Source organism: Streptomyces sp. NPDC001732 (genome assembly GCF_053596315.1).
Window position 1 is genome coordinate 1 of the sequence record NZ_JBSFFY010000038.1, and the last position, 56368, is coordinate 56368.

The 56368-nt window shown below is 71.1% G+C and carries 51 protein-coding genes and 4 pseudogenes (1 of these 55 cut by a window edge); 29 read left to right on the forward strand and 26 right to left on the reverse strand.

What is annotated here, in order from left to right; all coding sequences use genetic code 11:
- Positions 1-239, forward strand: a pseudogene (locus tag ACWCXX_RS28135) (hypothetical protein); the annotation flags it as partial.
- A 535-nt stretch (positions 240-774) separates the two neighbouring features.
- Positions 775-1398: a CBS domain-containing protein gene (locus ACWCXX_RS28140; RefSeq protein ID WP_451131973.1), complete on the forward strand. Its 624-nt coding sequence runs from the start codon at positions 775-777 to the stop codon at positions 1396-1398.
- A 237-nt stretch (positions 1399-1635) separates the two neighbouring features.
- Here the strand turns inward: ACWCXX_RS28140 and ACWCXX_RS28145 are convergent.
- Positions 1636-2453 (reverse strand): annotated as a pseudogene (locus tag ACWCXX_RS28145) (IS5 family transposase).
- Between the two features lie 225 nt (positions 2454-2678).
- Between ACWCXX_RS28145 and ACWCXX_RS28150 the strand changes: the two are divergent.
- From ACWCXX_RS28150 to ACWCXX_RS28170, 5 genes are all read left to right on the forward strand, one after another.
- Entirely contained in the window at positions 2679-2804 is a 126-nt protein-coding gene (locus tag ACWCXX_RS28150; protein ID WP_451131975.1) for a hypothetical protein, read from the forward strand.
- Positions 2805-2813: 9 nt separating this feature from the next.
- Positions 2814-3293: a hypothetical protein gene (locus ACWCXX_RS28155; protein ID WP_451131977.1), complete on the forward strand. Its 480-nt coding sequence runs from the start codon at positions 2814-2816 to the stop codon at positions 3291-3293.
- A gap of 63 nt (positions 3294-3356) precedes the next feature.
- Positions 3357-4322, forward strand: coding sequence for a pirin family protein (locus ACWCXX_RS28160; protein WP_451131979.1), 966 nt, complete (start codon positions 3357-3359; stop codon positions 4320-4322).
- A gap of 195 nt (positions 4323-4517) precedes the next feature.
- The gene (locus ACWCXX_RS28165) at positions 4518-4811 is read left to right on the forward strand and encodes a hypothetical protein (protein ID WP_451131981.1); all 294 of its coding nucleotides are present in this window, start codon (positions 4518-4520) and stop codon (positions 4809-4811) included.
- Positions 4812-4896: 85 nt separating this feature from the next.
- Positions 4897-6045 (forward strand): hypothetical protein, encoded by a 1149-nt coding sequence (locus tag ACWCXX_RS28170; protein WP_451131983.1) that lies wholly within the window; start codon positions 4897-4899, stop codon positions 6043-6045.
- A gap of 10 nt (positions 6046-6055) precedes the next feature.
- Here the strand turns inward: ACWCXX_RS28170 and ACWCXX_RS28175 are convergent, their stop codons facing one another.
- Positions 6056-6817, reverse strand: coding sequence for a GNAT family N-acetyltransferase (locus tag ACWCXX_RS28175; protein ID WP_451131985.1), 762 nt, complete (start codon positions 6815-6817; stop codon positions 6056-6058).
- Positions 6814-7686, reverse strand: a complete 873-nt coding sequence (locus ACWCXX_RS28180; protein ID WP_451131987.1) for a class I SAM-dependent methyltransferase — start codon at positions 7684-7686, stop codon at positions 6814-6816. The genes ACWCXX_RS28175 and ACWCXX_RS28180 overlap by 4 nt, the downstream gene beginning before the upstream one ends.
- Before the next feature lie 170 nt (positions 7687-7856).
- Here ACWCXX_RS28180 and ACWCXX_RS28185 point away from each other — a divergent pair, with 170 nt between their 5' ends.
- The gene (locus tag ACWCXX_RS28185) at positions 7857-9344 is read left to right on the forward strand and encodes a N,N-dimethylformamidase beta subunit family domain-containing protein (RefSeq protein WP_451131989.1); all 1488 of its coding nucleotides are present in this window, start codon (positions 7857-7859) and stop codon (positions 9342-9344) included.
- Here ACWCXX_RS28185 and ACWCXX_RS28190 read toward each other — a convergent pair.
- Positions 9274-10020, reverse strand: a complete 747-nt coding sequence (locus tag ACWCXX_RS28190) for an HAD family hydrolase (RefSeq protein WP_451131991.1) — start codon at positions 10018-10020, stop codon at positions 9274-9276. The two genes, ACWCXX_RS28185 and ACWCXX_RS28190, sit on opposite strands and share 71 nt — an antisense overlap.
- Before the next feature lie 15 nt (positions 10021-10035).
- Positions 10036-11214 carry a serine/threonine protein kinase gene (locus tag ACWCXX_RS28195; RefSeq protein ID WP_451131993.1) on the reverse strand — a complete coding sequence of 393 codons (1179 nt, stop codon included), beginning with the start codon at positions 11212-11214 and terminating at the stop codon, positions 10036-10038.
- Positions 11215-11529: 315 nt separating this feature from the next.
- Here ACWCXX_RS28195 and ACWCXX_RS28200 point away from each other — a divergent pair, with 315 nt between their 5' ends.
- The 4 genes from ACWCXX_RS28200 (at position 11530) to ACWCXX_RS28215 (ending at position 15738) form a co-directional block, all read left to right on the forward strand.
- Positions 11530-12813 (forward strand): extracellular solute-binding protein, encoded by a 1284-nt coding sequence (locus tag ACWCXX_RS28200; RefSeq protein WP_451131995.1) that lies wholly within the window; start codon positions 11530-11532, stop codon positions 12811-12813.
- A complete protein-coding gene (locus ACWCXX_RS28205) occupies positions 12803-13717 on the forward strand; it encodes a carbohydrate ABC transporter permease (protein WP_451131997.1) in 915 nt (304 codons plus the stop codon). The genes ACWCXX_RS28200 and ACWCXX_RS28205 overlap by 11 nt, the downstream gene beginning before the upstream one ends.
- On the forward strand, positions 13714-14571 hold the full coding sequence (locus tag ACWCXX_RS28210) for a carbohydrate ABC transporter permease (protein ID WP_451131999.1): 858 nt from the start codon (positions 13714-13716) through the stop codon (positions 14569-14571). Before ACWCXX_RS28205 ends, ACWCXX_RS28210 begins: the two co-directional genes overlap by 4 nt.
- 66 nt (positions 14572-14637) lie before the next feature.
- Positions 14638-15738, forward strand: coding sequence for a radical SAM protein (locus tag ACWCXX_RS28215; protein WP_451132001.1), 1101 nt, complete (start codon positions 14638-14640; stop codon positions 15736-15738).
- Here ACWCXX_RS28215 and ACWCXX_RS28220 read toward each other — a convergent pair.
- The 3 genes from ACWCXX_RS28220 to ACWCXX_RS28230 are packed head-to-tail and all read right to left on the reverse strand — an operon-like array spanning position 15720 to position 18347.
- The gene (locus ACWCXX_RS28220; RefSeq protein WP_451132003.1) at positions 15720-16706 is read right to left on the reverse strand and encodes a mevalonate kinase family protein; all 987 of its coding nucleotides are present in this window, start codon (positions 16704-16706) and stop codon (positions 15720-15722) included. The genes ACWCXX_RS28215 and ACWCXX_RS28220 overlap by 19 nt on opposite strands.
- Complete coding sequence (locus ACWCXX_RS28225; RefSeq protein ID WP_451132005.1) at positions 16703-17197, reverse strand: NUDIX domain-containing protein; 495 nt, start codon at positions 17195-17197, stop codon at positions 16703-16705. Before ACWCXX_RS28225 ends, ACWCXX_RS28220 begins: the two co-directional genes overlap by 4 nt.
- A gap of 58 nt (positions 17198-17255) precedes the next feature.
- Positions 17256-18347: an NAD-dependent epimerase/dehydratase family protein gene (locus ACWCXX_RS28230; RefSeq protein ID WP_451132007.1), complete on the reverse strand. Its 1092-nt coding sequence runs from the start codon at positions 18345-18347 to the stop codon at positions 17256-17258.
- A 226-nt stretch (positions 18348-18573) separates the two neighbouring features.
- Here ACWCXX_RS28230 and ACWCXX_RS28235 point away from each other — a divergent pair, with 226 nt between their 5' ends.
- Positions 18574-20202, forward strand: coding sequence for a hypothetical protein (locus ACWCXX_RS28235; RefSeq protein ID WP_451132009.1), 1629 nt, complete (start codon positions 18574-18576; stop codon positions 20200-20202).
- Between the two features lie 108 nt (positions 20203-20310).
- On the opposite strand, the gene ACWCXX_RS28240 is transcribed toward ACWCXX_RS28235, so the two are convergent.
- The 3 genes from ACWCXX_RS28240 to ACWCXX_RS28250 all read right to left on the reverse strand — a co-directional run bounded on the left by ACWCXX_RS28240 (position 20311) and on the right by ACWCXX_RS28250 (position 23906).
- Positions 20311-20790 (reverse strand): hypothetical protein, encoded by a 480-nt coding sequence (locus tag ACWCXX_RS28240; RefSeq protein WP_451132011.1) that lies wholly within the window; start codon positions 20788-20790, stop codon positions 20311-20313.
- Positions 20787-23279 (reverse strand): molybdopterin oxidoreductase family protein, encoded by a 2493-nt coding sequence (locus ACWCXX_RS28245; protein ID WP_451132013.1) that lies wholly within the window; start codon positions 23277-23279, stop codon positions 20787-20789. The genes ACWCXX_RS28240 and ACWCXX_RS28245 overlap by 4 nt, the downstream gene beginning before the upstream one ends.
- 69 nt (positions 23280-23348) lie before the next feature.
- Positions 23349-23906: a hemerythrin domain-containing protein gene (locus tag ACWCXX_RS28250; RefSeq protein ID WP_451132015.1), complete on the reverse strand. Its 558-nt coding sequence runs from the start codon at positions 23904-23906 to the stop codon at positions 23349-23351.
- Between the two features lie 316 nt (positions 23907-24222).
- On the opposite strand from ACWCXX_RS28250, the gene ACWCXX_RS28255 reads away from it, so the two are divergent.
- The 10 genes from ACWCXX_RS28255 (at position 24223) to ACWCXX_RS28300 (ending at position 30429) form a co-directional block, all read left to right on the forward strand.
- Positions 24223-25056, forward strand: a complete 834-nt coding sequence (locus ACWCXX_RS28255; RefSeq protein ID WP_451132017.1) for a class II glutamine amidotransferase — start codon at positions 24223-24225, stop codon at positions 25054-25056.
- A gap of 133 nt (positions 25057-25189) precedes the next feature.
- Positions 25190-26317, forward strand: coding sequence for a glutamate--cysteine ligase (locus ACWCXX_RS28260; RefSeq protein WP_451132019.1), 1128 nt, complete (start codon positions 25190-25192; stop codon positions 26315-26317).
- 242 nt (positions 26318-26559) lie between these two features.
- Positions 26560-26943 carry a gas vesicle protein GvpO gene (locus ACWCXX_RS28265; RefSeq protein WP_451132021.1) on the forward strand — a complete coding sequence of 128 codons (384 nt, stop codon included), beginning with the start codon at positions 26560-26562 and terminating at the stop codon, positions 26941-26943.
- An 81-nt stretch (positions 26944-27024) separates the two neighbouring features.
- On the forward strand, positions 27025-27489 hold the full coding sequence (gvpJ, locus tag ACWCXX_RS28270; RefSeq protein ID WP_451132023.1) for a gas vesicle protein GvpJ: 465 nt from the start codon (positions 27025-27027) through the stop codon (positions 27487-27489).
- 3 nt (positions 27490-27492) lie between these two features.
- Positions 27493-28206: a GvpL/GvpF family gas vesicle protein gene (locus ACWCXX_RS28275; protein ID WP_451132025.1), complete on the forward strand. Its 714-nt coding sequence runs from the start codon at positions 27493-27495 to the stop codon at positions 28204-28206.
- An 8-nt stretch (positions 28207-28214) separates the two neighbouring features.
- On the forward strand, positions 28215-28466 hold the full coding sequence (locus ACWCXX_RS28280; RefSeq protein WP_451132027.1) for a gas vesicle protein GvpG: 252 nt from the start codon (positions 28215-28217) through the stop codon (positions 28464-28466).
- An 84-nt stretch (positions 28467-28550) separates the two neighbouring features.
- Positions 28551-28994: a gas vesicle protein GvpJ gene (gene gvpJ / locus ACWCXX_RS28285; protein WP_451132029.1), complete on the forward strand. Its 444-nt coding sequence runs from the start codon at positions 28551-28553 to the stop codon at positions 28992-28994.
- A complete protein-coding gene (locus ACWCXX_RS28290; protein WP_451132031.1) occupies positions 28991-29800 on the forward strand; it encodes a GvpL/GvpF family gas vesicle protein in 810 nt (269 codons plus the stop codon). Before gvpJ (ACWCXX_RS28285) ends, ACWCXX_RS28290 begins: the two co-directional genes overlap by 4 nt.
- On the forward strand, positions 29797-30024 hold the full coding sequence (locus ACWCXX_RS28295) for a gas vesicle protein (RefSeq protein ID WP_451132033.1): 228 nt from the start codon (positions 29797-29799) through the stop codon (positions 30022-30024). The genes ACWCXX_RS28290 and ACWCXX_RS28295 overlap by 4 nt, the downstream gene beginning before the upstream one ends.
- 9 nt (positions 30025-30033) lie before the next feature.
- Positions 30034-30429, forward strand: a complete 396-nt coding sequence (locus ACWCXX_RS28300) for a gas vesicle protein K (RefSeq protein WP_451132035.1) — start codon at positions 30034-30036, stop codon at positions 30427-30429.
- Between the two features lie 66 nt (positions 30430-30495).
- On the opposite strand, the gene ACWCXX_RS28305 is transcribed toward ACWCXX_RS28300, so the two are convergent.
- The 4 genes from ACWCXX_RS28305 to ACWCXX_RS28320 form a co-directional block, all read right to left on the reverse strand.
- Positions 30496-31401, reverse strand: a complete 906-nt coding sequence (locus ACWCXX_RS28305; RefSeq protein WP_451132037.1) for a Rieske 2Fe-2S domain-containing protein — start codon at positions 31399-31401, stop codon at positions 30496-30498.
- 212 nt (positions 31402-31613) lie between these two features.
- Positions 31614-32603: an SRPBCC family protein gene (locus ACWCXX_RS28310; protein ID WP_451132039.1), complete on the reverse strand. Its 990-nt coding sequence runs from the start codon at positions 32601-32603 to the stop codon at positions 31614-31616.
- Between the two features lie 6 nt (positions 32604-32609).
- Entirely contained in the window at positions 32610-33251 is a 642-nt protein-coding gene (locus ACWCXX_RS28315; RefSeq protein WP_451132041.1) for a histone protein, read from the reverse strand.
- A 249-nt stretch (positions 33252-33500) separates the two neighbouring features.
- Positions 33501-33680, reverse strand: coding sequence for a CsbD family protein (locus tag ACWCXX_RS28320; RefSeq protein ID WP_451132043.1), 180 nt, complete (start codon positions 33678-33680; stop codon positions 33501-33503).
- A 284-nt stretch (positions 33681-33964) separates the two neighbouring features.
- Here ACWCXX_RS28320 and ACWCXX_RS28325 point away from each other — a divergent pair, with 284 nt between their 5' ends.
- Both ACWCXX_RS28325 and ACWCXX_RS28330 read left to right on the forward strand, forming a co-directional pair.
- Entirely contained in the window at positions 33965-34291 is a 327-nt protein-coding gene (locus tag ACWCXX_RS28325) for a plasmid stabilization protein (protein ID WP_451132045.1), read from the forward strand.
- 208 nt (positions 34292-34499) lie between these two features.
- Positions 34500-35177: an HAD family hydrolase gene (locus ACWCXX_RS28330; protein ID WP_451132047.1), complete on the forward strand. Its 678-nt coding sequence runs from the start codon at positions 34500-34502 to the stop codon at positions 35175-35177.
- Between the two features lie 131 nt (positions 35178-35308).
- Here ACWCXX_RS28330 and ACWCXX_RS28335 read toward each other — a convergent pair whose 3' ends face one another.
- Positions 35309-35485 carry a hypothetical protein gene (locus tag ACWCXX_RS28335; protein ID WP_451132049.1) on the reverse strand — a complete coding sequence of 59 codons (177 nt, stop codon included), beginning with the start codon at positions 35483-35485 and terminating at the stop codon, positions 35309-35311.
- Between the two features lie 407 nt (positions 35486-35892).
- Between ACWCXX_RS28335 and ACWCXX_RS28340 the strand changes: the two genes are divergently transcribed.
- A complete protein-coding gene (locus tag ACWCXX_RS28340) occupies positions 35893-36906 on the forward strand; it encodes an SDR family oxidoreductase (RefSeq protein ID WP_451132051.1) in 1014 nt (337 codons plus the stop codon).
- Between the two features lie 282 nt (positions 36907-37188).
- Complete coding sequence (qcrB, locus tag ACWCXX_RS28345; protein ID WP_451132097.1) at positions 37189-38799, forward strand: cytochrome bc1 complex cytochrome b subunit; 1611 nt, start codon at positions 37189-37191, stop codon at positions 38797-38799.
- A gap of 57 nt (positions 38800-38856) precedes the next feature.
- Here qcrB and ctaF read toward each other — a convergent pair whose 3' ends face one another.
- The 7 genes from ctaF to ACWCXX_RS28380 form a co-directional block, all read right to left on the reverse strand.
- Positions 38857-39249 (reverse strand): aa3-type cytochrome oxidase subunit IV, encoded by a 393-nt coding sequence (ctaF, locus tag ACWCXX_RS28350; protein WP_451132053.1) that lies wholly within the window; start codon positions 39247-39249, stop codon positions 38857-38859.
- Positions 39246-40964, reverse strand: a complete 1719-nt coding sequence (gene ctaD, locus ACWCXX_RS28355) for an aa3-type cytochrome oxidase subunit I (protein ID WP_451132055.1) — start codon at positions 40962-40964, stop codon at positions 39246-39248. The genes ctaF and ctaD overlap by 4 nt, the downstream gene beginning before the upstream one ends.
- A 334-nt stretch (positions 40965-41298) precedes the next feature.
- Entirely contained in the window at positions 41299-43071 is a 1773-nt protein-coding gene (locus ACWCXX_RS28360; protein WP_451132057.1) for a glycoside hydrolase family 15 protein, read from the reverse strand.
- Between the two features lie 204 nt (positions 43072-43275).
- Positions 43276-44403 (reverse strand): enolase C-terminal domain-like protein, encoded by a 1128-nt coding sequence (locus ACWCXX_RS28365; RefSeq protein WP_451132059.1) that lies wholly within the window; start codon positions 44401-44403, stop codon positions 43276-43278.
- Positions 44404-46218 carry a thiamine pyrophosphate-requiring protein gene (locus ACWCXX_RS28370; protein WP_451132061.1) on the reverse strand — a complete coding sequence of 605 codons (1815 nt, stop codon included), beginning with the start codon at positions 46216-46218 and terminating at the stop codon, positions 44404-44406. It abuts the gene before it with no gap.
- Positions 46219-46305: 87 nt separating this feature from the next.
- Positions 46306-49413 carry an FAD-binding and (Fe-S)-binding domain-containing protein gene (locus tag ACWCXX_RS28375; RefSeq protein ID WP_451132063.1) on the reverse strand — a complete coding sequence of 1036 codons (3108 nt, stop codon included), beginning with the start codon at positions 49411-49413 and terminating at the stop codon, positions 46306-46308.
- 62 nt (positions 49414-49475) lie between these two features.
- A complete protein-coding gene (locus ACWCXX_RS28380) occupies positions 49476-50660 on the reverse strand; it encodes a zinc-dependent alcohol dehydrogenase (RefSeq protein ID WP_451132065.1) in 1185 nt (394 codons plus the stop codon).
- 459 nt (positions 50661-51119) lie between these two features.
- Between ACWCXX_RS28380 and ACWCXX_RS28385 the strand changes: the two are divergent.
- A pseudogene (locus ACWCXX_RS28385) lies at positions 51120-52778 on the forward strand (catalase); the annotation flags it as partial.
- A gap of 2 nt (positions 52779-52780) precedes the next feature.
- Here ACWCXX_RS28385 and ACWCXX_RS28390 read toward each other — a convergent pair.
- A pseudogene (locus tag ACWCXX_RS28390) lies at positions 52781-53653 on the reverse strand (SDR family oxidoreductase); the annotation flags it as partial.
- Between the two features lie 297 nt (positions 53654-53950).
- Positions 53951-54706, reverse strand: coding sequence for a TioE family transcriptional regulator (locus tag ACWCXX_RS28395; RefSeq protein WP_451132067.1), 756 nt, complete (start codon positions 54704-54706; stop codon positions 53951-53953).
- 58 nt (positions 54707-54764) lie between these two features.
- Between ACWCXX_RS28395 and ACWCXX_RS28400 the strand changes: the two genes are divergently transcribed.
- The gene (locus tag ACWCXX_RS28400) at positions 54765-55991 is read left to right on the forward strand and encodes an erythromycin esterase family protein (RefSeq protein WP_451132069.1); all 1227 of its coding nucleotides are present in this window, start codon (positions 54765-54767) and stop codon (positions 55989-55991) included.
- Between the two features lie 164 nt (positions 55992-56155).
- Here ACWCXX_RS28400 and ACWCXX_RS28405 read toward each other — a convergent pair whose 3' ends face one another.
- On the reverse strand, positions 56156-56368 hold the final stretch of the coding sequence (locus tag ACWCXX_RS28405) for a serine hydrolase domain-containing protein (RefSeq protein WP_451132071.1). The gene runs 981 nt beyond the window's last position; only the last 213 of its 1194 coding nucleotides appear in the window; its start codon lies off the right edge, out of view; the stop codon is at positions 56156-56158.

The window sequence follows — 56368 nt, forward strand, 5'->3', positions numbered from 1 at the left end:
TCGTCGCGCTCCCGCGGCCCACCGAGCGCGAGCGCGGCCAGTGGTATTTCCAGCGCTACGTCGAGCACCTTCCGGCCCCGGGGGAAGTGGTCCTGCGCACCGACATCTCGGAGGCCCCGTGGTACGTCGTCGAGAGCGACGACAAGCGCAGGGCCCGGCTGAGCATGATCGCCCACCTCCTGTCGAGCGTGCCGTACGAGACGGTCGCTCCGCCGGTGATCGAGCCGCCCCGGCGTCCGGTTGGCCCGCGGGGCGCCGGAGGCGATGGTGGAGGGACAGGGCGGCGGTCCGGTCCTGCGCTCGGGCGCAGGGAGCGACCCGGCCGGCAGGGCCGCCAGGTGTTCCGGGATCGCAGAGCCCGCCCGGGGCCGGACGGACCTGCGGCGAGGGCCGGACGACCCGTGCCCGTGAACCGGCTGCCCGGCGATGCTGACACCGGAGACCACAAAGGAGGCCACCGATGAGCGGTTCTCCGACTCGCATCACGGCAACCCCGCCTGCCCAGTACCGTGCCCGCCCGAGGGGGACCGGGCAGGAAACCGATTCCGCCCACGGGGGCCGTCCCTTCCGAGCGGGAGAGCACGTGGACTGCTTCCGGGTCCTGTGCTCAGGCCCCGTCATGCCGGGCACCCGCGTCCCCGGCAGTCGCAGAGAGCCCCGGGCCCGGTCTCCACACTTCTCATGGCAGTGGCGGATCCGTGTATGGGTACGCCGTCGTGCCACCACCCGGGAGTCACGCCCTTCCGGGCCGCCCGACAACTTGCGGAGCATCCCATGGCTGCGTCCCCGTACACCGTCAGCGATGTCATGACCCACACGGCCGTGGCCATCGGCCGAGAGGCCTCGTACAAGGAGATCGTCGAGCTGATGCACCAGTGGAAAGTCAGCGCCGTGCCGGTCCTCGAAGGCGAGGGCCGCGTCGTCGGGGTCGTCTCCGAGGCGGACCTGCTGCCGAAGGAGGGGTTCCGGCAGAACGCCCCGGAGCTGCCCGGCCCGGTCGAGGAGGCGTCCAAGGCCGACGCCGTACTGGCCGGGGACCTGATGTCCAGTCCGGCCGTCACCGTCCACCCCGACGCCACGCTCGCCGAGGCCGCCCGCATCATGGCTCGCAGACGGGTGAAACGACTGCCCGTCGTGAACAGTCTCTGCATGTTGGAGGGTGTCGTGAGCCGCAGCGACCTGCTGAAGGTGTTCCTGCGCCCGGACGAGGAGATCGGCGAGGAGATCAGGTCCGCCGTCGTCGCTGGACTCTCTCCTCCGGAGCAGGTGGAGTTCACCGTGCTGGACGGTGTTGTCACCGTCCAAGGGGCTCTCCGGGACCGTTCCCTGGTACCGCTTCTGGTCCGGGCCATTCGCGCGGTCGAAGGCGTCGTGGACGTCCGTATGGATCTTGCCTGAAGTTTCCGGGAGAGCGGTTTCAGGGAAAGGGTCATCAACGAGACGACGCGGTCGGACCGGCGTGGTACCCACGTGGCGGGGGAACACCTCGCGCCACCCCGGCCCGGTCGGCACGGAGCTCCTGCCCGGCTTCCCCCTTCCTTGCCGAAGCGTTCGTCACGACGGGGTTTGCACAAAGGACCGTGATCCCTGGGCAGTGCGCCCGGTGCAGCAGACCGTGGGCGATAAGACCGTGTCCTATGTGGTGAGTCGGAGGAGTCGTTTGTAGCAGCAGAGGGGGGCGGCGAGGCCGAGGAAGGCCAGGTGGTTGCGGGGGTGGCGTTCGTAGCGGTGGTTGAGTCGGCGGTAGCCGGTCAGCCACGACCTCGTGCGCTCGATGACCCGTCTGTGGCGGCCGAGCCGTTCGCTGGATTCGATTCCCTTGCGGGCGCTGCGGACGCCGATCCGTTTTCCGCGGAGTCATTTCCGCAGGTCGGGGAGGTTGTACGCCTTGTCGGCGTGGAGCTTGCGGGGTTTGTAGTGCCAGCCGCGGTGGGGGTCGTGTCTCGATTGGAGACCGGCCACCATGGGCTTCAGGCCCTGGCTGTCGTGGGTGTTGGCGGCGGAGATGCCGACGACGAGGGGCAGTCCGTTCGCGTCCGACAGGATGTGCATCCTGGAACCCGGCTTACCCCGGTCCACGGGGCTGGGGCCTGTGAGTACGCCCCTTCTTCGGCCCGTACCTGGGCGGAGTCGAGGACCACGCGGGTCACGTCGAGCAGGCCGCACTCGTCGATACGGTCGAGCACCGCCTCGTGCAGCCGGCCCCAGACACCGGCCCTGGACCAGATGACGAAGCGCCGGTGCGCAGTCGATTTCGAGATCCCGAAGCACGGCGGCAGAGCCCGCCACGCACACCCGCTCACCAGCACGTAGACGATCGCGGCGAACAGTGTCTCATCAGGCGTGTCCTGCGTCCCGCCGCCCTGCGGACGCACCCTCGACGGCGGGATCAACGGCTTCGCGATCTCCCACAGCCCGTCCGGAACAATCCAACTCCACGTATCCCGCCCCATGAACAGCCCAACGAGCGATCACCACATAGGACACGGTCTTATTGGGGAAGCCGGGCTGTCGGCGACATCACTGCATTCGAGTACGAAGCGTGGAAGAGAGCCCTGCGCGCGTCCGCCGACAACGGAGAGATTTCGGACAGATACGTCATAGAAATTCTCATGGTCTTCGGTGCCATGATGGATGACTCGGTGACTCGCTACCACCTCCGCACGACGTCACCAGTCGTGAAAGAGAAACGAGGCCGCGGCAAGTACAAGAAGAAGATACGTGTGCCGAAGCGCCCCATGGAGATGATCACGCTCCATCGGCTCGCGGCCAACGCGTACCAGCACCAGTGGGTTGATGGGTAACGAACGCTGGTGGAGCCGAAATACGGATCGTGGCGGACGTTGGTGGGGCCGCCGTTTCTGCATGAGATTGAGATGCACACGGCACTGCTGGCGTCGCATGATGCTCAGTGGGTGTTCCGGGCGTACAGCGGGGGGCCGCTGCTCGGAACGCAATTCGAGCAGACGTATTGGTATCCGATCCGGGACGGGAGTCCGGCACGCAAGGGGCAGTATGCACGGCCGGAGATCCCTGCGGTGCCGGAAATGGCGAAGAAACGGATCTATCTCCTGAGGCACGGCCACAGGGAGTGGCTCGACGAGGACGGGCACCCGCGGGTGGCGGTTGAGACTCGCACGGGACACGAGCTCGGGGGAGTGGAAGGCGTGTACGCGAAACGTGACACCAGCGATGGAATCACGGATCGCAGAATCGTTGCAGGAGCGTTGGGAGAAGTTCGTGGGGGAGGGGGATGTATGGCTGCCGCCGTTTCCCAGTCCTCTCCCAGTTGATCACTCGATTCGCGTACCAGGCCAGGTCAGGGCAGGTGTTACCCGAGATGTAGATTCATCGCCATGAGTAATCTCGATCGCCAGGCCGCACTCTCCGTCTGCGGAGGACGGGGCTTCGTCGTCGCCGAGCCCGTACGCGAACTCCTCAGCCCTCGCCGCGTCCGGCTGGGGGAGTCCACCGAGGTTCGCAGGCTGCTCCCCAACCTGGGCCGCCGGATGGTCGGGGCCTGGGCCTTCGTCGACCACTACGGCCCCGACGACATCGCCGACGAACCCGGGATGCAGGTGCCGCCCCACCCCCACATGGGCCTGCAGACGGTCAGCTGGCTGCACGACGGCGAGGTCCTGCACCGGGACAGCCTCGGCAGCCTCCGGACGATCCGTCCACGCGAACTCGGACTGATGACCTCGGGCCGGGCCATCAGCCACTCCGAGGAGAGCCCGAAGGCCCACGCGAGGTTTCTGCACGGGGCCCAGCTCTGGGTGGCGCTCCCCGCGGCCCACCGTCACGTCGAGCCCCACTTCCAGCACCACACCGACCTGCCGACAGTCACCGCCCCCGGCCTCACCGCCACCCTGATCCTGGGCGAACTCGACGGAGCCGCCTCGCCCGGCACCGTCTACACCCCGATCGTCGGCGCCGACCTGGCCCTGACCGCCGGTGCCGAGGCACGACTGCCGCTCGACCCGGACTTCGAGTACGCGGTGCTCTCGATGTCCGGACAGGCCGAGGTCGACGGCGTGCCCGTGCTGCCCGGCTCCATGCTCTACCTCGGCTGCGGACGCACCGACCTCCCCCTGCGCGCGGACACCGAAGCGGGTCTCGTGCTCCTGGGCGGCGAGCCCTTCGAGGAGGAGGTCGTCATGTGGTGGAACTTCATCGGCCGTACGGACGAGGAGATCCGTCGGGCCCGCGAGGACTGGATGACGAGCACCCGCTTCGGCGAGGTGAAGGGCTACGACGGCGACCGCCTGGCCGCCCCCGAGGTCCCGGCCACCCACCTGAAGGCCCGGGGGAGAACGCGCTGACCCGGGACGACGGGCGGGGCGGGGCGCGGTCCGTGCCCCGGAACCGGATGTGACGGGGTGACGGGGGGAGGGCGCACCCGGGCGCGTCCGGCGGTCCGGGTGGCGGAAACAGTGTGACCGGAATGAGTCGTCACAGGATGCGACGCACTGTCGTTCACTGCTCGGAAGCGGTGTGACGGACGAGAGGTGCCCCCGGTGCGGCGACTCCTGCGATACCTGCTGCTCGCGACCGGGACGGGCCTGGCGGCCCTCGGCGTGGCGGCCGTGCACGGCGCCACCACCCTGCCGTTCGCCGCCGTCGTGTACGCCGACGTCGTCATCGGCCTGGGCTGGCTCGTCGGCGCGGCCCTGCTCCTGCGCCGCCGCGGCACCACGGACGCCCCCGACGACGCCACCGCCTCCGGACCCCGCCACCATCGGGCCGTGCGTTGTTCCACCGACGGCGAACCTCTCGCCCGCTCCCACGGGGGCACCCGCCACCGCCACTGATCCGGCCAAACTCCCGGCACACCCGGCTCCGGCCTCCCGCGCTCTGCGACCATGACCGGCGACCACCCCTGCCGAGGAGCTCCGTGTGACCAAGGTGACCAAGTTCCACATCAGTTCGGCCGTCATGACGCACCCCGTGCGCCTCGCCCAGGCCCAGGACCTCGCCGCCCGGTTGCGGCTCGACGGCCTCGCGCTCGACCCCGATCCGCAGGGGCCTCCCTCCGCGCTGCGCACCGCGCTGGTCGCCTGGTCGGCCGCGGCCCCCGGGGCAAGCCACCACCTCGTCGTCCAGGACGACGTCGACGCCCCCGCCGAACTCCTGGAGATCGTCGGCAGTGCCGCCGCCCGGTTCCCCGACGAGGCGCTGGTCTTCTACACCAACTGGCACGCCCGCAACGGCGCCGCCTCCCGGCTCGCCGCCCTCGCCGGTGCCGGCTGGGTGCGGGCCGTGCCCGACGAGTTCACGCCGTCCCTGGGCGTCTGCCTGCCGGCCGACACCGCCGTCGCCTTCCGCGCGTACGCCCGCGACAGCGCCGAACGCCACGACGACGAACTGCTCTCCCTCTTCTTCCGCGGACGCGGCCGGATGAGCCTGCTCGCGGTACCGAACATCGTCGAGCACATCGGCACGAGCAGCATCAACGGCCACGCGGCCCAGGGCATCCGCCTCGCCGTCTGCCCCACCTCCGCGGCCGACGCCGCCCCCCTGCTGGCCCGGGGCCGCGTCCTGGAGGAACCGGGCTGGATCCCGTACATGCGGTACGGCGAGGGCTACGTCCGGCTCGTCGGACAGGAGCACGGCGCCGACGGCGGGCGCGGCCACCACCGCTGGCGCGACGCCCTGCCCGCGACCGGTCTCACGGAGGACACGGTCCGTGCGGCGCGGGCCGCACATCTGCCGCAGGACCTCGCGGCGGAGGTGGCCCGGACCTTCGGCGACGCGTTCGCACAGGAGCTGTGGACCCACTGTCTGCTGCTCGGACGGCAGGCGGCCGGTGCCTCCCGCCGTCTGGGACCACTGCCGGACGGTGTGCCCGCGGACGCGCTCGACCGGCTGCGGCACTCCGCCGTCGCCACCGCGGGCCCCGCCGGACTCCCGCCCGAACGCCGCCCCGAGGCGGGCCCGGACGAGGTCCGTGCGATGACCGCGTTGGCGTGGACCGCCGTCCGCGCGGGAGAAGGCCTCGCCCAGGAGGAGCCCGCACCGCGCGCCGGCCTTCCGGCCACGCCCTGACGGACACTCCCTAACCGGCGCGCCGGCTCCCGGCGCGGTGCGTGATCCACACCCCCGGCTCCCAGTACGCGGCCAGGTCCCGCGCCCGGTCGACACGGAGCGGCGCGAGACCGCCGGGGAAGACGTACTCCCCGTCCTCCGGGAAGGCCAGGCCCGTCCAGCCCTCCCACTCGGCGACCGTCCCGGTGATCCGCGAGGAACGCTCGGACGCCCCCGCGAGGGTGCCGCCCGCGCCCACCTGGGTCCGGATCCACGGGTCGAACGGGGTGCCGTCGTCCCGGGTCCACGCCGCGTACCGCTCGATCGGCACCAGCGGATACCGTTCCTTCCAGGTGGGACGCACCGGCACCAGGACCGTCGGGAGCCCGGCGCGCCGGGCCGTGTCCGCCATCGCGTCGAGCAGCACCTTGGACAGCCCCCGGCCCTGGTGGTCCTCGGCGACCTCGATGCCCAGCGCGCACAGGGCGTCCGGGGCGCGCCCGGCGTCGCGGTCCGCGAAGGCCCGCGCGATCGAGTCGTCCAGCCCCGGGCCGAGGTCCGCCGCGGTGCCGTCCCAGGTGCGGGGCAGCGAGCGGCCGGCACCGGCGATCACGTCGTGCTCGTCGTCGTACAGGACGAACTGGAACTCCGGGAAGTCGTCGAACAACCGGTTCCAGTAGTCGCCGTTGATGTCCCCGTGCAGGTTGTACTCGGGCACCACACCGGCGAACCGCTCGGGGATGCGGTCCCACAGCTCGGGCCGTTCCGAGTGACGTACCAGTACCAGGGTCACGGCGCCTCCCCGCCGCCCGGGACCTCGACGTCCCAGACGACGACGATCGGGAGACCGTCCCAGGCGGCGCGGGCCGCGTCCGCGACGAACTCCTCGTAACCACCGGGCGCCAGACGCCCGTTGAACAGCGGCTCGTGGCAGCCGCGCACCCGCAGTCCCGCCCGGCCGAACGCGTCCAGGTAGTGGCTCGGCAGATGGACGTGGTTGCGGACGAAGGCCAGTTCCTCGGAGCCGTGCACGAAGAGACACTGGCCCTGGAGCGCGATCACGAACGGGTGCAGGTCCGAGACCACGATCCGGCCGCCCGGCCGGACCACCCGGGCCAGCTCCGCCATGCCGGGGGCGAGGTCCGCAAGGTGCGTCATGGCCAGCGAACAGACGGCGAGGTCGACGGAGTCGTCGTCGAGCGGCAGCCGTTCCAGGTGCCCCGCGCGGAACTCGGCGCCCGGGGCGTGCTCGCGGGCCTTCGCGATCATGTGCGGCGACTGGTCGACACCGATGACGCGGTGCCCCCGAGCGGCCAGCGCCCGGGTCTGCCGACCGGTGCCGCAGGCGGCGTCGAGCGCCACTCCCGGTTCGAGGCCGTCGAGGATCGTGTGGACGACCGGCTCCTCCACCTCGATGTACGAACTGGGCAACGAGTCGTACACCGCCGACCAGGACGCGTAGCCCGCCGCCGGATCGAGCTCGCTGACGAGGGCCCCGCCGTCCGGAAGTTTCTCCTCGTCGAGGGCGAAGCGGCGGATTTCGGCCACCCGCTCCCGGAGGAACGCCTCGTCACCGTCCACGGCGTGGCGCAACAGCGCGAGCCCCTCGATCCCCAGTACCAGTTCCCGTACACGGAATTCACCGCGGAATTCATCGCTCATGCGAGCCCCTCACCGGTCGACGGACGGGCCGTTCTCTTTTCCGGATCCCGCCCTACCCAGAAGAGGGTATGGAAATTCCCGGCCCGCCCGCCATGTCTGAAAAAGGCGGATCGAATGGCCGGTTGGCGGCGCCGTTGTCGTCCGTACGGCGGCTGCCTAGCATGAGCGGCATGATTGAGGGATATCTCGGACGTGAAAGTGTCACCGTCGGCGGGGAAGTGACGCTCCATCTCTCCACCGACGCCCCCCGGTTCCGTCTTCGTTTCTACCGGCTCGGCAGAGAACTCATACCCGTCGGAGAATCCGAGGAGTATCCCGGAACACAGCACACGCCGCCCGGTCATCCCGACGGATTACCCGGCCGCGCATCACCCGCCGACGACTGGAACTGGCCGCCGCTCACCCTTCCCGTACCGCAGGACTGGCAGCCGGGAATCCATCTGGTCGAATTCGTCGAATGCGGCCCCGACCGCCCCGGGAACCCTCCGCTCCTCGACGCGGAGCATCTGGAGGGGCACGCGCGGGAGTTCTTCGTCGTACGCCCCCGCGTCCCCGGCAGCCGCTCCCGCATCCTCTACAAGAAGTCCACCTTCACCCGGCACGCCTACAACCGTTCCGACCGGCCCGGCCTGGAACGTGCCGTCAGCCTCTACGACCACCCCGTCCACCGGGCCGGGGACGGCGACGAACCCCGAGGCCACAAGGTCAGCCTCCACCGCCCCGGAGGCGTCGTCGACCTCGCCTACTGGGACGCGCCCTTCATCGCCTGGCTGGAACGCCACGGCTACCCCGTCGAGTACTGCACCGACCTCGACCTGCACGAGGACCCGGGCCTGCTCGCCCCGTACGACCTGCTCCTGAGCGTCGGCCACGACGAATACTGGAGCGCCGCGATGCGCACCCACGCGGAACGATTCGTGGACGACGGCGGGAACATCGCCTTTCTCAGCGCCAACACCTGCTGGTGGCGGGTGCACCCGACGGACGGGAACACCGCTTTCGTCTCCGACACCGATCACCACGTCGGAGAGGAATATCCCCACCTGCCCGCCACCGACCAGTGGTGGGCCCCCGCGCCCGAGGGGGTCGGCAGGCCGGAGAACACCCTCACCGGAGTGAGTTTCCGAAACGGCGGAATGTGGCCCGCCACCGAATGGCCCGGCGACCGTCCCCGTTTCGGATACACCGTGCAGCACGCCGACCACTGGATCTATGAAGGCACCGGATTGCGCGACGGATCGGATGGGGGAACGCCAGACCGGTTGGGGGCCGGTACACCCCTCATCGGATACGAGTGCGACGGCGCCGCCTTCTCCTACGACACGGACGGAATCGCCCGTGCCACTGGAGAGGACGGAACCCCGGAATCCTTCCTCATTCTCGGAATTCACGTCCTCGAACCGGTGCACGAGGATTTCCATCATTTCAAGTGGGGCCACTGGAACGGCCCCGTGCGCGAATCGACCATCAGCAGTCCCCGCGCCGCCACCATGGGCCTCTACACCGCGGGCGGCACCGTCTTCACCGCCGGCACCACCGACTGGCCCGTGGTCTGCGGACACGAACAGGACCCGGCTGTCGTCCGCGTCACCCGCAACCTCCTCGACCGCCTCCGCCACCGAGGTCCGCTGCCCGGACGAGCTCGCGCAGACCGCTGATCCGCGCCACCCCCTCCGGCAGGGGCGGCGCGACCCCGTCCACCGCCCGGTCGGGCCGCCACAGATGCACCGCCCGCATCCCCGCCGCCAGCGGACCGAGCACGTCGGGCACCCACATGTCCCCGACGAACAGCACCCGGTCCGCCGGCAGCGCACAACGCTCGACCAGCGTGCGGTAGATCAGCGGATGCGGTTTGCGGGCCCCCGCCCGTGCGGAACCCACCACCACGTCCACGGCCCCGCCGATCCCCACCGCGGCGACACAGTCCTCCAGGTTCCAGAACCAGTTGGAGCACACCCCGATCAGCAGGCCCCGCTCCCGCAGCGCCGCGAGCACCCCGGGCACGTCCGGATAGAGTTCGAGCCGGACCGCCTTCATCGCCCGGTCGAGCTCGGCGACCAGACCGTCGAGTTCGGCCTCCGGCACGCCACAGGCCCGTGCCCGGCGCCGCAACCGGTCCCGTTCCCACGCCACGTACGTCGCCTCGTCGGCCGAGTGCGCCGCGTGCTCCTCGCCCTCGCCGGGACCCACCGACCACTGGTCGCCCCAGAGTTCGCCCTGCGCCGCCAGGCCCCGGCGGGCGAAGATGCCGCGGTGGTCCGGCGGCAACGGCTCCACCATCCGTACGAGCGTCCCGTAGAAGTCGAGGACGACCGCCCGGCTCCTGTCCGTCACCACCACGGAATCCGCCTAGAACCGGCCGTACCGGCGCGGGAAGTAGTCCTCCAGGGTGCCCTCCCGCTCGATGTCGACGGTCGCGCAGTGCAGCCCGCCGCCGAACGGCCCGACCGCCCGGAACGGCACCGGCACGATCTCGAACCCGTACGAGGACAACTGCTCGGCGAGCCGCACCTCCTTCTCCTCCACGCACAGTGTGTTCGCGTCGAGGTTCAGCATGTTCCCGGCGAGCCACGGACTGCAGAAGGACAGCTTCGGCGGATGGTCCCAGCTGGCCGGCTGCACGGCCTCCACGATCTCCCAGTCGTTGAGCTTGAAGAACTCCATCAGCTCGGCGTCCGCGAGCCGTTCCCCGCAGTGCAGCACGAGACCGGGCCGCAGCGGCACCCAGGTCGCGTCGATGTGCAGCGGATGCGTGTTGGTCGAGGTCACCGCGTGCACCCGGTGGTCGGGGAAGTGGCGGCGCAGCCACTCGTGGCCGCTCCTGTTGGTGACGAACGACAGCTGCACGAAGAGGTCCTTGCCGAACCGTGCCACGTCCGCGGCGTCGAAGAGCGGCTCCGCCTCGGTGAGCACCAGGTCGTAGTCGCGGACCCGGGCCAACTGCTCCTCGGTCGACAGGTCGTTGTACGTGTCCCAGAACCCGGTCTTGTACGAGGCGTCGGTGAGCCGCGGCTTGGGCGCGGCCTCCCAGCGCATCCGCTCGTCGGAGTCGAACAGGTTCTGCAGCACCGGGCGGTAGCACAGGTACTCGAACCAGCGGCTGCGGTACGACATGGTCGCTTCGAGGACCTCGTTGCCGACCGTGAGCAGCAGGTCCCGGGGCGGCATGCAGCCGAACATCGAGTCGTGCGTCCACTCCGGCGTGGACACGTCCCGGGTGAAGTCGATCGGGGTGGGGCGGTCCACACGGATGCCGCGCCGCCGCAGCATGGCCGCGAAGTCGTCGAGCTGCTGCTCGGCCTCGGCCACCATGTCCGCGGGCATGGGACCGTACGTCCCCAACGGGAAACCGTCGTCGGGATAGTCGCGGCGCACCGCGTGCTCGGGGGCCTGCACCACGGTGCCCTCCGCGCGGCCGACGATCACATGCCGCAGCGGGTCCCACCCGTTCCAGGCATTGACCCGCACGGGACGCTCGGAGCCGGCGGGGGCGGAGGTGTCGGACGCGGGGGTGCTCTGCTCGGTCACGTACAAGCCCTTCGATCGGGGTCGTGGAGTGCCGCAGGGGCCCAAACTGCGGGCACCATGCCGTCACCGTCAAGAGCGACGCGGCTACCCACCGTGCCATTCGCGTCAATGTGGCCCGAGTACGGCCCCACCCCTTTTCGGTACCGGACGGCATCGGCGCAGCACAACGAGGGAACGCTGGGCCCTTTGTGGAAAGCGCAACGCCGTCTTCCGGCCGAAACTCCGTGTCACGGCGGAGAGCAGTGACGCACGGGGTAGTGAGAAGACCGTCGCCGAAGTCCCGCACGTCTCGACGAATCCCGCACGGAGGAATCCATGACACTGCGTCTGCCCCGCCGATCCGGGATTCTGGGAGCCCTGTTGCTGCTCACGGTGGTGGGGTGCAGTTCGGGGGACGGGGGCGGACGGGCGGGCGGCGATCTGACGGTGTGGCTCACCGTGGACGCCCGCGAGAGCTGGCCGGAGATGGTCGCCTCCGCCAACGCCCGGTTCGCCGAGCAGCACCCGGGTGTGAAGGTCGAGGTCCAGTACCAGCAGTGGACGACGAAGAACCAGAAACTCGACGCCGTCCTCGCGGGCCGGAACGTGCCCGACGTGGTCGAGATGGGAAACAGCGAAACCACCAACTACCTCGTCAACGGCGCCTTCGCACCACTGGACCCGAAGACCTTCGACCGGTCCGGGCAGTGGCTGCCCGCCCTCGCCGACGCCTGCCGCCTCGACGGCGAGACGTACTGCGTGCCGTACTACGCCGGAGCACGCGTCGGCGTCTACCGCACCGACTACTTCAAGGACACCGGGATCACCCGCGCCCCGCGCACCTACCCCGAGCTGATCTCCGCCCTCGACCGGCTCAAGAAGAAGTACGGTGCCCAGGACCCCGGCTTCTCGGCCTTCTACATGCCCGGCCGCTACTGGTCCGCAGCCATGGGCTTCGTCAAGGACGCGGGCGGCGAGATGGCGGTGGAGAAGAACGGCCGCTGGCAGGGCGCTCTCTCCTCGCCGAAGTCCGTCACCGGACTCACCACCTGGAAGAAGCTCCTGGACGACTACTACGTCGGCGACCGGGCGAAGGACAACGGCGACCAGCCGGGCGTCGTCGGACAGGGCAGGGTCGGCGTCTTCTACGGCAACACCTGGGAGGCCCAGGCCGCCGCCGACCCCCGCTCCGGGGGCGACCCGGACCTCAAGGGCAAGTTCGCCACCTTCGCCTTCCCCGGCCCCTCCGGGCAGCTGCTCCCGCCGTTCCTCGGCGGCTCCACCCTGGCCGTGCCCGCCAAGTCGCGGAACCAGGACCTGGCCGCCGACTGGATCCGCATCTTCACCGACCGCGAGTCGCAACGGCAGCTGATCGACGCCAACACCCTCCCGAACAACACCGTGCAACTCGCCGACGTCGCCGCCGGAGGCATCAACGGCCCGGCCGCCCAGGCCGCCATGCGCGGCTGGGTCACCCCGCTCGCCCCCGGCTGGACCTCGGTGGAGAAGTCCAACGTCCTCCCCGAGATGCTGGAGCGCATCGCCACCGGAAAGGCGTCCGTGCGGGACGCCGCGCGCGAGGCGGACAGCAGGATCGACGCAGTGATCAATGAGCGCTGATCCGCCCGGCCGAAGGTCGCGCCCCCATCTGCCCTACCTGCTGATCGCCCCGGCCCTCCTCGCCCTCCTCGTGGTCCTGGCCTACCCGCTGGCCGACATGGTGACCCTGGCCTTCCAGGACATGACCCGCAAGGAGCTGTTCAGCGGCGAGGCACCGCCCTGGGCCGGTCTCGCGCAGTTCCGGACGATCCTCGGCGACGGGTTCTTCTGGACGGTGGTGGCCCGCACCGCTCTGTTCACCGCCGTCTGCGTCACCCTCACCATGGTGCTCGGCCTGCTGATCGCCCTGCTGATGCGGCGGACCTCGCCATGGGTACGGGCGGTCCTCGCCGGCGTGCTCGTCGCCGTGTGGGCGATGCCGGTGATGGTCGCCGCAGCCATCTTCCGCTGGCTGTTCGACGCGGACTACGGCCTCGTCAACTGGCTCCTGTCGACCCTGCCCGGCGTCGACCTCGCCCGGCACAACTGGTTCACCGACCCCTGGCAGGGCTTCGCCGTGATCATCGCGGTCGTCGTCTGGGGCGCACTGCCGTTCGCCGCCGTCAGCCTGCACGCGGCGCTCGCCCAGATCCCGCCGGAACTGGAGGAGGCCGCCCTCATCGACGGCGCCCGCCCCTTCCAGGTCTTCCGGTACGTCACCTTCCCGGCGATCAAACCCCTCTTCGTGATGGTCACCACCCTGATGGCGATCTGGGACTTCGGCGTCTTCAACCAGATCTGGCTGATGCGCGGCGGCCAGCCGGAGCGCGAGTACTACCTGCTCGGCGTCTACTCCTTCATCGAGTCGTTCGCCGTCAACCGCTACAGCACCGGAGCCGCGATCGCCCTGGTCACCGTCGTCCTGCTGCTCGCCGGTGCCGTGGTGTACCTGCGGCAGATGCTGAGGCTGGGGGAGGCCGAATGAACCCGGCACCACAGGGGCGGAGGGCCGCGGCCGCGCGGCGCTCCCGACGCCGTTACGACCTCGTCGGCCTCCTCGTGGCCGCCGTCGTCGGCTTCCCCGTCTACTGGATGGTCCTCACCGCGTTCCGGCCCGCGACCGAAATCCTCAGCCTGCCGCCCGAGTTCTGGCCGAGCAACCCCACCCTCGGCAACTTCGCCCGCGCGATGCGCACGGAGACCTTCTGGGCCAACGTCCGCTCCAGCGCCGTCATCGGCCTGGGCACCGTCCTCGTCTCCCTCCTGGTCGGCACCCTCGCCGCGTTCGCCCTGGCCCGCTTCCGCTTCGCCGGCCGCAAGGCGTTCGTCGTCACCGTCCTCACCGTCCAGATGATCCCGCTCGCCGCCCTCGTCATCCCCGTCTACCTGCTGCTCAACGACGCCGGTCTCACCGACAGCCTCGGCGGCGTGATCCTCGTCTACCTCGTCTTCACCCTGCCGTTCACCGTGTGGATGCTGCGCGGCTTCATCGCCGCGATCCCGGTGGAGCTCGAAGAAGCGGCGATGGTCGACGGCTGCGGCCGGTTCGGCGCCTTCGTCCGCGTCGTCCTGCCGCTGCTCGCCCCCGGCCTCGTCGCCACCTCCGTCTTCGCGATGGTGCAGGCGTGGAACGAGTACGTCCTCGTCTACGTCCTGCTGTCCACCCCTCAGAAGCAGACCCTCAGCATCTGGCTGGTCTCCTTCCAGACCAGCTTCGGCACCGACTACGGCGGGCTGATGGCGGGCGCCACGCTCACCGCGCTGCCCGTGGTCGTCTTCTTCCTGGCCGTCCAGCGCAAGATCGCCGCGGGGCTGGCCACCGGAGCGGTCAAGGGCTGAGCGACGCCCGGCCGGGACCGGTACGACCCGCCGACGACCCCCGTACATCCCGCAGAGGAGACCTCCGTGACCCACGACCGCCTCGATCTCGTCTCCAAGCTGTACCAGCCCACGGGCTGGCCCCGGATCCTCCGGGCAGCCGCCGGCGAACCCTCCAGCGCCCCGCTCGTCGTGGACCTCGACCCGACGACCTTCTGCGACCTGGCCTGCCCCGAGTGCATCAGCGGAAAGCTCCTCAACCAGGGCCGGTTCACCCCGGAACGGCTCGCCGCCCTCGCCGAGGAACTCGTCGCCATGTCCGTACGGGCGGTGGTCCTCATAGGCGGCGGGGAACCCCTCGCCCACCGCGGCACCCGCGAGGTCTTACGCATCCTCGGCGAGGCGGGCCTGGCCGTCGGAGTCGTCACCAACGGCACGATGATCCGGCAGAACCTCGCAGAGCTCGCCCGGTACGCCACCTGGGTCCGGGTCTCCGTCGACGCAGGCACCGCCGGGACGTACGGCCTGTTCCGGCCCGACCGCAAGGGCCGCAGCGTCTTCGACAAGGTCATCGGGAACATGCGGCTGCTCGCCGCCGAGAAGACCGGCGCGCTCGGCTACTCCTTCCTCGTGATGTCGCGCCGGGAACCCGACGGACGGACCGTCACCAACCACCACGAGGTGCTGCGCGCCGCCGAACTCGCCCACGACATCGGCTGCGACTACTTCGAGACCAAGGCCATGTTCGACGACGACCACCACGTCGTGCAGGTCCCCGGCGAGATGCTGGAATCCGTCGACCGCCAGCTCGCCGAGGCCGCCCGCCTGGAGAGCGAGAGCTTCCAGCTCGTCAACTCCTCCACCCTCACCTCGCTGCGCGGCCGCGTCGGCCCCGTCCAGCCCAAGGAGTACGACCGCTGCCGGGTCGCCGAACTCCGCACCCTCATCACCCCCTCCGGGGTGTACGTGTGCTCCTACCACCGGGGCAACCCGCTCGCGAAGATCGGCGACGCCGTCACCGACGACCTCGCCACCATCTGGCAGGACGCGGACCGCCGGGGAATCGTCGACCCGAGCCGGGACTGCCGGTTCCACTGCGCTCGCCACCGCTCCAACCTGGAACTGGAACGCATCGCCCGCGGAACCGGCGAACCCCCGCTCACCCAGGACTACGACCCCTTCCTCTGACCTCCCGCCACCGGCACCGGCTCCCGCCGGGCCCCCGGGGCCGCCGCGGTGGGCACGACCCGGGCCCCCGGATGGGAGCCGCGCAGCGCCCGCGCGAGGCGCGCCACCGTCCCCGCCACCTCGTCCGCCGGGCAGACGCCGACCAGCGCACCGCCCCCGCCGGCCCCACTGAGCTTCAGCGGCAGGCCGGCGGAGCGCAGCGCGATTGCCCGCAGCTCCTCCAGGAGCGGCGTCGACATCCGCTGGTGGTCCCGCATGGCGGCGTGGGCATCGGACATCGCGGCTCCGAGCGCCGCCAGGTCCCGGCCGCGCAACGCCTCCCACACCCGGCCCGACGCCTCGTCGGCCGCGGACCGGTAGGCGGTCAGCGCGGGATCGCCGGAAGCCAGCTGTGCCCGCACGTCCCGGATGTGGTGCCCCGTGTCCTTGCGGGTGCCGGAGTCCACGACGAGCACCCGCCACTGCTCGGGGAACTCCAGCCGGTCCCGTACGGACGGCAGCCCGTGCTCGCGGCCGTCGAGGAGCAGCGCACCGCCCTCGACGACCGCGAGATGGTCCATGCCGCCACCGTGGAAGACGGCGAACTCGAACTCGTACGCCCACTGCGTGATCGTGGCGTCGGAGAGCCGCCGCCCGGGGAGGGCGGCGTCCGCGAACGCCCGGAACAGCGCCACGATCCGTGCCGTGGACGACGACAGACCGCTCGCCGAGGGGGCCTGGCTGCGCACCGTGACGGCGGGCGGACGCGGGGCCAGCCCGGTCAGCCGCGCGCGCAGGAACGCCCACACCTCCCGCTGCCAGCCGTCCTCGGCCCCGTCGTCGGAAGCGGGGCCGGGACCGACCTCCACGGTCGTCATCAGAGCGAGCGCGAGACTCACCGAGCGGCCCCCGCCGAGCCAGTCCAGGTCCTCACCGGACAGACAGGCCCGACAGGGCACCACCGCGCGTATCGGATGTGTGGGGTTCACCGGGCCTGAAACCTTCCTTCCACGCGGAACCTCTCGTACATGGACAGCACCACGGCCGTCGGCGGGTGCAGCGGCCGGGGCGGGGCGTCGAGCGGCCGGAACAGGGCCCGGCGCACCTCGTCGGCGCCGGGCGACAGCACCCCGGACCAGCGCCGGGCGACGAAGCAGAGCGCGAAGCAGTGCGTCACGTCCCCGTTCGGATACGTCAGGGTGTGCACCCGGGGATCGGAGAGCGTCCCGAACGCCACCAGGTCCTCCCGCTCCACCCGCAGGCCGGTCTCCTCGGCGACCTCGCGGACGGCGGCGTCGGCGAAGTCGCCGTCCTCCTCGCAGGCACCGGCCGGGAGCTCCCAGACGCCGTTGTCCGCGCGCTGCTGGAACAGCCCGCGGCCGTCGGCGTCGATCAGGAGCACCTGCGCGCCGGGCACCAGCAGCTTCCTGGAGCCGACCTGCCGGCGCAGCGACCAGATGTAGGAACCGGTGTGACTCATCGTGTACGCATCGCCTTCGCCGTCCGTGCGCCCCGCGGGCCCGTCGGTGCGCAGCGTGTCACGCCCCTTCCGGTTCCCCGTACTCCTCGGCCAGCCAGCGTGGCGTGGCCTCCGGCGTCGCCAGCAGCCACCGCACGTACCGGTCCACGCCCTCCCGGACCCCGATGCGGGCCTGCCAGCGCAGGAGTTCGCGGGAGCGCTCGACACAGGCGTAGCCGCCGAGCGGATCCCCCTCGGGGCGCGGAGTGACGATCTGCCGCGCGCCGGGGAAGTACGGGGCGATCAGATCGGCCACCTCGCGGACCGAGGTGGGCCGGCCCGTACCGACGTTCACGGTCTGCCCGGCCATCTGCTCCTCGATCAGGGCGAGCGCGGTGGCCTCGGCGATGTCGTCCACATGGACGAGGTCGCGGACCTGGTTCCCGCCGCCGTTGAGCCGCATGGGCCGGCCGAGGCGCGCCTGGAGCGAGAGCCAGGGCACCATCCAGGAGTGGCTGCCCGGCTTGGGGATCTGGGGCTCGCCGTACACGGAGAAGTAGCGCACCACCGCGTACTCGGTGCCGCTGGAGGCGCCGAGCATCAGCCGCGTCTGGTGCTCCGCCCACAGCTTGGAGTTGGCGTACACGGACACCGGGAAGAGCGGCTGGTCCTCGTGGAAGACCTGCGGTCCCGCGGTGCCGGACGCGCCGTCGCCGTACACGGAGGCGGAGGAGACGAGCACGAGCCGGCGCACCGGGAACCGGGCTGCCTGCTCCAGGACGACCTGGGTGCCCTCCACATTGGCGCGGAAGGCGGTGTCGGGGCGCCGGGTGCAGGCGGCGACGTCCGCGTAGGCGGCCGCGTGGACCACGAAGTCGGCCCCGCGCAGCAGCTTGCCGACGACCTCGGCGTCGCGGACGTCGCCCACGACCAGCCGGGCACCGCTGCGCGCCACCCCGAAGGTCTCGTGGCCGGACTCGGGATAGGCGTCCATCCGGTCCAGGACGGTGACGACGGCTCCGGCACTCCGCAGCAGTGCGACCAGCCGGCTGCCGACGAGACCACCGCCACCGGTCACCACGACCCGGGCGTCGCGGAGCTTGTCGAGCCGGGAACGGACGGTCTCCTCGGTGCCCACGACGGCAGCGGTCGAGTGGGGTAACCCGGGCATGGAAGCCTCTTTTCGGCGTGTCGGGAGAGGTGCACGCGCGTTCACGGGACCGGCGTGCCAGGCAAGCATCCACGGGCCCGTACTCGCCCTGCCAGAGGGCGATTTCGGCACTCTTGCGGGCCGTCGGAGGGGCCCGTACTGTCCGGATCCGGCCTGCGTCCGGCCACACCGGACGATTCGGAGAGAGGCAGAACGTATGACGCGTCAACGGCTCAGCGCGGTGGTCATGACCCATCCCAGACGCCGCGCGGCAGCCGAGAAAATGGCCCTGGCCGCCCCGTCCGGCCTGCTGCGGGTGGTCATGGACCCCGACCCCACGGGCACCCCGTCGGTGCTGCGCACCGCGCTCGCCGCGTGGTCGGCGATCGAGGACGGGGCCACACATCAACTGGTGGTCCAGGACGACATGGTGTTGTCCGAATCCTTCTTCGACCGGGTCCGGCACGCGATCGAGGAGTTTCCCGACGCGGCCCTGGCCCTGTTCGCCCTCTGGGACTCCCGCAACGGGGCGGCCGTGCGGTTCGGGGCGATGGCGGGCGCCCGCTGGGTCGGCGCCGTCAACGAGTACTTCCCGTGCGTGGCGATCGTGCTGCCGCGCCGGGTCGCCGAGGGCTTCGTCACCTACGGCAGACAGCGCCTAGGCGGTTGGCCCGACGACATTCTGATGCATCGTTACTTGAGGGACAACGGCGTTCCGCGCTACGTCGCCGTGCCCAACCTCGCCGAGCACGAGGACCGCGGCTCGATCTCCGGCAACGCCTTCCGCGGCCCGCGCCGCTCGGTCTGCTTCCTGCCGGAGGACCGGGCGGGGGAGGAGGGCAGGACCCTCACCGGGCTGACGGTGCTGCCGTTCTTCAAGCACGGTGTCGCGCAGTGCGCGGTACGGGTCCCGGGCTCCGGCCCGCAACACTGGCTGCACCTCGACGCGGAACAGTACCTCCGCGGCGCCGGACTGCCCGCCTCTCTGCTGCGCCCGCCCCGCACCGGAGCGACCGGGGCGGACGTGCGGGGGACCTGGCTGACGGCCCTGACCATGGGGTTCGAGGCGGGCCGCACCGGACTCGCCGAGCCGCCCACGGCATCGGATACGTACCTGGAGGCGGTGGCGACGATCGGTCCGGGCGGCATCAGCAACGCCGGTACGGAGGAGCTGATCGCGCGCCGCCGCGAGCCCCTGGCCGAGGTGGCGCACCGGGCACTGCGGGCCGGGCGCGAAGCCGCCGCCGAGCACCGCCCGCACCGCCCGCGGCGGGCGGACGGCCTCGTCTGGCGCGGGGCGGCGACCCCGCTCGGCGAACACCTCGTGCGCAGGCTGGCCGACCGGCCGGAGCGTTTCGCCGCCGTGATCGACCTGACCCGACTCCACTGCGCACAACCGGAGGTGACGGTCCGTCCGCACGGCGAACCCGTCCCGTACACACTGGGCGTGGGGGAGGTCTACGGTCCGGGCTGCTCGCGCCACACCCTCGTCGGCCGCATGGTGTGGGACGCGCTGCGCAGCCGTCCCGTCACGGTCGTGGGCGACCCGGACGCCCCGGTGCGTCCCCTGTACGTCAACGACCTCGCCGACGCGATCGAGACGGTTCTGCGCGAGCGGCCGGAGAGCCACGACCTCGTGGTCGCGGCCGAGGAGCCGTGTACGACGGCCGAGTTGGCCCGGACCGTGCACGACGCCGTGCGGCCCGTACCGGTGCGCACGGCGCCGGGCGGCGACCCCGTCCGGCCCGCCCCGTCCGGCACCGGCCGGCCGCCCGGCTGGACACCCGCGACGACCCTGGCGCGTGGACTGCACGCCTTCGCCCAGTGGCTCGCCTACGAGGGAATCCTGCTCGAATCGGACGGACTGATGGACTGATCGACTGGCCGGCCGACACCCCTGCGGCCGGGAACCCGCCACGCCAAGTGCCGTCCTGCTGTGGACACTTCGGCCGGTCACGGAGGTTCTCGTCCGGCCGTGAGGCGTTCACGTGGCGGTCAGGGCCTGGGGCGAGAGGTTCTTGATCAGGGTGTTGCTCCAGCGCATCTGACGCAGCGTCCGGGAGTGGCACGTCGTGACCAGCCGCAGCAGCTCGGCGTCCCGGACCGCCTGCGCCGCCTGGGCCAGCATCTCCCAGTGCAGGGAGTTCTCGACCGCGCCCAGATGCAGGCGGACCAGGTCGCGCAGGAGGAGCGGAACGAGCTCCGGCCGGTCGGCCGCATCCTTTGTCGCGGCCGGGGCGGGCCCGGGGACCGGCAGGCTCGGCGGACCGTCGGGGACCGGCCCGTAGCGGGCGCCCGCCTCGGCCACCCGCAGGCAGTGCTCCTCGGACCACCGGGCGAGGTCCATCGCGACGTGGTGGACCTCGTGCTCGGAGCGATGGCGCTCGGCGACGAGGACGAGGTTCTCCGCGAGCCACCGCTCGCCGCGGTGCACCGCTCGCAGGGCCGGGGCGATGCCGTTCACCGCTCTTCTCCCTCGCCGGTGGCCCCGTACGGCTCGACGGTCTCCTCGACGAGCGCCGGGACGCCGCCTTCGGTGGCCGGGACGAGATGGGCGCGGGCGGGCGCGGAGGCCGTGTTGGTGGGGGCGGGCGAGTGCCGCCCCGCCCCCTTCTCCACCAGGCCGATCGCTGCGGCGGCCGTTTTGTACAGGGGCTGTTTGGAGGCCGGGTCCCAGGCGGTGACCGTCGTCTCGTTCGCGGCGCGACCGTGCGAGGAGTCCTGCGGGCCGTGGCCGCCGGGGGTGTCCCAGTACCCGTAGTGGAAGGGAACGAACAGCAGGCCGGGGCGGATGTCCGTGACGCGTACGCGTGCCCTCACCGACCCCCGTGGGCTCGTCACCTCCGCGAGGTCCCCCTCGGCGAGCCCCTGGGCCGCCGCGTCCGGGGCGGAGATCTCCACCCACACGTCGGGCGCCGCCGCGGCCAGCTGCGGGGCGCGGCCGGTCTTCGTACGGGTGTGGAAGTGGTAGAGGGTGCGCCCGGTCGTCAGCTGGAAGGGGTGGGAGCCGTCGGGCGACTCGTGCGGCGGGAGGTACTCGGCGCCCTTGAGCACGGCCTTGCCCGCGGGGTTGAGCGACCGGTACGCGACCTCTCCCACGGAGGCTCCGGTGAGGAGGTCCTTGCCGTAGCTCTCGCACACGTCCGGGTGGGCCCAGGTGATGCCGTCGGTGTACAGACGGCCGGTCCCGTCCGGGGCCCGTTCGTTGCAGGGCCACTGGATTCCGCTGCCGCTGCCGCGCAGTCCGTCGTAGGTGAGGCCGGTGTAGTCGCAGGAACGCCCGGCGCTGCAACGCTTCCACGCCTCGAAGGCCGATTCGGCGTCCGTCCAGGGGATCAGTGGGCCGCCGTCCTTGTCGCGGAAGTCCATCCGGGTCGCGTAGTCGAGAAGGATGTCGAGGTCCGGTCGTGCCCCGCCGGGCGGTTCGACGGCCTTCTCGGACAGGTGCACGGTGCGGTCGGCGTTGGTGAAGGTGCCGGTCTTCTCGCCCCAGGTCGCGGCGGGCAGTACGACGTCGGCCAGCTGCGCGGTCTCGGTGAGGAAGAGGTCCTGCACGACGACGAAGAGCTGTTCCCGGGACAGGACCGAGCGGATGCGGGACAGCTCGGGGAGGGACACGGCCGGGTTGGTGCCACTGATCCAGAGCATCCGGATAGTGCCCTGCTCCGCGTAGCGGAACATCTGCATGGCGTGGGTCGGCGGTGCGTAGTGCGGGATCGTGGCGGGCTCGACGTTCCACACCCGGGCCAGGTCGGCCACGTGCTCGTCGTTCTCCCAGTTGCGGAAGCCCGGCAGGTCCCCGTCGGCGCCGCACTCCCGGGTGTTCTGCGCGGTGGGCTGGCCGTTCATCTGCAGGATGCCGGCGCCGGGACGTCCGAGCATGCCCCGGATCAGGTGCAGATTGTTGATTTGCACGGCGGCGGCCGTGGCCTGGTGGGACTGGTAGACGCCCTGCAGCACGGTGGACAGCAGACTGTCGGCGGTGCCGAGTACTTCCGCCGCCTCACAGATCCGGGCGGCCGGTACGTCACAGATTTCCGCGGCCCATCGCGGGGTGCAGGCCGCGACCGTTTTCGCCAGGTCGTCGAAGCCCACGGTGTGGGCGCCGACGAAGTCCTCGTCGATGCGGCCGGTACGGATGATCTCGTGCAGGAGGGAGTTGAGCAGGGCCACGTTCGTCCCGCCGCGCGGGGCGAGGTGCACGGTCGACCGGCGGGCGACCGGGGTGGGACGCGGGTCCACGCACACCAGCCGGGGCGGGGCGCCGCCGTCGAGCCGGTCGAGGACGCGCATCCACTGAACCGGCTGGGTCTCCGCCGGATTGTGCCCGAACAGCGCGATGACGTCCGCGTGGTCGATGTCGTCGTAACTGCCGGGCTGGCCGTCGCAGCCGAAGGACTCCTTGAGCGCCTCGGCCGCGGTGGAGGTGCACAGGCGGGTGTTCCCGTCCAGATGACCGGTCCCGATGCCGGCACGGGCGATCACCGACAGGGTGTAGTACTCCTCCAGGAACAACTGGCCCGAGGTGTAGAAGCCGATCGCCCCGGGGCCCCGTTCGTCGAGGAGCGAACGGGAACACGACACGATCTTCTGCATCGCCGTTTCCCAGTCGCATTCCACCAGACGGTCCCCCCGCCGCACCAAGGGTGCGGTCAGCCGGTCGGGCGAGGCGTTCGCCTGCCAGCCGAAGAGGTCCTTGGGACCCAGCCGGCCCCGGTTGACCCGGTCGGCCGCCCGGCCGCGCACCCCGACCATGCGGCCCTCCCGGACCGCGATGTCCATGGCATCGCCGTTCGACTGCAGGATCGACGCGGTCCGCACCCACCGCTCCACGGAGCCGGGCTCCACTCCGTCGGCCAGATACGTGTCCACTCTCGACGGCCAGCTTCCATGGCGTCCGTACGGGGTGCGAGTGCCCCAGGGGTCGGCGATACGGTCCACCGGAGCGTGCACTGCCTGCCTCCCGAGATCATGGATTTCAGCACCGAGGAGCCGCCGCACGCCTTTTGGTGCGGGGCGGTGTCAGTTGCCGCGGCCGGCAAGCAGGTCACGGGCCCGGTCGACGAGCCCGACGCCGGGGGCGAGCAGCTTGTCGGCGGGAGGCGTGTCGGGGGCGGAGGGGTGCGGACGGGTGGGGGCCGTCCTCTTCGCACGGCGGACCTTCTCACCGAGGTCGTCCAGTGTCTCGGGCGTGCAGGCGGCGGCCAGCAGGGGGAACAGCCGTCCTTCCTCGTCGCGCACGTGGTCGGCGACCTCGAACTTCACCTTCGCGACCAGGTCGTTGAACTCCGTCTCCTCCGGCTGTCGGCTCTCCAGGTCCTTCAGGAGCCTTTCGACCTTGGCGTGATCGGCGAGTTCCTTGTCCGCCAGCTCGTCACCACCCTCCACGTACCGGCGCACGGCGGGATAGAGGTACTCCTCCTCGGCCACCGAATGCCGGACGAGTTCCGCGGTCAGCTCGTCCGCCAGCTTCCGCCGCCGCGGATCACCGACCGGCAGCGCCTCGATCCGGTCGAACAGTGCGTCGACCTCCCGGTGATCGACCGTGAGCTCCTCGATCGCGTTCCCGCCGTGTCCCACTTCCGTACCTCCGCCTCGTTCCGCCGTGGGCACCCGGGCAGGGCCACCGCTGGGCCGCTCACACCTCGTGGCGCGCACCGGACGATCTACCGCACGTGCCGGACGGACTCCTGCGGATTCCGCGCTCCTCACCGCGACAGCTCATGCTCCTCACTGCGACGGCTCACCGGACCACTCCGCACCACCCCACGGCACGCGGTGCCACAGCCGCGCTCCCGAGAACGCGCGAGCGGGGCCCGGCGCCTCTCGGTACCGTGAACAGAAGGGGGGCAAGGTGCCGGAACCATTCGTACGCGCCGGGGGGAAGGGGCCGCTCATGTGCCGATGGCTCGCCTACTCGGGACAGTCCGTGCTGCTCGGTGACCTGCTGTACAAGCCGGAGCACTCCCTCATCGACCAGAGCCTGCACGCGCGCATGGGCGTCGAGACGACCAACGGCGACGGCTTCGGCATCGGCTGGTACGGGCCCCACGCCGAGACTCCGGCGGTGATCCGCGACACCGGCCCGGCCTGGAACAACCGCAACCTCCGTGAGATCGCCGCGCACGTGCGCTCGCCACTGTTCTTCGCCCATGTGCGCGCCTCGACGGGAACGGCCGTGCAGCAGACCAACTGCCACCCCTTCCGGCACGGCCGCTGGATGTGGATGCACAACGGCGCGATCACCGATTTTCCCAGGCTGCGCCGGGAACTCGCCCTCGCCGTCGACCCCTCGCTCTTCTCCGCGCTCGAAGGCTCCACCGACTCGGAAGTGATGTTCTACCTGGCCGTCACGTTCGGTCTGGACCAGGACGCGCCCGGTGCCGTGGCCCGGATGGCGGGCTTCGTCGAACAGGTTGGCCGGCGGGCGGGGGTGGAGCATCCGCTCCAGATGACGGTGGCGGTGTCCGACGGGGAACGGCTGTGGACCTTCCGCTATTCGAGCAGCCGCGAATCCAGGTCGCTCTTCTACAGCCGCCGGGTGGACAGCGTGCGAGCACTCCACCCCGACCTGGAAGTCCTGAGGGGCATGTCCGACGAGACGCGGCTGGTGGTTTCCGAACCGCTGGGAGACCTGCCCGGCCTCTGGAACGAGGTGCCGGAGAGCAGCTACGGAGTGGTGCAGCCGGGCACCGACGAACTCCTTCCCTTCGAGCCGGTGGCCGCCTGAGGACCGGCCCCGGGACGGGGCTCCGGAGGCCCGGGAAGACCGTGCGGCCTTCCGCCGGGCGGGCCCGGGGAGGTCCGTGCGCGGGACGGTGCGGCGGACCTCGGCAGGGAGGCGGCGGGGCCGATTCCGGTGGATGCTTGAAAAAGGCATCTGCGAGCGGAGGTATGGCGTCGTGCGGACCGTGGGCGTCGAGGAAGAACTCCTTCTCGTGGACGCGGAGAGAGGCGAGGCCCAGGCCCTGTCGACGGCGGTGCTGGCCAGGGCGGGCTGCCGGACCCGGGGCGATTCGGTCTTCGAATCCGAACTCCACCGCCAGCAGCTGGAGTTCGCCACGACCCCGCAGACCTCGATGCACGACTTGGCGGAGGAGATCGTCCGCTGCCGCGCCGAGGCCGCCGAACACGCCGCGGACTCGGGCGCCGCCGTGGCCGCGCTGGCCACCTCGCCGCTGCCCGTCGGTCCGTCGATCGGCACGGGCGAACGGTACCAATGGCTGGAGCGGCGATTCGGCCTGACCGCGCAGGAACAACTGACCTGCGGATGCCACGTCCACGTGGCCGTGGCCTCGGACGACGAAGGCGTCGGCGTGCTGGACCGGGCGCGCCCGTGGCTGTCCGTGCTGCTGGCCCTGAGCGCCAACTCGCCTTTCTGGCAGGGCCGCGACAGCTCGTACAGCAGCTACCGGAGCAGGGTCTGGGACCGCTGGCCGTCGGCCGGCCCGGTGGAGGCGTTCGGGAGCGCCGAGCGTTACCACGCGCACGTGCGGGAACTGCTCGACACGGGGGTGCTGCGCGACAAGGGGATGGTCTACTTCGACGCACGGCTGTCGCACCGCTACCCCACGGTCGAGATCAGGGTGGCCGACGTCTGCCTCCACGCGGGGGACACGGCCCTGCTCGCCTCCCTGGTCCGCGGTCTGGTGGAGACGGCGGCCCGGCAGTGGCGGACCGGTGAGCCCCCGGCCCGGTTCGGCGCGGGGCTCCTGCGGATGGCCGCCTGGCAGGCCGGCCGGTGGGGGCTGGAGGACGATCTGCTCCACCCCCGCACCATGCGGCCCCGGCCCGCTCCGGAAGTGGTGGGCGCCCTGCTGGAACACGTACGCGAGGCCCTGGACGCCTACGGGGACCTGGACCCGGTCGAAGGAGCGCTGAGGTCCCTCCTGGCCCGGGGGACGGGCGCCCGGACCCAGCGCGAGCTGCTGCGCCGCACGGGCAGCCTGCGCGCCACTGTCCGCGAGTGCGTCGGCATCACCCGAGGGTGACGGGACCGCCGCCCGTCGCGGCACATCCCGGCCCGGACCGGAGACCCGCCCGGACGAACCCTTCGTGCGGCGTCCGCCACGGCCCGTACGGACCGTGACGCGAGGCACGGGCCCTTCCCGCGTCCGGTCGGGAAGCCTGCGAGCGAGACTCCCACAAAAGGCCTATATCATGAAATGGCGCTCTCGGTACGACGAGGGCACCACAGGGCAGCATGTCGTCTCCGCCTTCGGAGAGTAAAAACATGGCCGCAGCCGAAGAAGAAGAGACCGGGCGTCCCCGGCGTCCGTCCGGCAGGAAGACGGGCAGGAAAGCTGGCGACGGATCCGACGAAGGCCGCAGGAGCGAAGCCGAACGCGCAGCGCCCGGCGTTTCCGCACCCCAGGCCATGCGACGCGCGGCCGAGCAGCTGCGAGGGCTGCTGGGCAGGGCCCCGGAGTCGGTATCGGCCGTCAGACCGACCGACGACGGCTGGCAGGCGGACATAGAAGTCCTGGAACTGGAACGCGTCCCCAGCACCACGAGCATCATGGCGAGCTACCGGGTGCTGTTGGACGAGAAAGGCGAGCTGGTGGAGTACGAGCGCACCCGCCGTTACACGCGGGGACAGGTGGACCGCAACGGCTGAACGCCGGATGCCGCCGGTACGCGAAGGAAGGACGAAACGGCCGCACCCGGGTCGGGGCGAGCCACTGAAGGGAGGCACCCCATGACTGTGGTGCCGCAAGGCGGAGGAACCGTCGCCATGGGAGGCGGGGGCGGAGGCTCTGCCAATCTCTACGACATTCTCGATCTGATCCTCGATCGCGGCCTCGTCATCGACGTCTTCGCCCGGGTCTCACTGGTGGGCATCGAGATCCTCAAGATCGACGCCCGCGTCGTCGTGGCCAGCGTGGACACCTATCTGCGCTTCGCGGAGGCGTGCAACCGCCTCGACCTGGAAGCGGGGCGCAAGGCCCCCTCCAAGCTGACCGACCTGGTCGGAGAGGTGACCGAGGGCGTGACCGAGGGCGGCTCCCACGGCAAGGCGAAGGGCGCCCTGAGCGGGGCGGCCGAAGTCCTGAGCGATGTCCTCAGGGGAGGCGGGGGCGAGGACGACGAGGAAACCGAGGAGCTCGAGGAGCGGCAGGAACGGCCGCGACGTCGGCCCGCCGCCCGGCGCCGGAAGGAGTGAGTCATGGCCGTGTACGTCTACGCCATCGTCGCCAGGACACATCCCCAGCGCCTGAACGGCCTGACAGGGGTGGGGAATCCGCCGGAGAAACTCCGCACCGTGCACGGGGAGAAGCTGTCCGCCGTCGTCAGCGACGCCCCGGAGGGGCTGCGCCCCAAACGCCGGGACCTCGCCGCTCACCAGGCGGTCCAGGAGCACCTGATGGGCGAGGGCACGGTTCTTCCGCTGCAGTTCGGCTTCACCACGACGGACGACGAGGCGGTGCGGGCGGTGCTGGAGGAACGCACCGAGCAGTTCCTCGAACGCCTCCGGGCACTGGAAGGCTGCGTCGAGTACAACCTGAAGGCCGCGCAGGACGAGGACGCGCTGCTGCGGCAGATCCTCCGTGAGTCCGAAGAGGCGAACAGACTCAACGAAGAGATCAGGAGCGGCCGCGGCGGCCCGCAACTGCCGCTCGCGCTGGGGGAGCTGGTGGCCGGAGAAGTGCAGGCCAGACAGGGCCGGACAACCGACGGGATCGTGGAGGCACTGCGCGGTTTCGCGCGGGAGCACCATGTGTCCCGGCCGACGGGTGACGACTTCCTCAACGCGTCCTTCCTGGTGGACAGGGACGAGGAGAAGCCCTTCCTCGCCGCCGAGCAGGGCCTCGCGGAGGAACTCGGCCCCGACTACGAGCTGCGGCTGCGCGGCCCGCTGGCCCCGTACAGCTTCGTCTAGGAGGCGCGATGGGACTGCTCACCCAGCTCGTCACTCTTCCCCTGGCGCCCGTGCGCGGAGCGGTCTGGGTGATCGAACGCGTCGTCGAGGCGGCGGAGGACGAGTACTACGACCCCGGTCCGGTCGAGCGGGAACTCGCCGGGCTCGAACGACGGCTGCTGTCGGGAGAGATCGATGAGGACACCTTCGACCGGCGCGAGGACGAACTGCTGGACAGGCTGGACGAGATCAGGGCCCGGACGCGAGGGAGCACCGGCTGACCGAGGCCCCCGCCACCCGGCGGGAACCCGGACCGACGCGTTCGCCGGCGCGACGGAGGAGCAGGGAATCGAGGTGCGGCGACCGTGACCGAACCCGTTGCCAGGAGTCTGGGGGGCCTGCCGTCCCGGACCGGCCCCGGACCCTACGCCCAGCAGTCCTCGACCAATCTCGCCGACATCCTGGAGCGGGTCCTGGACAAGGGCATCGTCATCGCGGGCGACATACGCATCAACCTCCTGGACATCGAACTGCTCACCATCAAACTGCGCCTGCTGGTCGCGTCGGTGGACAAGGCCAAGGAAATGGGCATCGACTGGTGGGAGCACGACCCGTCGCTGTCCTCGCGCGCCCACGACGGATACCGCTCGCTCACCGAGGAGAACAGACGCCTGCGCGCCGAGGTCGAGGCGCTGCGCCGGGAGCCGGGGGCGTTGCCGGACGGGCGCGCGGAACCCGCCGACGCACCTTCCCACGACGCCCCCCACGACGAGCGGCCCGAACCGGCCGACGAACGGGACGAGCCATGACCGCCGTCGTCAGTTACGCGTACGCGGTCGCGCGGGACGCCCCGGCACTGGAGGAAACGCTGACGGACCTCTCCGGGGTGTCCGGGGCGCCGGTCCACCTGGTGCGTTCGGAATCCTGCGCCGGTCTGGCGGTCGCCGTGAGCCCGGTCTCCGGAAACGAATTCGGGGAGGCCGACCTGCGGTCGCGCCTGGAGGACCTGGACTGGCTGGAGGCCACGGCCCGCGCCCACCACCGGGTGATCGAGGCGCTCGCGGAACGCACGACCGTCCTGCCGCTCCGGCTGGTGACGGTGTATCTGGACGACGAGCGCGTGCGTTCCGTGCTCGAGGGCCGGTGCGACGCGTTCGATTCCCGGCTCGACGACTTGGCCTGTCGTGCCGAATGGGGCGTCAAGGTCTTCGTCGACGAACCGGCGGCCCAGCCCCCGAGAACCCGGCCGCCCGCCGGGGAACCGAGCCCCGGACGGGCCTACCTGAACCGCCGCAGGGCCCAGCGCAGCGCCCGCGAGGACGCCTACCACCACGCCGGACAAGCGGCCGAACGCATCGAGTCCGCCGCCCGGCCCTACGCGGTCGGCCGGGTCAGACACCGCCCGCAGCAGGGCGGGATCGCACCCAGGAGGGGAGAGAACGTCACCAACGACGCCTACCTGGTCCCGCTGCGGCACACCGAGGAGTTCCGGGCCGGTGTCGCACGCGCGGCGGAGGGACTCACGGGCGTGCACGTCGAGATCACGGGCCCGTGGGCCCCGTACTCGTTCGCTGCCCCCGACACCCCGGAGGACCGGGAGGAGGAAGCGCCGTGAGGCCCGTGGAAGGTCTGCCGGTCCCCGCCGGGGAACCGCTTCCCGACCGTCAAGTGGCGCTGATCGACCTGCTGGACCGGTTGCTCGGCGGAGGTGCCGTCCTCACCGGGGACATCGTGCTGTCGATCGCCGACATCGACCTCGTACGCATATCCCTGCGCACCCTGATGGTTTCCATCAGCGAGCAGAACCCCGCACCGTGGAACATCCGACCGCACTCGTAGGAGACGACGATGACCGGCGAGGAGCACCGGCCCCGCAGCCGCCTCGACGAGATCACCGAAGCCGCCGACCGCGCACTCCGGTCCCTGGCCGCCACGAGGGAGGACGCACCGAGCAGCCCTCGGCAACCGGTCCACAGGGTGATCGCGGACCCCGACACGGTGGAACGCGACCTCGTCAAACTCGTCCTCACCCTCGTCGAGTTGCTGCGACAGCTCATGGAACGCCAGGCCCTGCGCAGGGTCGATGCGGGGGACCTCACGGAGGAACAGGAGGAACGACTGGGGATGACACTGATGATCCTGCACGACCGCATGACCGAACTCTGCGCCCGGTACGGCCTCTCGATGAGCGACCTCAACCTGGACCTCGGTCCGCTCGGAACCCTGCTGCCTCCTCCCGAATGAGACCGCGCCGAATGAGACCGCGCGGTGCTCCGCCGCGGCCGGAGGGAACCGGTGGTCGCCGCCGGGTCATCGGCCGCCCGGACCCGCACCGGGCAACCGCACCCGCACCCGCACGATGCCCTCGTGATCCACCCGGACGCGGAAGGTCGGCTGCGGAGCGGTGGCCGGGCCGCGCACGTTGGCGCCGTCCGACAGCCGGAAGACACTGCCGTGCCAGGGGCACTCCACGCACCCGTCGGCGATCCTGCCCTCGGACAGGGGCCCCGAGAAATGACTGCAGCGCTCGGCGAGGACATGCACCCGCCCGTCCCGCTCCCGGAACACCAGAAGGGGCACCTCTCCCAACTCCCGACGGACCGCCACGCCCACCGGGAAGTCCTCCACCTCGCCCACGGGATGCCAGCCCTCTTCCAGCAGGTGCGCGACCGGTTCGGTCTTGTTGGACCCGGCCGCCTGCCGGTAGGCGAGGTGGCCGCCCAGCAGCCCGCCGACACCGACGGCACACAGCCCCGCGAACCCGAGCGCCCTCGCCAGGACCGGACGGCCGCCCCGGCCGCGGTGCGCCCACGAACCGGCGTACAACGCGACGGCGGTGGTGACGGACGCCGAGTGGACCAAGCCGGTGCGCATCTGCTCCGGGTGCTGCTCCGCCCAGTCCACCCAGCCGGCCAGTGCCGCGGGCACCGCTCCGAGGACCCCCACGCCCACCAGCACCCGCGCACCGCGACGGCTTCCGGGAACGAAGTCCAGCACCGCCGCCGACAGCCACGCGCCCATGGGGACCTGCACGAGGGCGGGGTGCAGCGGATGCCCGATCGGCAGACCGTGCAGGACATCGCGGGAGAGACCCAGGGGCAGCCCTCGCACCACCCGGCGCAGCGGGAAGGACACCGCATCGAGCTTCTCCGCACGGCCCAGCGCGTCGAGGCACCGCAGGAGAAGCCGCTCGGCGCGGGCGGTGCCACCCCTCACCGTGCCACCGCACGGACCGGGGCCGGTGAATTCCGTACTTCTCGTTGAAGGCCGCATGGCAGGCGTTTGCCATGCGCGTACGATCCCCAAACGTCCGGGTCGCGGCGCCACTCCGGTGGTTGCGGGACAGCGGAGTCACGCGGGGGAACCGGGCACGCGGGGGCGCCAGGGGGGCGGGGGAGCCGGGGGCGCCCCCGCCGGGCCGGGCGGCCTCATTCCTCCTCGTCCTCCGCGTCCTCCTCCTCGTCCTCGGCTTCCTCGGCGTCGTCCTCCTCCCATTCGTCATCCGCCTCCGGTTCCTCGTCCTCCTCGTCGGGCTCGCCCTTCTCGCCCGCTTCGTCCTCCTCGTCTTCCTCGTCCGTTTCCCCGGGCTCTTCGTCCCTCTGCGCTTCCTCGTCCTCAACGGCTTCTTCGTGGGTCCGTACGACCTCGCCGTCCCGGATCTCGCCCCGCCAGCCCTCGGGCGTTTCCTCGGTGAGGGTGACGTAGCGCTGGAAGTGCTTGAGGTCCAGCCGCAGCCTCCGGCCCTGGGCGCGCCAGAGGTTTCCCGTCTTCTCGAACAGCCCGGACGCGTAGTACTCGACGACCAGCACGATGCGGGTCAGCCCGGGGGTCAGTTCGTGGAAACTCACGGCGCCCCGTGTCGAGCCCTTGCTCCCCTCGGAATTCCAGACGATGCGCTCGTCGGGAACCTGCTCCCGGACGGTCGCCTTCCAGCCCCGCGTCGAGGGGCCCACCTTGACCTTCCAGTCGCTCGTCGTCTCGTCGGCCATCGAGACGTTGCGCACACCCTTGGTGAACCTGCTGAACCTTTCGTACTGCGTCCAGTGGTCGTAGGCCGTGCGCAGGGGAACGCCCACGTCGATCACTTCGACCATGTTGGTGACCTTCCGGTCTCCCGGTCCGCTTCCGCTGCCGACGGAGGAGGAGCCCTTCACCTTGGCCAGGAGCTTGTCCTTGACCCCCTTCGCCGTCCCGGACAACACCGCCTTGACGGGGGAGTCTCCGCCGAGGAGGCCCGCTCCCACGCGGGAGAGCACCCCGCCGTTGGCCGCGACGTCGGTCAACTGGTCCGTCACGTCGAACAGCTTGTCGCTCGCCCGCTCCGCCAGATCTCCGATTCGAGCCGTCAGGTAGTCCGCCAGCTCGTCACGGAGCCGGTCGAGCCCCGACTCCGCGGTCTCCTGCTGCCGTTGTGTCATGACTGGTCACCTTCGGTGCTCGGTGCGGGACGATGTCTTCTTCCCGGCGGAAGAGGACTTCTCCCGCGGCGCGGCCTTCCCGGTGGCTTTCCCCTTCGTCGGGGGTTTCCTGGAAGGTGTCGTCTTCTTGGCCGGTCCCCGCTTGCGTCCGCCCGTCTTCTCGGCGTCCTCTCCTTCCGCGCGAGCGGAGGAGGACTTCGCCGGGGTGCGATTTCCCTTGCCCCGCCCCACCCCGCTGCGCGAACCGCGACCGCGCGGCTCCTTCTCCTCCTTCTCCGCCTCCTCGTCCTCCTCCGGCTCGTATTCCTCCTCGTCCTCCTCCTCGTCCCCGCCGGCGTTCTCCAGCCGGAGGGTTCGTTCCCGGACGGAATCGGCGAGTGCGGAGAGACGGCGGTCGGCAGCCGTGGAAACGGCCTCGCGGCCGGCCGTCATCAGCTCTCCGCGCAGTTGGTCGCCCAAATCCGCGACCTGCGGAATCTCCCCGAGCTTCTTCACGCCCTGGGTCACGAGGCTCCGCGGATCGATCCCGAGCCGGCGTCCTGCCAGGTAGGAAGCCGCGGTGAGAGCGAGGCGTCCTTTCTTGGTGCGCCCCAGGACGTAGCCGCCCGCCAGTGCCGCGGCGAGCAACAGCTTGTTTCCTTCGGTCATGGGTGATTCACCCTCTCGTGGGCGTCGAGCAGGAATCGCACCGCGGCGGAATCGATTTCTCGCCGCGGGAATCGCCGCGCGATCCGCCGTGCTTCTTGCCGGAACACCTGTCGGCCACCTCGCGCAGCGCAAAGCGGACTCGTTCCCCGAAGCGGCGAACGGCCCGTATTCTCCTCAAGGCCGGGCGGGCCTCGTCGGGCAGTTCTCCCACCCCGCAGGCCGCCTCCGGTCACACGACGGAAACACGCCCTAGCGGGCAGGCGGCACCTGCGGCGGAGTGCGGTCGATGCCGCCACTCATCTTCTTCTTCGCCTCGCCCTTGGCCTGCTCGATCCTGCCCTCGGCTTCCTTGCGCCGGTTGCCCGTCAACTTGCCCAAGGCTTCTTTCGCCTTGCCCTTGATCTTGTCCTTGCCGCTTCCGTGAGTCATTACGACTCCTCCGATGGGGGATTTCGCTCTCCCTACCAAAATTAGTTCCTTCAGGGGGCATCGGCGCGGTGTGGTGGGGACGCCGAGGCCGGGGATCGCAGGGAGGACCGGACGCACCGCGGTTCGGTCCCGGCGTTCCCCGACCACGTGATCGGCCCAACGATTCCCACGTCACGGGCCCGAGTTCCTGTGGCGTGGGACAGGCATCGCGCGTGCAATGGGAAGGAGTCCCCCTCCCGTCGCCGCGGCCGAATTCCGTGCCGCGGCCAACCCCAGGAGCTGTCATGCCGGCCGGATCGAGCAAGAAGCGTGAGCGCCAGTACGAGCATGTCAAGGAAAGCGCCGAGGAGCGCGGAGCTTCGAAGGAACGCGCGAAGGAACTCGCCGCACGTGTGGTGAACAAGGAACGCGCACGGTCGGGTGAGGCCCGCACGTCGAGCAGAACCTCCACCCGTGACCCGAAATCCTCCTCCCAGCGCGGCGGGGAACGTTCCCACGGCGGATCCCAGGGCCCCACGCGCGACCAGCTGTACGAGGAGGCGAAGAAGAAGCACATCGAAGGCCGTTCGTCCATGAACAAGCAACAACTGCGCGAGGCGCTCGGCCGCTGAACCGCGGATCTCCCGCCTCGGAGCCGACGCGGACGGCCGCCGCGCGGCCCCTCACGGGCACGGGCCCACGGAGGTTCCCCTGTCCGCGTCGACGGCGGCCGCAGGAGATCGTTCCCGGGCCGGGCGGGGCGGCGCGGTGGTCGTGCGGAGTGCGAGCCCGCCGACCGCACCACGAGCCGCCGCCCCGCCCGACGAAAGGCGTACCACCATGACCCGCTCCGCCCTGTTCGACGTCGACGGCACGCTCGTGGACACCAACTACCTGCACGTGACCGCGTGGTGGGAGGCATTGCGGCAGGCCGGGCACACGGTGCCGATGACCGCGGTGCACGACGCCATCGGCCTCGGCCCGGCGGACCTCCTCGACCATCTCCTCGGAACGGACCGGGACCGCGAGCAGGACACCCGTATCAGCGACGCCCACACCGCGCTCTACGCCACCTGTTTCGAGCGGCTGCCCGCCCTCGACGGCGCGGCCGACCTGTTGCGTGCCCTGGCGTCGAGGGGCTGGAAGGTCGTGCTGGCCACATCGGCGTCCGACCGTGAACTTGCCGCGCTGCGCCGGGCACTCGACGCCGACGACGCCATCGCGGGGGCGACGAGCGCGGACGACGTGGGGGAGGGGAAGCCCGCCCCCGAGCCCTTCCGCCGGGCCATGGAGATCGTCGGCGGGACCGGCGACCGGACGGTCTGCACGGGGGACTCCGTCTGGGACATGCGTGCAGCGGCCGGAGCGGGCGTGACCCCCGTCGCCCTGCTCACCGGAGGGGTCTCCCGAGCGGCCCTCGAAGAGGCCGGGGCGGTCGAGACCTATCGGAGCCCGGCAGACCTCCTCGCGCGTCTGGACACCAGCGTGTTCGCGCGAATGGAGTCGATGTCCCAGTGACCAAAGGAGTTTGACATGCAGTCAGAAATGACCCCGCGGCATCGACCGGTACGGCCGGGCGTGCGGTCTGCCGGGGGAGACGGTCTCGCACGGACCCCGGGAGCCTGCAGTGCCGGCTCCGTCGCCCCGACTCAGATCAGCGGCACCACGATGGCGACCACCAGCACGATGATCACGACCACGACGATCCACACCCACGGAGACCGGTGCTTGGGGGACGGATCTTCCGGCCCGCCTCCACGGGGCCGGTCCTCGGGAAGCTCGGCGTTCTCGGGCCGGTCACGGCGGTAGAACTCGGAGTCGGACATGGAGAAGCCCTCCTCTCGCTTCGGCGCCCCTCGCGGGACGCCCCACGTTCTCCATACTCCCACTTCCGGTTCCGTCGCGAAGCGGACGCCGCGGCCCGCCGGACGGGTCCGTACGGCCTCTTCGGGGCGGGGAGGCGGAGCCCGCCACGGCACGAGGGCCTTGCTCGGCCATTGCGGTACGTTCTGCCGCCCGGGGCAGGGACGTGCGCGGGAGCGGGTAAGGGACGTGCGCGGGAGCGGGTAGTCGAGAATCGCGTCCGCGCCGCAGATCGCGCGGTCCGGACGAGCGGTGCGTCCAGTGTGTTCTCCCGCGGATCCCGGAACGGGGGCGGGCCCGGGGCGGCCCCTCTCCCGCAGCGCGGGAAGCCGGGCCCGGCGCTCCCCCGTCGTGAAGAAAGGTGCTTCTCATGCCCAGGACGGTCGTCGTCACCGGAGCGAGTGCCGGGATCGGGCGTGCGACCGCCCGGGAGTTCGCCCGCCGGGGTGACCGGGTCGGGCTCGTCGCGCGAGGACTGACGGGGCTGCGCGCCGCGGCGGACGAACTGCGGGAACTGGGGGCCGAGGCACTCGTCGTCCCGGCGGACATGGCCGATCACACCGCCGTGCACGCTGCGGCCGAGCGCATCGAGAGCGTCCTCGGTCCTGTCGACGTGTGGGTCAATGTGGCCTTCGTGTCGGTGTTCGCGCCGTTCACCGAGATCGGTCCGGAGGAGTTCCGGCGCGTCACCGAGGTCAGCTACCTGGGATACGTGAACGGCACGCGCGCGGCACTGGCGCGGATGCTGCCCCGGGACAGCGGCACGATCGTGCAGGTGGGGTCGGCGCTGGCAGTGCGTTCCATCCCGCTGCAGTCGGCGTACTGCGGGGCCAAGCACGCCGTGAACGGATTCACGTCCTCGGTCCGCACCGAGCTCATGCACCGACGGAGCGGCGTACGGATCACCGCGGTGCAACTGCCGGCGGTCAACACACCGCAGTTCTCCTGGAGCCTGTCCCGGCTGCCCCGGCACCCGCAGCCCGTTCCACCCATCTACCAGCCGGAGGTCGCCGCCCGCGCCGTGGTGCACGCCGCCGACCACCCCCGACGCAAGCAGTACTACGTGGGGGCGTCGACCGTGGCCACCATCCTGGCCGACAAGGTCGCCGCCGGGCTGCTGGACCGCTATCTCGCACGCACCGGCTACGACTCGCAGCAGACCGGAGAAACCGCCCCGGCCCATCGGCCCGACAACCTCTGGCAACCGCTGGACGGAGCGGGCGCCACCGCACGCGACTACGGCGCCCACGGCGTGTTCGACGACCGGGCCCACGGCCGCTGCGCGCAGATGTGGCTCTCCCGGCACGCCCGGCCGATCTGCTCCCTCTCCGCGCTCGCCGCCGGAGGAGTCGCCCTGCGCGCATGGCGCAACCGGCGCCCCTGAGCACCCGGCGTGCCGACCGCGGGAACACCACCCGCCGTGTGCGTCCACGGCGCCGGTGTCTCCGGCCGGGCGGATGCCCCTGCGCGCGCTGTCCGGGACCGGAGCCCTGTGGCAGCTTTTTGTGTGAGCGCCGTGCCCCTGATCTGCGTAATGCGGCGGTACGTGCCGGGCGGCCCCCATAGTGCGCAGTGGCGCGGTGTGTGCCGTGGGCGCGCTTCTCGGTGTGCCACCCGCAAGCCGAAGAGGAGTTGACCGGTGCTTCTGTTCCCCAGCCGCAGACGCATGCTCAAGGAGAGGGCACGCCGGACCGTCCGGGAGGCCTACGTCGCGGCCGACCGCCGGACACCCCTCTCGGAGGTGGCCGGGGGGATGATGCGCAAGGCGTTCCCGGACCACTGGTCGTTCCTCCTGGGGGAGCTGGCGCTGTACAGCCTGGTCGTCCTGGTGCTGACCGGAAGCTTTCTGACGTTGTTCTTCGACCCCGGCATGAAATCGGGGCCCTACCTCGGCTCCTACGCTCCCCTGCACGGTCTGCCGGTCTCCCAGGCATACGCCTCGACCCTGCACATCAGCTTCGACGTGCGGGGCGGACTGCTGATCCGGCAGATGCACCACTGGGCGGCGCTGCTCTTCGTCGCGGCCCTGGGCGTGCACATGCTCCGGGTGTTCTTCACCGGCGCGTTCCGCCGGCCCCGGGAGGTCAACTGGACGGTGGGCGTGACGCTGTTCCTCCTCGCCCTCCTGGAGGGTTTCTGCGGCTACTCCCTGCCCGACGACCTGCTGTCCGGAACGGGCATGCGCACCGCGAACACCATCGTGACCTCCCTCCCCGTCGTGGGCACGTACCTGAGCCATTTCCTGTGGGGCGGTTCGTTCCCCGGCCATGTCATCCTCCCGCGCCTCTACATCGTCCACGTCCTCTTCGTCCCCGCTCTCCTCATCGCCCTGGTGCTGCTCCACCTGGTGATGGTCGTCTACCTGAAACACACCCAGTGGGCGGCTCCCGGCAGGACCAACCGCAACGCGGTGGGGCAGCCGATGGTTCCGCACTTCGCCGCCAAGTCGACGGGGCTGAGCCTGATGGTCGCCGGGGTCACCGCCTGGCTCGGCGCCACCGCCCAGATCAATCCGGTCTGGAGCTACGGCCCCTACCGGGCGGATCAGGTCTCCCTCGACTCCCAGCCCGACTGGTACGTCGGATTCCTGGAAGGCGCGCTGCGCCTCATGCCCCCGTGGGAGAACACGGTGGCGGGACACACGCTCATGTGGAACGTGCTCGTCCCCGCGGTGCTGTTGCCCGGCCTGGTCTTCCTGGTCCTCTACCTCTATCCCTTCTTCGAGAAGTGGGTCACGGGCGACGACATGGAACACCACCTGTGCGACAGGCCGCGGGACCGTCCCACGCGCACCGGCCTGGGAGCGGGGGCCGTCGTCTTCTACGCGGTCCTGCTGCTGGCGGGCGGCAACGACGTCACGGCCCTCGTCTTCCGCGTCTCGGTGGAAACACTGACGTGGATTCTCCGGATCGCGCTGGTCCTCGCGCCGGTGATCGCCTACCTCGTCACCAAACGGGTGTGTCTCGCCCTGCAGGCGCGCGAGCGTCAACTCATGCGGGAGGGGCTGGAGACGGGGCAGATCGAGCAGAACGTCTACGGCGCGATCAGCGAAAGCCGTCGGCAGCTCGACGGTGCCCGACGTCACCGGGCACTGGTGAGGGACGTTCCCCTGCCGCTCGCCGCGCCCGGCGGCCGGGCGACGCGCCGGGCCCGGCTCCGCTCCCTGCTGAGCCGCTGGTACTACCGCGACCGGGTCGACATGCCGACGACCGAGGAACAGCGGGCCGAGATCTCGGAGAGGCTCAAGGACCCGGTGGGCGAGCCGGAGGAACGGTAGGAACACGCCCCCCGGGGCCGGTCCGCGAAGGCCGTGCCGGACGGCCCTGCCACAGCACTAGTCGTCCTCCCGCCCGGCGAACTGGAACGTCATGCCGAGCACCCCGGCGAGGGTGATCCCGAGACCGAGGAGGAACAGGAAGAGCGCGTAGACCACGCCCAGGCCGATCAGCGCCGCCCCCACGGCGACGACCACCGGAAAGATGCTGTACGGGGGGAAGAAGCCCATGGGACCGGAACGTTCCCGGATCTCCGATTCCGGGCGGTCCTCGGGCCTCGCACCCTTCCTGCGATGGTTCGTCCCGCAGAAGAAGGCGATGAGCGCCGACATGAGGAAGGAGACGGTCAGGACCGCGACACCGACGGGTTCGCGCGCGAAGCAGGCGTAGACGACATCGGTGACCAGGAAGAACAGGGCCACACCGGCGAAGAGTTGGGCTTCCGGTTTCATTCGCCCCGCCCCCCGAGCGTGTCCGGGGTCGGCGTGCCGCCGCTCTCCGCCGCTCCGGGGCCGAGCACCTCGGGATGGTTCAGATCGAAGGCGGGCGAGTCGGAACGGATTCGTGGCAACGCCTCGAAGTTGTGCCGCGGCGGGGGACAGGAGGTGGCCCATTCGAGTGAACGGCCGAATCCCCAGGGGTCGTTCACCTTCACCTCGGGGGCGTACCTGGCGGTCCTCCAGACGTTGTAGAGGAAGGGCAGGGTGGAGACTCCGAGCAGGAAGGAGCCTGCCGAGGAGACGGTGTTGAGCACGGTGAAGTCGTCGGCCGCGAGGTAGTCCGCGTACCGGCGGGGCATTCCCTTCTCGCCGAGCCAGTGCTGGACGAGGAAGGTGATCTGGAAACCGGCGAACAGGGTCCAGAAGTGGATTGCGCCGAGCCGTTCGTCGAGCATTTTCCCGGTCATCTTGGGCCACCAGAAGTAGAAGCCGCCGAACATGGCGAAGACGATCGTGCCGAACAGCACGTAGTGCAGATGGGCGACGACGAAGTAGCTGTCGGTGACGTGGAAGTCCAGGGGCGGTGAGGCGACGAGGACCCCGCTCAGCCCGCCGAGCAGGAAAGTGGCGAGAAAACCCAGGGCCCAGAGCATCGGGGTCTCGAACGAGAGGCTTCCGTTCCACATCGTGCCGATCCAGTTGAAGAACTTCACCCCGGTCGGCACCGCGATCAGGAACGACATGAGCGAGAAGAAGGGGAGCAGGACGGCTCCCGTGGCGAACATGTGGTGGGCCCAGACGCTGGCCGAGAGCATGGTGATGGCGATGGTGGCGCCCACCATCCCGACATAGCCGAAGACGGGTTTTCGGCTGAACACCGGCAGGATCTCGGTCACCACGCCGAAGAAGGGCAACGCGACGATGTAGACCTCGGGGTGCCCGAAGAACCAGAACAGGTGCTGCCAGAGCAGGGCCCCGCCGTTGGCGGGATCGTAGACGTGCGCACCGAACTTGCGGTCCGCCATCAGCGCCAGCAGGGCCGCCGTCAGCACGGGGAACGCCAGCAGCACCAGGAGCGAGGTGAAGAGGACGTTCCAGGTGAAGATCGGCATGCGGAACATCGTCATGCCCGGGGCGCGCAGACAGACGATCGTGGCGATGAAGTTCACGGATCCCAGAGTGGTGCTGATGCCGCTCAGGACCAGCCCCATCGCCCACAGGTCGCCCCCGGCCCCGGGCGAGCGGATGGCGCTGTTCAGCGGGGCGTAGGCGAACCAGCCGAAGGAGGCGGCACCGCCGGGCACGATGAGTCCGCTGACGACGATCAGGCCCCCGAAGAGGAACAGCCAGTAGGTCAGCGCGTTGAGCCGGGGGAACGCCACGTCGGGCGAGCCGATCTGCAGCGGCATGACGGCGTTCGCGAACCCGGCGAAGGTGGGCGTCGCGAACAGCAGCATCATGATCGTGCCGTGCACGGTGAACAACTGGTTGTACTGGGTCGGGTCCAGGATCTGCATGCCCGGCCGCGCCAGCTCGGCACGCATGATCATCGCCAGCGCCCCGGCGAACAGGAAGAAGGCGAACGAGGTGACGAGGTACATGTTGCCGATCGTCTTGTGATCGGTCGTCGTCAGGATCTCCCGGATCCGACAGCCCGCCCGCATCCGGGGGTTGTCGGCCACGTCCTCCTCCGGGAGGGTCTCCCGTGGGTGTGCCAGCCGTGCCATGGTGCCTCCGCGGTTCCGGGTGGCGGCAGTGGCCGGGCCCACCGTCGCGCCTGCTGGGTAGCCTCTTGCGATCGGTCGGAAACCTGCCTGTGAGCTGATTGGCCGTCACGACGTACCGATGGCGCCCGGTGGCACGGAAACGCCGGCGACCCGACGGGGGAGGGGCTCGCGCCGACCCCGCCGGACGATGCGGCGGCGGGTGACGGGCCGGGGCACCGGTTCTCCACCGGTATGAACGAAACCGGACCGCGGGGGATTCGCTGCCGAACGGGTGAGAGTCCTCCGGCGGCGCAGGCGCCGGGCCCCACCGCACGTCCCGCCGTGGACGGGCCGTTCAGGACGGAGGCGTCGCGAGCCGGGCGGCGCTCTCCAGGAACAGGGCGTGGACGAAGGCCTGGGGGAGGTTCCCGCGGAGCTGCCGCTGGCGGATGTCGTACTCCTCGGCGAAGAGCCCCGCCGCGCCACAGGCGGCACGACCGCGCTCGAACCACCGCAGGGCTTCTTCCCGGTGACGCTGCTGGTGCTCGGCGAGCGCCATGACGTACCCGCAGAGCAGGAAGGCGCCCTCCGCCTCCTCCAGCGGCCGTTCGTCGTGCCGGAACCGGTAGGCGTAGTGACCGGTGGTCAGCTCCCGCCCGTACGCGCGCAGTGTCGCCCGTGTTCTCGGGTCCTCGGCCGGCAGCGCGCCGCGCAGCGGTGGCAGCAGCAGCGCCGCGTCGACCCGCGGGTCGCCGGGGGAGCGCTGCCAGCGGCCGGAGGGGTGGAGGCCGACGGCCGAGGTCTCGGCCACGATCCGGTCGGCGAGCGCGGCCAGGGAAGCGGCACGCCCGGCAGGGGCGACGCCGGCCGACGCGCGCAGGCCGGCCGCGCAGATCAGCCGGCTGTGGGTCCACCGGCGGTTCTCCAACTCCCAGATTCCGGCGTCGGGTTCGTTCCGGCGACGGGCGATGGCCTCGGCTGCGACGCGGGCGGCTCCTCGGCCGTCGTTGTCGAGTCGGCCGAGCCGCTGGGCGGATGAGAGGAGCAGCAGCGCCTCGCCGAAGACGTCGAGCTGGAACTGCCGGTTCACCCGGTTGCCGACCCGGTCGTACCCGCCCGGGTAGCCGGGCAGACCCAAGGTGCGCTGGTCCGGAACCGGGCCGCCCGTCACGGTGTAGGCGGGGGACAGCCGCGGACCGTCCTCGTGCAGACGGGCGGTCACGAACCGCACCGCGTCGTCCAGCAGCGCGTGTTCGCCGCAGGCCGCCGCGGCCTGCCCCACGTAGCACTGGTCGCGGATCCACACGTAGCGGTAGTCGTAGTTGCGGCCCTCCTCGGCACGTTCGGGCAGGCTCGTCGTGGCGGCGGCGACCGTCCCGCCCGTGGCACCGGTCAGACCGCGCAGCACGGCGCAGGAGCGCCGGGCGTCCCCGGGCGCGAGCGTCGACGCCAGGACGGGTACCGCTTCGTCCCAGGCGTTCTCCGTCGCCGCCCACGCCCGCGACGCCACCACCGGGTCGCCGAGCGGCCGGTCGCAGATCTCCAGCACCAGATCGCGGGACCTTCCGGGGGCCAGCGCGATCTCCGCGGTCAGCCCCGTGGCCCGGAACGCCCGGCGCACGGGCCGCGCCTCCTTCGCCCCGCTCCACCGCCACCGCAGGGCGCCGCTCCGCCCGGTCCAGACGCCCTCGTCGTCCCGGTGGACGCTCCGGGCGGGCTCCGTGCCGAAACCCGCGCACGGCTCCAGGCACACCACGAGCTCGGCGGGCGCGTCCAGGGCCATGATCCGGCGCAACAGGACGGCCCGGTGCGGATCGCCGGGAAGCACGAGGGCGTCGTGGCATTCGACGACGCCCCGTTCGGTGACCCACCGGTTGCACCAGACGAGGCTGCCGTCCCGGTAGTAGCCGCCCCTCACGAAGCGCCCGCGCGGGGTGACCGTGTAGTGCCCGGCACCTCCGACGAGGGCGGCGAACACGGCTTCGGAGTCCCAGCGCGGCGCGCACAGCCACGGGATGTCCCCACGGGGGCCGACGAGGGCGCCGCGCTCGCCGTCGGCGATCAGCGCGTAGTCGCGCAGCGCATGGGGCTGGGGGGTGCCGCCGCGGGGCGGACGGAAGCGGTTCACACCTAGGGCCTTTCGTCTGGATCAGGCCGGGCTCGCGTGCCCCGGTGCGCACGCTCGCCGCGTTGTCGTCACTCGCCATGGCTCCGCCATGACTCCCTCCTCCGCCTTGCGATCGCACGCACCGGACCCCGCTCCCTGATCCGGCCTGATCCAGACGAAAGACCCTAGGGCCTTTCGTCTGGCCGGTGCCTGCGGCGGAGGGGATCACCGCCGTACGCGACAGTGCTCGGCGGCCTCCTCGCGCAGTTCCAGGCCCAGGCCGACGCTGCCCCGGGGGCCCGGCCGGAGCGTTCCTCCCCCGGGGTCCAGGGCGCCGTCGAAAAGACGCTGCTCGATACCGACGTGGTCGTGGAACCACTCCACGTGCCGGAGGTTGGGCACGGCTGCCGCGGCGTGGGCGTGCGCGTGGGGCGCGCAGTGCCCGGAGATCTGCAGCCCGGCGGCCTCCGCCAGGGAGGCCGCCCGCAGCCACCCGGTGATTCCCCCGCACCGGGTGGCGTCCGCCTGGAGACAGTCCACCGCGCCCGAATCGATCATTCCGCGGAAGTAGGACAACGTGCAGCCGTACTCCCCGGCGGCGACGTCGGCCCCGGTCGCGGCCCGGACCAGGGCCAGCCCCGCCAGGTCGTCGGAGGAGACCGGCTCCTCGAACCAGAGCACGCCCTCGCCGGCGAGGAACGGGGCCAGCCGGACCGCCTGCTTGCGGGTGTAGGCCCCGTTCGCGTCCACGTAGAGCTCCGCGGCGTCACCGATGCTCGTACGGGCCGCGGCGACGCGTTCCCGGTCGCGCTGTCCGGCGCGCCCCCACGACTCCCCGATCTTGATCTTGACCCGGGGAATGCCCTGCCCGCGGACCCAGTCGCGCAGCTGGCGGTCCTGCTGCTCGGCGGTGTAGGTGGTGAAGCCGCCGCTGCCGTACACGGGCACCTCCCGGACGCACGCCCCGAGCAGATCCACGAGCGGGAGCCCCAGCAGGCGTGCCTTGAGGTCCCACAGGGCGATGTCCACGGCCGAGACGGCGCGGGCGACCAGCCCCGGGAAACCCGCGTTGCGCACCGCGCGCCTCATCGCCTCGTTCGCACCCGGCGGATCCCACGCGCGCAGACCGGTCACGACACCGGCCAGCAGCTCGTCGACCACTCGGGCGGCGGCGACCTCGGCGTAGGTGTAACCGAGCCCCGTCGCCCCGTCGGAGCGCACCCGCACGAGCACCAGGGTGGTCGACTCCCACGCCAGGGTGCCGTCCGCCTCCGGGGTATCGGTCGGGACGGTGTACGCGGCGGCTTCGACCGCGCGGATCAGCGGCTCGCCGCCTGCCGGAACGGAGTTCACTCAGCTCTCCCGCCCGTCCGGGGAATCGTCGCGGTGGTGGTGGCCGGGCAGCAGCTCCTGCACCTTCGCCTTGAGTCCCTGCCTGATCATGCCGCCGCGGTCGCTGTCGCCCTTGGCGATGGCGGAGACCACCGCTTCGGCCTGCTCCCGGTCGGCGTGCGGGGGGATCGGCGGGACGGCCGGGTCGGTGACGAAGTCGATGACGAAGGGACGGTCCGCGGCCAGCGCCTGCCGCCAGGCGTCCTCGACCCCACCGGGTTCCTCCACCCGTACGCCACCGAGGCCGATCGAGCGCGCGAAGCCGGCGTAGGGCACGTCGGGCAGGGACTGGGAGGGAAGGAACTGCGGGGCCCCGGACATGGCACGCATCTCCCAGGTGACCTGGTTCAGGTCCTGGTTGTTGAGCACCGCGACGACCAGCCGCGGATCCTGCCACCGCGACCAGTACTTCGCGACGGTGATGAGTTCCGCCATGCCGTTCATCTGCATGGCCCCGTCCCCGACGAGGGCCAGCGCGGGCCGGTCGGGGTGGGCGAACTTCGCCCCGATCAGGTACGGCACGCCCGGTCCCATCGTGGCGAGGGTCCCCGAGAGCGAGCCGCGCATCCGGCCGCGCAGCCGCAGATGACGCGCGTACCAGTTGGCGCCGGAGCCGGAGTCGGCGGCCAGCATGAGATCGTCCGGCAGCAGCGCGTCGAGGCAGTGCACGACGTACTCAGGGTTGATCGGGTCGGCCTCCACGGCGGCCCGGCGCCGCATGACCTCCCACCAACGGGCGGTGTCCTTCTCGATCTTCTTGCGCCAGGCCCCGTGCTTCTTCCGCTCCAGTCTCGGCAGCAGCTCCCTGATCGTCTCCCTCGCGTCACCGACCAGGTTCACCTCGAACGGGTACCGCAGCCCGATCATGTGCGGGTCGATGTCGATCTGCACCGCGCGGGCCTGGTCCAGTTCGGGCAGGAACTGCGTGTAGGGGAAGCTGGAACCGATCACCAGAAGCGTGTCGCAGTCCCGCATGAGTTCGTACGACGGCCGGGTGCCCAGCAGGCCGATGGCCCCGGTCACACAGGGCAGTTCGTCGGAGAGCACGTCCTTGCCCAGCAGGGCCTTGGCCACTCCCGCACCGAGCACATCCGCGAGTTCCTCGACCTCCGCCCGCGCGTTCCGGGCGCCCTGCCCGATCAGGACGGCGACCTTCTCGCCCGCGTTCAGCACCTCGGCGGCCCGCGCGACGTCCTCGTCGGAGGGAACCGGGGCCGAGGAGCCCAGGCCCAGACTGGAGGGCACCATCTTGAAGGCGTGCGTGGGCGGCGTGTAGTCGAGTTCCTGCACGTCCGCCGGGATGATGACCGCCGTCACCGTGCGTCTGGCGTACGAGGTGCGAAAGGCCCGGTCGATGGCGTTGGGGAGCTGTTCGGGGACGGTCACCATCGTGCAGAAGTCCGAGGCGACGTCCTTGTACAGGCTCAGCAGGTCGACCTCCTGCTGGTAGGAGCCGCCCATGGCGCTGCGGTTCGTCTGCCCCACCAGGGCCACCACGGGAACGTGGTCGAGCTTCGCGTCGTACAGCCCGTTGAGGAGATGGATGGCTCCCGGGCCCGAAGTAGCCGCGCAGACCCCCGCCCGGCCGGAGAACTTGGCGTAGCCCACGGCCTCGAAGGCGGCCATCTCCTCGTGGCGGGCCTGGATGAACTCGGGTTCGTTGTCGGCACGTCCCCAGGCGGCGAGGAGACCGTTGATGCCGTCGCCCGCGTAGGCGAAGACATGCTCGACCTCCCACTCGCGCAGGCGCTGGAGAATGTAGTCGGACACCTTCATCGGCCTCGGTTTCCTCTCGTTCGTTGCGGGGGTTCACGACTGCCGCACCGTCGTCGGCGTGCCGTCGGGCACCCGGGCCGGTGTCTTTCAGGTACGGAGCCGGGCCCTGGCGCGTCGCAGCACGGCGTACGCCCCCGCCGTCGCCGGCACCGCGAGGACGGCGGCCGTCAGTCGTCGGCCGTCGCCCGCAGGGCTGCCTGGCCGGTCGGCGAGCTTCTCCGGCCGGTCGGCGGGCAGGGGGCCGTCCAGGGCGAGGGCCAGGGCCTCGGCCAGATGCATCGCGCGCCGGCCGGTGCCGCCCTCCTCGATCTGGGTGCGGCAGCTGAATCCGTCGGCCAGGACCAGCGCCCCGGGAGGCGCCGCCCGTACGGCGGGCAGGACCCCCTGTTCGCCGATGGCCAGGGAGAGATGGTGGTGCCCCCGCTCGAAGCCGAAGTTCCCGGCGAGCCCGCAACAGCCCTCGTCCAGCACGACGGCGCCGACACCGGCGCGGCGCAGCAGTTCGCGGTCCGCGTCGTGCTTCAGCACGGCGTGCTGGTGGCAGTGGGGCTGGACCACGGCGGTCCGGGACAGCCGAGGGGGCCGCCAGTCCTCGTCCGGGACGCCGTCGGTCAGCAGTTCCGCGAAGGTGCGGAACTGCCGGGAGAGACGCTGGACGTCCAGGTCCTGCGGCATGAGTTCGGGGGCGTCGCTACGGAAGACCGCGACGCAGGAGGGCTCCAGACCGACGACGGGCGTGCCGGCCTCGATCCACGGACGCAACAGGGCCACCGTGCGGTGCAGCACCTTCTCCGCGATGCCCAATTGCCCGGTGGAGATCCAGGTCAGGCCGCAGCACACAGGTTGAGGCGGCACGGCGACCCGGAAACCGGCGTCCTCCAGGACCCGCACCGCTGCCTTCGCGACGGCCGGGTGGAAGCGGTTGGTGAACGTGTCCGGCCACAGGACGACCGCACGCTCGTCGCCCGGCTCGGGCTCGGGCACGTCCCGTGCGGCCCACCACCGGGTGAAGGACTCCGGCGCGAAGACCGGTGCCGTGCGTCCGGTGGCCACCCCCGCGAGACGCTTCCCGGCACGGGCGATGCCGGGGGCGTGGAGCAGGGCGTTCACCGGACGAGGCGCGAAGCACGACAGCCACGCCCACACGGGCAGCCACCCCATCGAGTAGTGCGCCGCGGGACGCAGCCGCCGCGCGTAGTGGTGGGAGAGGAACTCGGCCTTGTAGGTGGCCATGTCGACCCCGACGGGGCAGTCGGATCTGCACCCCTTGCAGGACAGGCACAGGTCCAGCGCGTCGCGCACCTCGGTGGAGCGCCAGCCCTCGGTCACCGGCGAATCGCGGTGCCCGCCCAGCATCTCGAACAGCAGCCGCGCCCGGCCGCGCGTGGAATGCTCCTCCTCGCCCGTCGCCCGGTAGGACGGGCACATCACTCCGCCGGTGCGGGCACGGCAGTTGCCGATCCCGACACAACGCTTCACCGCCTCGGTGAAGGAGCCGTCGTCGTCCGGGTAACCGAAGTGCGTGGGGAGGGCTGCCGGGCGCCATTGCGCTCCGAGCCGGAGGTCCTCGTCGGTCCGGTGCGGTGCGACGACCTTCCCCGGGTTCATCCTGTTGCCCGGGTCGAAGAGCCGCTTCATCTCCCCGAACGCCTCGACGAGCGGCCGGCCGAACATCCGGTGCAGCAGTTCGCCCCGTGCCTGTCCGTCGCCGTGTTCGCCGGAGAGGGACCCGCCGTACGACGTGACCAGGTCGGCGGCGCGGAACAGGAACTCCCGGAAGGCCGCGACCCCGTCGGCGTGCGTGAGCTCGAACGGGATGCGCGTGTGCACACACCCCTGGCCGAAGTGCCCGTAGAGCGCCGGACGGTCGTAGCCGAACTCCGCGAACATCCCCTTCAGATCGCGGAGGTAGTCACCCAGCCGGTCCGGCGGTACGGCGGAATCCTCCCAGCCCTCCCAGGTCTCCCGGTCGTCGGGCGGGCGGGCGGTCACCCCCAGGCCCGCCTCCCGCGCCCGGAGCATCTTCTGCTCGCGCCCCGGGTCGTCCGAGAGGGAGACCGCCGGGTCGTCGGCGCGCCGGCCGAGCGCGTCGAGCAGATCGTGTGCCCGCTCGTCCACCTCGTCCCGGCTCTCCCCGCTGAACTGGACGAGCAGCCAGCTCTCCCCCTGCGGGAAGGTGTCCAACGACTCGACGTGGGAGCCCTCCTCGCGCATGAGCTGCGCCATCCGCCCGTCCAGGGCCTCCAGCAGCTCCGGCTCGCAGTGCTCCAGCAACCGCGGTACGTCGTCGGCCGCGGCGCAGATGTCGTCGTAGCCGAGCACCACCATCGCCTCGCACGGGGGAACGGGCACCAGATCGAGTTCGGCGCGCAGCACGGTGACGAGGGTGCCCTCGCTCCCGACGAGTGCGCGCGCCAGGTCGAACCCGTTCTCCGGCAGCAGCGAGTCGAGGTTGTAACCGGACACCCGGCGCGGAATGTCGGGGAAACCGCGGCGGATCTCCGCCAGGTGGTGGTCGACGAGCCGACGCAGCCCGGCGTAGAGCTCGCCGCGGCGCCCCCCGGCGGCGACGACGGCCTCGTACTCCTCCCGCGAGGTGGGCCCGACCCAGCAGCGCGTTCCGTCGTAGGTCAGGATCTCCAGGCGCCGTACGTTGTCCACGGTCTTGCCGTATGCCTGCGCCGAGGCGCCGCAGGAGTTGTTCCCGATCATCCCGCCCAGCGAGCAGTGGCTGTGCGTGGCAGGTTTCGGGCCGAACTTCAGTCCCTCCCCGGACAGTTGGCGGTTCAGCTCGTCCAGCACGAGACCGGGCTCGACCACACAGGTCCGCCGTTCGGCGTCCACCGAGACCAGCCGGTCGCAGTATTTCGTCCAGTCGACGACCACGGCGGCGTTCGTGCACTGGCCGGCCAGGCTCGTCCCGCCGCCCCGGGACAGCACCGGCGCGCCGAACCGCGCGCAGACCTTCACCGCCTCGGCCCCCGACTCGACATCGGCGGGGAGGACCACGGCGATCGGGACCTGCCGGTAGTTCGACGCGTCCGTGGAGTAGGCGCCCCGGCTGCCCGCGTCGAAGCGCACTTCTCCCCGCACGCGCTCGCGCAGCGCGTCCTCCAGAGCCGTGACGTCCACGGCGGCGTCGCCGAAGGAGCCGTGGGCCGGTCCCGGGGACGGTGGGAAGGGTTCGGACTTCATGACGAATCCTCTTCCTGATGCCTCTGGACGGTGGAAGGAGACGAGGGCCGGGCCCGCTGCGGCTACGGCCGCAGAAGGGTCTTGACCATGCCGTCCTCCTTGGCCTGGAACATTGCGTACGCCTTCGGGCCGTCCGCCAGCGGGAGACGGTGGGTGGCGAAGCTGTCCACGCCGAGCATGTCCGTGTCGTCGAGCAGCGGCAGGATCTCGGGCACCCAGCGCCGGACGTTGGCCTGCCCCATCCGCAGCTGGATCTGCTTGTCGAACAGGGTCAGCATCGGCAGCGGGTCCGCCGTGCCGCCGTAGACACCGGAGAGCGAGATGGTGCCGCCGCGCCGGACCACGCCGATCGCGGTGTACAGGGCGGCGAGACGGTCCACGCCCATGTGTTCCATGAGCCTGCGGGCGACCAGGTCCGGCAGGAGACCGGTGGCCCACTGCGCGGTCTTCGCGAGGGGTGCGCCGTGGGCCTCCATGCCGACCGCGTCGATGACGGCGTCGGTTCCCCGGCCGTGGGTGAGCTGCCGGATCGCGTCGGGCAGGTCCTTGCCGCACCGGTTCAGGTCGAACACCTGGACCCCGTTCGCGGCGGCCCTGGCGAGCCGTTCGGGCACCAGGTCGACGCCGATCACCAGCTCGGCACCCAGATGCCGGGCGACCCTGGTGGCCATGTCGCCGATCGGGCCGAGCCCCAGCACCGTGACGCTTCCGCCAGGAGGGACGGACGCGTACCGGACGGCCTGCCAGGCCGTCGGCAGCACGTCGGACAGGTAGACGTACCGGTCGTCGGGCGGCCCTTCGGGCACCTTGATCGGCAGTGTGTTGCCGAAGGGCACGCGCAGCAGTTCCGCCTGCCCGCCGGGCACCTGCCCGTACAGCTTCGTGTAGCCGAACAGCGCGGCTCCCGTGCCCTGTTCGTGGACCTGGGTGGTCTCGCACTGGGAGTGCAGACCGCTGTTGCACATGAAGCAGGTCCCGCAGGAGACGTTGAAGGGGACCACCACGCGGTCTCCCACCCGCAGCGCCGTGACGTCGCGGCCGACTTCCTCGACCACCCCCATGGGTTCGTGGCCGAGTACGTCACCGGGGTCCAGGTACGGCCCGAGCACTTCGTAGAGGTGCAGATCGGAGCCGCATATCCCCGTCGAGGTGATCCGTACGACGACATCGGTGGACTCTTCGATGCGTGGGTCCGGGACGGTCTCCACCCGCACGTCACGACGTCCCTGCCAGGTGAGTGCACGCATGGTGTCTCTCCTCACTGCGGTGCCCGGGAGCGGCGGGCCGGTTCCCCGGTGCTTTTCCGGCAGAACGGGGCTGCCGGAAGGCCGCTGCCCGTCCCGCCGACGGTTTCGGGCACACCGGCACCGGCGTCCCGGCCGGTCGGGTTTTCCGACGCGGTGGCCCCTCGTCCGGCACCGCTCCGCCGTTCTTGTCGGTACGGGCCGACTCATCCAGCGAACCAGTGACTCGGCCGTCTCGCCTCTTGTGGCGGGAATGCCCACGAGGCGGCGGCGGGCGCGGGCGGCGCTCCGGCGGCCTTTGGGGCTGCTGAACAGGGGAGAGGGGGCCGGATTCCGAGGCCGTTGGAGGGAGTGGGGCAAAAGCCGTGTTACCGGCGGCCGGGGGCGGTCACCGGCTTGGGAGAGAAGCCATGGCCCGCCCCGCCCGTCGGCCGGTGCGGGCACGCCCGCAGAGGAGGAGCCATGAAGGACAGGAAGCAGGCCCAGCGAGACGGCGTCCGGGCCGCCGATCCGGCCCAGGGGCCGTTGACCACGGACCAGGGCGTGGCAATCGAACATACGGACGATTCGTTGACGGTCGGTGACCGCGGCCCCACCCTGCTGGAGGATTTCCACTTCCGGGAGAAGATCACGCGCTTCGACCACGAGCGGATTCCCGAGCGGGTCGTCCACGCCCGCGGCGCCGGTGCATACGGCTTCTTCGAGCCCTACGAGTCCTGCGCCGATTTCACCCGCGCCGCATTCCTCCAGGACCCGTCCGTGCGTACCCCCGTGTTCGTGCGGTTCTCCACCGTGCAGGGCCCCCGGGGCTCGGCGGACACGGTGCGCGACGTACGAGGCTTCGCCACGAAGTTCTACACGTCCGAGGGGAATTACGACCTGGTGGGGAACAACTTCCCCGTCTTCTTCATCCAGGACGGCATCAAGTTCCCCGACTTCGTGCACGCCGTGAAGCCCGAACCGCAGAACGAGATCCCCACCGGGGCATCCGCCCACGACACCCTCTGGGACTTCGTCTCCCTCCAGCCCGAGACGCTGCACACGATCATGTGGCTGATGTCGGACCGGGCGATTCCGCGCAGTTACCGGATGATGCAGGGATTCGGCGTCCACGCCTTCCGGTTCGTGACCGCCGACGGGCGCGGAACCTTCGTGAAGTTCCACTGGAAGCCCAGGCTGGGCGTGCACTCCCTCGTCTGGGACGAGGCGCAGGAAGTCCAGGGCCGTGACCCCGACTTCAACCGGCGCGACCTCTGGGACGCCATCGAGGCGGGCCAGTACCCGGAGTGGGAGCTGGGCGTCCAGCTCATCCCGGAGGAGGACGAGCACTCGTTCGACTTCGACCTCCTCGACGCGACGAAGATCGTTCCCGAGGAACTGGTCCGGGTCCGGCCCATCGGCCGGATGGTCCTCGACCGCAACCCCGACAACTTCTTCGCCGAGACGGAGCAGGTCGCCTTCCACACCGCCAACGTGGTCCCCGGCATCGACTTCACCAACGATCTGCTGCTCCAGGCGAGGAACTTCTCCTACCTCGACACCCAGCTGCTGCGGCTGGGCGGCCCCAACTTCGCCCACATCCCGGTGAACCGCCCGGTCGTCGACGTGCGCAACAACCAGCGCGACGGCTTCCACCAGGAACAGATCCACTCCGGTACGAGCTACACACCGAACACCCTCGGCGCCGGCTGTCCCGTACTCGCCGACGTGGACTCCGGGGCCTACCGCCACCTCACCGAACGGGTGGACGGCAACAAGATCCGCCGCCGCAGCCCCAGCTTCGAGAACCACTACCTGCAGGCGGCCCTGTTCTGGCGGAGCATGGTCGAGTGGGAGCGGCGGCACATCGTCGACGCGTTCCGCTTCGAACTGGGCAAGGTCTCCGCGAAAGAGGTCCGGGCGCGTACCGTCGCGCAGTTGGCCCAGGTCTCCACCGATCTCGCCCGGTCCGTCGCGGAAGGCATCGGCGTGCCCCTGCCGGACCCGACGGACACCCCGACCCCGGCACCCTCCCCCGCGCTGAGCCTGGAGAGCAACCGGGGGGACGGCTCGATCGTCTCGCGGCGGATCGCCGTCCTCGTCACGGACGGGGTCGAGGAGGAGCAGATCGCCGCGGTCCGGGCCCCGCCGGTCGCGTTCATGACCTCGCCGGTGATGAAGGAGGCGCTCGGCGAGGCCAGGAACACGTAGGCGGGCGCCATTTCGGCGGGCTGCGCCGGACGGCCGAGGGGGCTCTGCTTCCCGAACTCGCGGGTGTCGGGCAGTGTCGCGGGGATCAGCGGAGTCCACACCGGCCCCGGCGCCACCGCGTTGACGCGGACCCCGTCCGACGCCAGCATCTGGGCGAGACCCTGGGTGAAAGTCACGATCGCGCCCTTCGTCATGGCGTAGTCGAGGAGGTGCGGACTCGGCCGATACGCCTGGACCGAGGTCGTGTTGATGATCGAACCGCCCGCCGGCACATGGGGCACGGCCATTTTGCAGAGCCAGAACATCCCGTAGAGATTGGTGCGCATCACCCGGTCGAACTGGTCGGTCGAGACGGCCTCGATGCCGTCCGGCTGCGACATCTGGTAGGCGGCGTTGTTGACCAGGACGTCGATGCGCCCGAATTCCGATACGGCCGTCCCGATCAGTGCGCGGCACTGGGCTTCCTCACGGATGTCGCAGGCCACCGCGATCGCCCGCCGCCCCGCTTCCTCGACCAGACGTGTCGTTTCCAGGGCCTCTTCCTCCTCGGACGGCAGGTGGGTGAACAGGACGTCGGCCCCCTCGCGCGCGAAGGCCAGGGCCACCGCACGGCCGATGCCCGAGTCCCCACCGGTCAGCACCGCCTTGCGGTCGGCCAGGAGGCCGTTGCCCCGGTAGGTGTCCTCGCCGTGGTCGGGCGGCGGGTCCATCGGTCCCGTCCAGCCGGGATGCTGCTGGCTCTGCTGCGGAAAGCCGGGCCGGGGATGCTTCGTCGTGGGATCTTTCCGGCCTTCGGTCGCGTCCATGGCTGCGCTTCTCCTTGTGCTGGTCCGGCAGGAGGGGCGCGCGGCCGGTTCGGCCGGAGGGCCGGTGCGTGCCCGAGTTCGTCCGCGAGGGCGAACGCCGTGGGCGGGATCGGAGCCGGTCTCGGGGCGCCCGGAGCCGATCCTCCGGGCGGAGACGGCGGCACGCGAGTTTGCTTCCTCCGTCCAGGTCGCTTTCCGGGCAACCGGGTACCGTCACGGCCACGAGCCGATGGGCAGCGCCGGGTGGGCCCGGAGTACGGCGAGGCCGCCCTCCCCGCCGGCTGCGGGGCCGAGGCCTCACCCGCGCGCGTGGAGGTACGCCTCCAGCTCGGCCGCCCCGGCCAGCATCGCCCGCCCGCGGGCGGACACCCGGTCGTGCCAGTTGCGCAGGGTGGCCTCCAGCGGCGCCACGCCGCCCGCCGCCCGCACCTGTGCGATCAAGGGGGCGATCTGCTCCAACAGGTAACCGCCCCGCCTGAGTTGGTGGGCCATCCGGGCGTCCCGTACGTCGGCCTCGTCGTAGACGCGGTATCCGGTCAGCGGATCGCGGCGCGGGTGCAGCAGCCCGGCGCGCTCCCACTTGCGCAGTGTCGCGGGCCGGATTCCGAGTCGTTCTGCCAGCGGCCCGATGAACGTGCCGCCGGATCCGGGCGCCGCAGTCCCCGGACCGGGCATCGCCGTGCCGGGGCCGCGATCCGTGGCGGACGTCAGCTCGCGCAGGGCGTTCTCCACGGCCCGGAGCGTCTGCCGGTCGTCGAGCAGTTGGGCATGGCTCTCGTCGATCAGACGGAACGCCTCACCGGTCTCGCCCCGGTTCACGGCCCGCATGATCGACGTCGCCGTCCGGTGGCCGTGGCCGGGCAGCAGGGCGAGGAACGTGCGCAGGGCCTGCGCGTGCAGCGGGGTGTAGGTGCGGTAACCGTGCGGTGTGCGGCCGGCCTCCGGAAGGACGCCGGTCTCCTCGTAGTTCCTGACGGCCTGGGTGGACAGACCGTGCCCGCGTGCCAGGTCGACCGGCCTGAGGCGTTCCCCGCTTTGAAGCTTTCGACCCATCGAACCGTCCCTGCCACGCAAAAGTTTCAAACGAAAGTTCAACGATACCGTTGAAGGCATGGCAATCGACATCAAGGACACCACCCGTGCCGTCGAGGCAGCCGCCGTCATGGGCCTGTTCCCGAACCGGCCCCGAATCCTCGCCCTGGGCGAGCCCACCCACGGCGAGGACGCCCTGCTCCGCCTGCGCAACGAGCTCTTCCGGCAGCTCGTCGAGCAGGAGGGCCACCGGACGATCACGATCGAGAGCGACTGCGTGAGGGGCCTGGTCGTGGACGACTACGTCACCTCGGGCACGGGCACGCTCGACGAGGTCATGGAGCACGGGTTCAGCCACGGCTGGGGCGTCCACACGGGCAACCGCGAACTCGTGCGCTGGATGCGCGCCCACAACGACGGCCGGCCCGCGTCCGAGCAGGTCCGCTTCGCCGGCTTCGACGGCCCGCTGGAGATCGCCGCCGCCGAGAGCCCCCGGCAGACCCTCACCGCACTCCACGACGGCCTCTCGGCCCGGGTGGCCGCAGGCCTGCTCCCCTGCACCGCAGAAACGCTCGACCGTCTGCTCGGCTCCGACGACCGGTGGACCGATCCCGCCGCGATGAGGGACCCCTCCCGGTCCGTGGGACGGTCCGCCGATGCCGTCCGGCTGCGGCTGATCGCCGACGACCTGGCGGCACTGCTCGACGCACAGGCGCCGCACCTGATCGAGACGGTCTCGCAGGACGACTGGGACCGGCTGCGGCTGTACGGGCGCACCGCGACCGGCCTGCTGCGCTACCACCACGGGATGGCCGACACCTCACCGGCCCGCATGACCCGACTGGTGGGCCTGCGGGACCAGATGATGGCCCACAACCTCCTCGCCCTTGCCGCCCGGGGCCCGGTGCTCGTCCACGCCCACAACTCCCACCTCCAGCGGGAGAAGAGCTCGATGCAGATGTGGGAGGGGCCGGTGGAGTGGTGGAGCGCCGGTGCGCTGGCGAGCGCCCGGCTCGGCGAGGAGTACGCCTTCGTGGCCACGGCCCTCGGCACGATCCGGCACCAGGGAGTGGACACGCCGCCGCCGGACACCCTCGAAGGACTCCTGTACGAGCTCCCGGAGGACCGTTGCGTCGTCGACGCCCCACAACTGGCCGCCGCCCTCGGCGACGCGCTGCCCGCGCCCCGCGTGTCCCCCTGGTTCGGCTACGCCCCGTTCGACCCGGCCCATCTGGCGGACAGCGACGGCATCGTGTTCGTCAAGGACGTCCCGCAGAACCGGGACGCGTCCCCCCGGCCGGAATGACGCGCGGGCCGGCCGGAATGACGTGCCGGGCCGGACAGAAGGGGGCGCCGGTCCGGTCGGAACGAGATGCCGGGTCGGCCGGAACGAGGGAGCGGTCCGGTCGGGCTCGCGGAGAGGCCGCGCCCCGGCAAAGGGACCGCGCCCCGGCAAAGGGACCGCGCGTCTCAGACCGGCCGGTTTCCGGTGCCCGGATCGCGGGTGAGCAGGTCGGCTACCCGGGCGACCGTCCGGCCCTCCTCGTCGCCGCGGACGGCCGTCGGATGGTGGGCGAGCACGAAGCGGCGCCGCTGGTCGCGGGTGGAGAACACGGCGTTCTTGTAGCCGTACGTCTCACCGGTCTTGCCCCAGAGGGTGACGCCGTTGACGGTGGCCCGCTG

What these genes read in the sequence shown, in the direction of transcription:
- ACWCXX_RS28370 (WP_451132061.1), bottom strand. Translation starts at nt 46,218, where the DNA reads ATGAAGGTGTCCGACTACATTCTCCAGCGCCTGCGCGAGTGGGAGGTC.
- ACWCXX_RS28395 (WP_451132067.1), bottom strand. Translation starts at nt 54,706, where the DNA reads ATGGGTCGAAAGCTTCAAAGCGGGGAACGCCTCAGGCCGGTCGACCTG.
- ACWCXX_RS28310 (WP_451132039.1), bottom strand. Translation starts at nt 32,603, where the DNA reads ATGACACAACGGCAGCAGGAGACCGCGGAGTCGGGGCTCGACCGGCTC.
- ACWCXX_RS28180 (WP_451131987.1), bottom strand. Translation starts at nt 7,686, where the DNA reads ATGAGCGATGAATTCCGCGGTGAATTCCGTGTACGGGAACTGGTACTG.
- ACWCXX_RS28335 (WP_451132049.1), bottom strand. Translation starts at nt 35,485, where the DNA reads ATGTCCGACTCCGAGTTCTACCGCCGTGACCGGCCCGAGAACGCCGAG.
- ACWCXX_RS28200 (WP_451131995.1), top strand. Translation starts at nt 11,530, where the DNA reads ATGACACTGCGTCTGCCCCGCCGATCCGGGATTCTGGGAGCCCTGTTG.
- ACWCXX_RS28275 (WP_451132025.1), top strand. Translation starts at nt 27,493, where the DNA reads ATGGCCGTGTACGTCTACGCCATCGTCGCCAGGACACATCCCCAGCGC.
- ACWCXX_RS28380 (WP_451132065.1), bottom strand. Translation starts at nt 50,660, where the DNA reads ATGCGTGCACTCACCTGGCAGGGACGTCGTGACGTGCGGGTGGAGACC.
- ACWCXX_RS28235 (WP_451132009.1), top strand. Translation starts at nt 18,574, where the DNA reads ATGACCCATCCCAGACGCCGCGCGGCAGCCGAGAAAATGGCCCTGGCC.
- ACWCXX_RS28265 (WP_451132021.1), top strand. Translation starts at nt 26,560, where the DNA reads ATGGCCGCAGCCGAAGAAGAAGAGACCGGGCGTCCCCGGCGTCCGTCC.
- ACWCXX_RS28160 (WP_451131979.1), top strand. Translation starts at nt 3,357, where the DNA reads ATGAGTAATCTCGATCGCCAGGCCGCACTCTCCGTCTGCGGAGGACGG.
- ACWCXX_RS28280 (WP_451132027.1), top strand. Translation starts at nt 28,215, where the DNA reads ATGGGACTGCTCACCCAGCTCGTCACTCTTCCCCTGGCGCCCGTGCGC.
- ACWCXX_RS28230 (WP_451132007.1), bottom strand. Translation starts at nt 18,347, where the DNA reads ATGCCCGGGTTACCCCACTCGACCGCTGCCGTCGTGGGCACCGAGGAG.
- ACWCXX_RS28185 (WP_451131989.1), top strand. Translation starts at nt 7,857, where the DNA reads ATGATTGAGGGATATCTCGGACGTGAAAGTGTCACCGTCGGCGGGGAA.
- ctaD (WP_451132055.1), bottom strand. Translation starts at nt 40,964, where the DNA reads ATGGCACGGCTGGCACACCCACGGGAGACCCTCCCGGAGGAGGACGTG.
- ACWCXX_RS28400 (WP_451132069.1), top strand. Translation starts at nt 54,765, where the DNA reads ATGGCAATCGACATCAAGGACACCACCCGTGCCGTCGAGGCAGCCGCC.
- ACWCXX_RS28315 (WP_451132041.1), bottom strand. Translation starts at nt 33,251, where the DNA reads ATGACCGAAGGAAACAAGCTGTTGCTCGCCGCGGCACTGGCGGGCGGC.
- ACWCXX_RS28375 (WP_451132063.1), bottom strand. Translation starts at nt 49,413, where the DNA reads ATGAAGTCCGAACCCTTCCCACCGTCCCCGGGACCGGCCCACGGCTCC.
- ACWCXX_RS28255 (WP_451132017.1), top strand. Translation starts at nt 24,223, where the DNA reads ATGTGCCGATGGCTCGCCTACTCGGGACAGTCCGTGCTGCTCGGTGAC.
- ACWCXX_RS28330 (WP_451132047.1), top strand. Translation starts at nt 34,500, where the DNA reads ATGACCCGCTCCGCCCTGTTCGACGTCGACGGCACGCTCGTGGACACC.
- ACWCXX_RS28320 (WP_451132043.1), bottom strand. Translation starts at nt 33,680, where the DNA reads ATGACTCACGGAAGCGGCAAGGACAAGATCAAGGGCAAGGCGAAAGAA.
- ctaF (WP_451132053.1), bottom strand. Translation starts at nt 39,249, where the DNA reads ATGAAACCGGAAGCCCAACTCTTCGCCGGTGTGGCCCTGTTCTTCCTG.
- ACWCXX_RS28290 (WP_451132031.1), top strand. Translation starts at nt 28,991, where the DNA reads ATGACCGCCGTCGTCAGTTACGCGTACGCGGTCGCGCGGGACGCCCCG.
- ACWCXX_RS28210 (WP_451131999.1), top strand. Translation starts at nt 13,714, where the DNA reads ATGAACCCGGCACCACAGGGGCGGAGGGCCGCGGCCGCGCGGCGCTCC.
- ACWCXX_RS28260 (WP_451132019.1), top strand. Translation starts at nt 25,190, where the DNA reads ATGCTTGAAAAAGGCATCTGCGAGCGGAGGTATGGCGTCGTGCGGACC.
- qcrB (WP_451132097.1), top strand. Translation starts at nt 37,189, where the DNA reads ATGCTCAAGGAGAGGGCACGCCGGACCGTCCGGGAGGCCTACGTCGCG.
- ACWCXX_RS28140 (WP_451131973.1), top strand. Translation starts at nt 775, where the DNA reads ATGGCTGCGTCCCCGTACACCGTCAGCGATGTCATGACCCACACGGCC.
- ACWCXX_RS28325 (WP_451132045.1), top strand. Translation starts at nt 33,965, where the DNA reads ATGCCGGCCGGATCGAGCAAGAAGCGTGAGCGCCAGTACGAGCATGTC.
- ACWCXX_RS28300 (WP_451132035.1), top strand. Translation starts at nt 30,034, where the DNA reads ATGACCGGCGAGGAGCACCGGCCCCGCAGCCGCCTCGACGAGATCACC.
- ACWCXX_RS28225 (WP_451132005.1), bottom strand. Translation starts at nt 17,197, where the DNA reads ATGAGTCACACCGGTTCCTACATCTGGTCGCTGCGCCGGCAGGTCGGC.
- ACWCXX_RS28340 (WP_451132051.1), top strand. Translation starts at nt 35,893, where the DNA reads ATGCCCAGGACGGTCGTCGTCACCGGAGCGAGTGCCGGGATCGGGCGT.
- ACWCXX_RS28205 (WP_451131997.1), top strand. Translation starts at nt 12,803, where the DNA reads ATGAGCGCTGATCCGCCCGGCCGAAGGTCGCGCCCCCATCTGCCCTAC.
- gvpJ (WP_451132023.1), top strand. Translation starts at nt 27,025, where the DNA reads ATGACTGTGGTGCCGCAAGGCGGAGGAACCGTCGCCATGGGAGGCGGG.